Here is a 57,671-nt window from a genome sequence, read left to right as displayed (position 1 = left end):
GAAGAAATTGAAGGACTTTGTTAATATGGATCTTGAGTTTGTAAATTATAAAGGTCCTTATGATTCTACAAATACATATGAACAAATAGTGGGTATTGGGGAGTTTTTAGCCAGACCTTTGATCAATTCCAATAGCAATTCAAGTTACTATGGTAAATATTTTATTAATAGATTTATTGACGATCAAGATAAAAAAGCAAGTGTTGATGTTTTTTCTATTGGTGGTAATTCACAGCTTGACAGCATATTGAATCTAAGAAGAATTCTTACAGGGTATTTAATAAAGTCTTTCGATTATGAGAGATCTAGTGCAGAATTAATTGCTAAGGTTATTACAATATATAATGCTGTTTATAGAGGAGATTTGGATTATTATAAAGAGTTTTATATCGAGGCCGCTTTGAAGTCTTTAACTAAAGAAAATGCAGGTCTTTCTAGAGTGTATAGTCAATGGGCTGGGAAGACACAAATATTTATTCCTCTTAAAAAGAATATTTTATCTGGAAATATTGAGTCTGATATTGATATTGACAGTTTGGTTACAGATAAGGTGGTGGCAGCTCTTTTAAGTGAGAATGAAGCAGGTGTTAACTTTGCAAGAGATATTACAGACATTCAAGGCGAAACTCATAAAGCAGATCAAGATAAAATTGATATTGAATTAGATAATATTAATGAAAACGATTCTAATATAACAGAAACTATTGAGAATTTAAGGGATCAGCTTGAAAAGGCTACAGATGAAGAGCATAAAAAAGAGATTGAAAGTCAGGTTGATGCTAAAAAGAAACAAAAAGAAGAACTAGATAAAAAGGCAGTTGATCTTGATAAAGCTCAACAAAAATTAGATTCTTTTGAAGATAATTTAGATATTCAAAGGGCTACTGTTAGAGAAAAGATTCAAGAGGATATTAACGAGATTAACAAGGAAAAGAATTTACCAAAACCTGGTGATGTAAGTTCTCCTAAAGTTGATAAGCAGCTTCAGATAAAAGAGAGTCTAGAGGATTTGCAAGAGCAGCTTAAAGAAACTAGTGATGAAAATCAAAAAAGAGAAATTGAAAAGCAAATTGAAATCAAAAAAAGTGAAGAAGAACTTTTAAAAAGTAAAGATCATAAAGCATTAGATCTTAATCAAGAATTAAATTTTAAATCTTCTAGCGAAGAAAAAATTAAAGGCAAGGAAGAAGAAATAATCAAAGGTAAATCACAGGCAAGTTCGGATGATTTGAATAATGACGAAAACCTAATGATGATACCAGAAGATCAAAAATTATTAGAGGATAAAAAATTAGATAGTAAAGAAAATTTAAAACCTGTTTCTGAGGTTGAAAAAATAGATAAAATTTCCAAGTCTAACAGTAATGAGGATGCTGAGTCATCGCCATTAGATAAGCCTTCTTATAGTGACATTAATTCAAAAGAGAATGCAAATAACAAAGATGTTGATTTGCAAAAAACCAAGTCTCAAGTTAAAGATCAATCTACTTCTTTAAATGAAGATTTAACTGCTATGTCTGTGGATTCCGGTAGTCCTATATTTTTAGAGGTTATCGATCCGATTACAAATTTAGGGACACTTCAACTTATTGATTTAAATACTGGTGTTAGACTTGAAGAAAGTACTCAGCAAGGCATTCATCGGTATGGAATTTATGAACGTGAAAAAGATTTGGTTGTTATTAAAATGGATTCAGGAAAAGCTAAACTTCAGATACTTAATAAACTTGAGAATTTAAACGTGATATCAGAGTCTAATTTTGAGATTAGTAAAAATTCATCTTTATATGTTGACTCCAAAATGATTTTAGTAGTTGTTAAGGATAGTAGTGATGCTTGGAGATTGGCTAAATTTTCTCCTAAAAATTTAGATGAGTTTGTTCTTTCAGAGAATAAAATTTTGCCTTTTACCAGCTTTTCTGTGAGAAAGGATTTTATTTATTTGCAGGATGAGTTTAAAACTTTACTTATTTTGGATTTAAATACCTTAAAGCAAGTTAAATAATTTTGCAGTTTGACTGAATTTGTATAAATTACTAAAAAGCTAAAAACTTTGTTTTTAGCTTTTTAAATTTTAAATATTTTTTCGGGATGGTGGGATTCGAACTCACGATCCCCTGCTCCCAAAGCAGGTGCCTTAGCCACTAGGCCACATCCCGAGTGAAAAGCGCACCAATTAGGACTCGAACCTAAAACCTACAGATTAGAAGTCTGTTGCTCTATCCAATTGAGCTATTGATGCATTTTAAATGCTAATGATGAGTATATCATTTTGAAAAATCCTTGTCAATAAAGTCCAGATGCCTTTTCTTTGTATATTTTTTAATTTTTGTTTTGCGTTTATAATGTTTTATAATTTTTTTATGATTAATCTTGATTTGATTGTTGATGAAACTTTGTTTAGGTATCCCAATGTTAAACCTTTTTTGAATTATAAAAATAATTATGAACTTTTAATAATGGTAATTTTGAGTGCAAGAACAACAGATAATTTGGTGAATAAAATTTCTCCATATCTTTTTGAAAGATATGAGAATTTTGAAAGTTTATCAAGAGCAAATGTGAGAGATGTTGAAAAATTAATTTATAAGACTGGCTTTTATTCAAGGAAAGCTAAAAACATTGTAAATTGTTCTATTGATATTTTGGAAAAATTTAATGGTGTTATTCCAAATAATATTTTTGATCTTGTTAAACTGCCTGGAGTAGGTCGAAAAACAGCAAATGTTATTCTTGGAGTTGTTTACAACAAGCCTGCAATTATTGTAGATACCCATTTTAGCAGAGTTATTACAAGGCATGCTCTTTCTTTGGAAAATTCTCCTGTTAAGATTGAACTGGATCTAAGAAGAAGAATAGAGCCTTGTAAGCAATATAAATTTTCTATGGCTATTAATAAACATGGAAGAGAAATTTGCACTTCTAGAAATGTAAGTTGTGCCAATTGCTTTTTAGAAAAATTTGCTCCAAGAGTTTATTAATTTTTTTAGTCAAGATGATATTAAATGTTTCATTTTTTTTCTTAGTTTTAAATTTATTATTGCTAGTATTATATTTATACCTATTATTATGAGCAGGGGATTGATCCATATCCATAGATATTTATTACCCATTTTCATATAGTTTAACAGTTCTCCAAGACTGGGATATAGATTTTTATCTTGGTTTTGTAAAAAGCTTACTACTTCAAAAGTAGTAAGACTTCTTGCCATTTGTAATGGGATTATGGATGATATTGATGAGAATACTTCTGGGAAAATGTGACGCAATATTATTTTAATTTTGCTTGCCCCTATAGCTTCACTGGCTTTAACATAATCTAAATTTTTTATTATCAATGTATTGTTTCTTGCAATAAAAGCAAATCTGATCCATCCATGAATCAATGCCAGTAATGTTGCTGTCTGAAGTATATTGTAAGTTTTTTGTTTTAAAAAGTAGTAAAAAACTAGAGACACAATATAAAAAAAGGGTAGCGTTTGCAATGTTTCGACTAGTTTTGAAATTAGCATGCAAATTTCAAAACTAAACATGCCAATTATTGTTCCAATGAAGATACCAATTGCTGCAGAAATTGTTGCGTAGCTTAGTGAAAGTAGAATAGAATTTCTGGTTGCAATTATTAGTCTTGCCATAATGTCTCTTCCCATTTTATCTATTCCTAGTGGATTGTCTTTTGTGGGTGGCATAGGAATGTTTTTGATAGATTTTAAATAAACTTTATTTGGATCTTTTTTATAGATTGCAATTTTTGAATTTTCATTAACCAGTGTTGGAGCAATGATTAATAATATAATAAATATGTTAAAGAGTGTGATATAAATTTTTTTTATTATTATATCTGGTTTCATTGGCTTAGGGTGTCCTTATATGGATTGATTTTGTAAATTAGTATATCTGTTATTATATTTGGAATAAGCATGATGAAAACACCAATAAAAATCAAATCTTTAGAAATAACATAATCGTTGAATTTTAAAGCATCTAAATATAAAGCTCCAATTCCATCAATTTCAAACATTGATTCAATCATTGATGCTCCAAAAAAAGCAGTCGTAAAAACAGGCCTCATGTTCGTAAGTAATGGTGTTATTGATGGAATTAATGCATGTTTCAAGATTATTTGTAATTTATTTATTCCTCTTGATTTTGCAGCTTTTATGTAAAATTCTGATAAAGTTTTTTCAAGAGATTGTTTAAAAATTACAGAATTAAATATGAAGAATGAAAAAAACCAAGCAAATCCACCTATTATTGAATTTTTTGGATTTAAATTTAAGTAATATATTAAAGACAATATTAAAAATACTGTTAAGTTTCTTGGCATAGAGTGGAGCAATAGCATTAAATATTCTAGCAAATTATTTATTAAGTCGTTTTTTATGTAAATTTTCCAAATTATAACAAGGGCTATTGCTACAATATAGGAGAGTAGGGCTCCTGGAATTGAGACTTTTAAAGTATTGAATAATTTTTTAAAAATTATTTTAGTGGTTGGTTTTCCTTTGCTTAGCAGAGAGTATCGATAATCACCCCATAGTATTCCTTCATTTTTTGTTTTGTATATTATATATGAATTGCCAGCTATATGCTTTAAAAAGCAATTTTTTTCTAATTTTGATTTAGGGTTGAAGTTATGCACTAGGTTATAACTTTCTATGCTTTTGTATATTCCAATGTATTGTAAGTATTTTTTCAGGATGTTTGTTTTAACAAAAGGAGTATACTGGTGTTCATTTGAAAAAAAATTTACTAACGATGTGCAGAAAAATGACGCACAAATTAAATTAATTAACAAATATATTACATTTTTGAAAATAAATATTTTCAAAAAAAGCTAATCCTTAGAGTTGTTGAAATCAAGTTTATTGTTTTGTGTAATTTTTTTGGTTTGGACAATGCAACTCGATAAGAAATAATAAATTAAACCTATTGTTATTGATATAAAGTAAAAATTTTGATTCTTAGAAAGGGGTTTTTGTAGGGTTAATATTTGTCCTTGGTTATATTGAACTTTATTATTGTTAGTTTTTATTACTGTTGAATTTTTAGGATAGTAGCCCAATTTGTTGGCTTCTTTTAAAATTTCGGACTTAGATACTTGCAAATTAATATATCTTGCTTTTAATTCTTTTTGAATTTCTTTTAGTTTTTCGATGTGATTTTTTATTAACATTAAGTTGTTATCCAATTTTTGATAATTAACAAATCCTCTCTCCCCAAACATGGGAGCTATTATGAAGTAGCTTAGTATTCCTGAGTAAAAAGACATTGCAATTTTTTTATAAATAGTCATATAGCTTGTAATTATATTCTTAATATATTATATTTACAAGTAGTTATAAAGTTGATTTAGATTGTAGCGTAATGAGTAGCTTTGGAGAGCAAGTTTGGCATGAAGAAAAGTATTTTTTTTATCAAAGAAGGTCCCAAGGAAGTTGATTTTGATATAGAGAAAGTATTTTTAAGAAATGAGTCTATTGATATTGTTTCTACAGATTCAAATAATCTTAAATTTTTTTTAGATGAAAAGCTTTTAAAACTTGATAGTATATTAAAAGAACGACATGGTGAGTTGATTAATTGTTTAAAGGATGTTGAGCTTCGTGTTGAGAGAGTTGAAAAAGAAATGCTTGATCATGGGCTTAAGCTTGTTCAAAGAGATTTTATTACTTCTTATTCGAAAGATTTTGAAAAAAAGTCGTCTGAGATTGATGATTCATTTTCTAAAAAAGAAGACAATTTGCCCAATATTTCTATTGGGCAAGAAGAATTAAATGCGTTGCTTGAAGGTATTAATTATGCTCCAAAAGAAAGTGAAATGGGGGGGGGGCAGCACAATGTTAAATTTAATAGAGATGAAGATTTTGATTTGACTAGTAATTTGCATGTGGCTGACAATGGTTTTGATAATTTTGTTAAAAAAGAAGGTATTGGGGCTAGTTGTGATAATGTGTCCGTAGAAAATATTGAGTTAAATAATAATGATCATAATGAAGAATTGGAGAGTCTTGTAGATAATAAACAGCATTTAGATTTAATTGATGAGAAGGGAACTATTGAGTATGAGAATAGTGTTAATTCTGATTTTCTTAAGAGCTCTGGTGAATGTCTCGAGTTAAAAGAATTTGACGACTTTGAAAGTATTTTAAAAGAGGATTTAGATTCTCAAGTTATTGAGGATTCTTTTACTAATGATGAAGGGAAAAATTTGATAGATGAAGCAGATCGAGGGCAAAGTAATGATATTGCCAATTGTGAAAAGCCCAGTTTTAAAAATATAACCGAAGATCATTCTTTTTCTCATTTTAATTTTGATGATGTTGAAAAGGTTGTGAGCAAGTTTAATTCTGAAGAATCTTTAAGTAATGTTATGCTAAATGGTGATGAGAAAACCGTGTTAATAAATTTCATTGATAGGGTAGAAAGTGAGCTTGAGTTAAATCCTAATAGAAATATTTTTAAAATTAAACAAGAGTATGAGGTTTTAAAAAAAGTTAAGTTTTTACTTACTAAAGGTTAAAGAGCCTATTTTATCAAATTCTATTTTTTTATAAAAATTTTTAAATTAATTTTTAATGGTTGGATGATTTTTTTGTTTTAATTAAAGCGAGACAACATTTTATCAAAAGATAAAATGTTGTCTATTGCTTGGTTACATTTTGATCATATTTATTTTTATATGTTTTGCTTTTTATTCCCTTTTAATCACATAACAAGATTAATCTGTATTGTTGTGATGTTCATGGAGATCTTCTTGATTATCGTTGCTAGAAATATTATCTTTTTCTGTTAATTTTTTTTCTAAGTTAAATACATCGAAAAAAGTCCATTTGCTAGTCATATAGTAATGCTCATCTTTATCTTTTTTGATTAATATATCGTTGTCATTTTCTTCGTTTTTATTAAAGTAAACCTCAATGTCGTTAACACTTTTATTGCTCCATTTGACTTCAATCTTGTATTGAAGCTTATAGTCATCTATTTTAGATTTGTCAATTTCAAGTCCATCAGCTTTAAATTCAGCAATAATATTTAAAGGCCTTTCCTTTGTCATTTTTTGGTTATTTAAAAAATAAAGGCCATCTTTAGTGCTAATCTCATAGTTATTATTTATATTATTTTCATTTTCTTTTTTTAATTTTGTTATCATTTTTAATGATAAATTTTCTAATTTGGTGTTTTTTTCTTGAAATAATGTAGTATCTGAAAATGTATTATAGGAATTTCCTTTATATGATAAGAAAATATTTTTTGTTAAGTAAACATTTTCGTCACTACCTTTGATGTATGCTAGTCTTGAATCACCTTCTCCTGATTTTCCAACAAAAATTTCTGTTAACAGTTTGTTATTATTGTCAAATAATTTGAAGCTTGGATTTTCTCCAATTCCCAGTTCTTTGTGTTTTTTTTGATCTCTGCTTACTAGTTTATTTTTTTGAAGTTCGTCTAATGCTTTGATTAAAGAATTAACTTTTTTATTATCAACGGGAATATTTTGTTTGTTATATGTCAGCATCCAATCTTTGCCAAGTTTTGTCAGTGTTCCTTCAAGTTCTGTTTCAATTCTAGAAATTAAATTCAAGTCAAAATCGAAAAATTTTTCTTCCAGTATTCTTGCTACTTTATTTTCATTTGAGAAAATTATTCCCAATAAGAATGTAGATGTTAACGCTATTATTATTAATATTTTTATTTTTTCTTTGTTGATTGAGAATATTTTTAGTTTTGTCATAAACACTCCTTTATTCTTAATTTGCTTTTCTTTTTCTAGTAAATCTAACAAGTCCAAATATTAGTATTGCTGTTGGAAGAATAATTAAGTTAACAATTATTAATGAAAACTTTGCATTGACCATTTCGTTTGAAGAGCTTGTAAATTTTAATTTAGCTCGCACTTCTCTGGACTTAATATTAAAAAATTCTTCTTTTTGCATTAAATAATCTGAAATTCTTCCTGATAGTTCAAAGTTCGATGGAGAACCGTTGTACATGTAATCACTAAATATCATGCTTGATCCTGTTAGGATTATTTTAGAATTTTTGGAATATTGTTCTTTGTAAAGGCTTTTAATTTTTCCTTCAATTGCATATCCTAATATTTTAAGTTTATCCTCTTCAAATTTATTTGGAACTTCAAATGCATTCAAAGATATGTTTGAAAGATTAGGCTCTTTAACTTCCCACGATTGTTTGGAGCTTGCAAATAGAGGTAAAAATTTTATTTCCTCTGAATCTTTTTTTACAAGTTCTAATGAGCTGCTCCAAGGAATTGTAGCAGAATAAAAATTTTTCAGTAACGGCATGTCTTTTTTTACAATATTACTATTGTCTATTAAGGCCCATGGATAGTAAGTTTGGAAATTGCCACCTAAAAAGATTGTGGGCGCTCTTTTATCGAGAATAATATTGCTGTTGTATTTTATACCATAATTTTCAAATAGATCAAATAGTTTAGATTTAATAGGATTTATTCCATATGGATTTTGAGGATTGTAGTCAATTGCGCTTGTTGCAACAAATATTTTTCCATCATTAACAATAAAATCGTCAATTTTTTTTACAATCTCTTCATCAATTTCTTTAGCACCAATAATGAATAATCCATTAATCTCTTTTTTTATGTCTTCTAATTTTTCAGTTTTTAAATCTATTTCTTTTATTTCAATGCCAAATGCTTTTTTCATTATTTCGGAAAAGTTTTTGTGTGCTTCTTTTAAAGTGCTATCTCCAAAAGCAAGCCCTAAAACTTTTTTTGTATTGTTTATTAGCTTGTCAAGTCCATTCGCAAGGTCATATTCTAAATTACTGATTTCTGTTACAATTGGTATTATTTCTCTTTTCCCCTCGTAAATAAGTTCAATTCCTGAATATATCTTAAGTATTGAGAGTTGATTGATATCTCTTAAGTCGATTTGCTGAGAAGGAATGCCAATGTGTTCTAATGGTGTTGAAATTTTATCAGCATCAAGCTCTTTATAAATTACCTTGCCTTTTGAAGCATCGGAAAAACTTATTAAAAAATTTTTTATTTGGTTTGGAAAAGCAAAATAGTTTTCAAGACTTCCTGAATTGTAATATGTTATATATATTGTTTCATTCGCACTTGTAAATAAATTTTTTGTAACTTCAGATATTGTAAAAGCTTTATGCTTTGTAAAGTCTATTTTAAAAATGAAAATAGATATGTTGCAAAAAATCAAAAAGATTATTGTAAGATTTAAAGTTAGGTTTAAAACTTCATTTTCTTTATTTTTCATAATTTTATCTCCATTTTTTTAGCGTTATGCTGTGTGTGCTTAGTATTAGAAATGTGATTGTAAATGTAATAAAATAAATAAAGTCTGATAAGTTTAGTATGCCCATATTAAAATAGCTAAAGTGATTAGTTATTGAAATAAAATTAAGCATTTCTCCTATTATATTTTCTTTTCCAAAAATCATAACCAATTTCCCAGAAAATAGTATTAATATCAGTGTAAATACGGTTAGAATGTAAGAGACTATTTGACTTTTTGTAATAGAGGAGATAAATGTTCCCATGCTTAGCACGGAGAGAGAATAAAGAATTATTCCTAGATATTGAAGCAATATTATTCCAAGGTCAAATTCTCCCATGAAAACTGTCATTGTTGTAAGAGGCAAGGTAAGTGAGAATAGTATTAAGGTAAATATTTTAAGAGTAATGAATTTACCCAAGACTATTTCTTGAGGGCTTAGCGGCAGAGCATAAAGAAGTTCAATGCTTCCTGTTTTATGTTCCTCTGAGAATACACCCATGCTAAGTGCTGGCAGCACTAACATCAAAATAATAGGCATTGAAGAGAAATAAGAGGTAAGAGATGCATTGTCTTTAATAAAAAATCCTGATAAAAAAATAAATGAAAAATTTATGAATATTAAAAAAAATAGCATAACAACGTATGCAGTTGGGGTTCCAAATAATATTTTTAGTTCTTTTTTAGAAAGCGATAAAGATTGCTTTAAGTCTATTTTCATTTTTCTATCTCCTTGGTTAATTTGCTAAATATCTTTTCAAGGCTTTCATGTTTTGGGACCATTGCTTTTAAGATTATATTATTTTTTACTATGTAACTAAAGAGATCTTCTTCTGTTTTGCCTTGAGATAGTTTTAATGAAATGTTTAAATTTCTCTCGTGTTCTTCAAGTTGCATTAATGTAAAAATATCGTTTTTGCTATTGAAAATTTTTTTTTCATTTTCAGATTTTTTTAAAACTATTAATTCTATTTCAATCTCTTTAAGTTTATTTTTAATAATATTTTCTTTTGTGTCATCAGCAACAATTACTCCGTTGTTGACAATAATTATTCTTTTACAAATAGATTCTACTTCGCTTAGTATGTGTGAAGAGAATAATATTGTACTTTCTTTTGTGAGTTCTTTTAAGAATTCTTTAAATTCAATTATTTGATTTGGATCAAGACCATTTGTTGGTTCATCGAGTATTACAAGTTTGGGATTGTTTATTAAAGCACCAGCTATTCCTACTCTTTGTTTAAATCCTTTTGAAAGTTGAGAAATCAGTTTATCTTCAACTTCTTTTAATTTGAATATGCTTACTACCTTGTCAATTTCTTTTTTGAATTTTTTAACTCCTTTTATTTCTGATATGAACTTTAAATATTCTTTAACAGAAAGTTCTGGATAAAGAGCTAGTTTTTCAGGAACATATCCTATTTGTTGTAGTATTTCTTTTGAATGTTCTATAATGTCTTTTCCAAAAATTTTTACATTACCTTTGCTTGGATAATGAAATGATGTTAAGATTTTGATTAATGTGGACTTTCCGGCTCCGTTTGGGCCAAGTATTCCAAGCACTTCGCCTTCTTCAACCTTAAAGCTAACATTAAATAGCGCTGTAAATGAACCATACATTTTGGTAACTTTTTCTACATTTATCATATACCCTCCTATTTAATAATAAAGTTATTTTTGTTTGCTTCAAGTCTCATTCCATCTTTTGTTAAAAAAATTTCTCCATCTGGATATTCCAATTTTGCCTCCTTTAGTAAATTTTCAAGATCTTTTTTTAATGTATATCTTTCACTAAAATGAATAAGTCCTGTTTGTAAAACTTTTGCTTGCTTGACAATATTTGCAGCTCCACCGGCTGTTAAGTGGAGTTTTTTATCTGCTTCCTTTTTAAGCCCGTTTTTAAATGTGCTTTCAATTATTACGAGGTTAAAATTTTTAATTTGCTGTATGAGTTCTTTAAAATAACCAGTATCTGTAATATATGCAACTTTTAATCCTTTTTTAGACTTTCCAAGTATTTCTGATGGTTTTATTATTTTCCCGTTTAGCAGTATTTCTTTTCCATCTTGCAGAGTTTTTCTAATAGGTCCTTTAGGTATATTTAACTCTTCTGCTTTTTCTGTATTGAATTTACCAGGTTTATCTTTTTCTATGAATAAATATCCAACGCATTCTATTGAATGTTTTAGCCTGGTGTATTCAACTTTTTTTGTTTTATCTTCATATATTATTTTTTCGGTTTTATCTATGATTATTTCTTTATAAATTATTTCATAGTTTTTATATATTTTAAGCATATCTATATTAGTTTTTGTATAATTTTTTATTCCAACAGGTCCAGCAATTATTAATGGGTCTTTTCTTGTTTCTCCACTTTGTGACATTAACATTACTATTCCAAGTAGTCCTGTAATGTGATCAGCATGTAAGTGTGTAATACAAATCATTTTTATTTTTTGCCAAGATATTTTTTGTTTTCTTAAAGACATTTGAGTTCCTTCTCCACAATCGAATAAAAAATTCTCACCATTGTATTCGATTAGCACAGATGATAAATATCTATTGTGGAGCGGTCTTGTTCCTCCAGTTCCTATAATGTTGATATTGAATCCCAAAGATTATTCTCCTGGTTTGTTTTGAAAGTGTTAATTAATTTTAATTGCTTTGCTAAATTTTGCTTCACCTTTAGTTTCTCTTTGGATAAGAATTATTTTAGCTTAACTTAAACATTATATTATTTTTTCATGAATTTAGAAATATTAAGAGATAGAATTGTTTGTCAGTATGGATTTAAAATTCTTGATTCTAAGAATGATGCAAAATATTATAATATTTTGCATATCTTTTAATATTGTAATGATTTGGAATTTTGTCAGTTTTTTCAATATTATTAACTAATAAATTAGATAAGTATGGTGCCATCGAGATGCCTCTTGTTCCAAAGCCATTTAATATGAAGATATTTTTATGTTGGGGATGTTCTCCCAAGAAAGGCTCTCTGTCAAGAGTTGAAGGCCTTATGTGTGCTTTTTGACCAATGACTTTACATTTTAGATTTGTTATTTTTTTAAATTTTTTCAATAATTCTATTTTTGCCCATTCATTTGTAAGTGTATTCCAAATATTCCATTCGTAAGTACCCCCAAGGTAAAATTTATTGCCTTTTAAGTGAATTAAAGATGCGTGTCTATTGTAAACCTCTTTAAAGTTTAATTTTTTGCATTCTAGTATAATGATTTCGCCTTTTGCAGGTTCAAATGGAAGGTAAGAAAAAAATCCTTTGAGTTTTTCTTTATATCCTTTTGCAAATATTAATTTTTCAAATTTGAAATCTTCTATTTTGAAAAAACTTTCTCCAAGTTTAATTTTATTTTCGTCTATATTTTTGTTTATGTATGATTTTTTTTTGATTAAATATTTTTTAATACTTTTTATATAGATTTTCGTATTAATCCTAGCTCCTTTTATTATCATTCCGCCGTTAGAGTCGTTTGAAAAATCATAAATTTTTCCATCTTTTATTTTTAAAATAAAGTTTGTCATGTTTTTATCATTTTCAATTTTATCAAGCAATTCATTTTTTTGATTTTCAGTGGTAAAGGGTCTAAAAATATTTTTTTCTATAAAAAAGTTGGATTTAATGGTTTTTTCTATTTCTTGATAGTAGTTTTTTGCAAATTCAAAAATATGTGATTCTTTCCAGGCAATGTTCATTTTTCTACCCATAATAGGATTAATAAGTCCCCCGGCTATTATTGTTGCTTTTGTATCTTCATCATCAAAAAGAATTACTTTTTTATTTCTTTTAAGTAGTTCGTAAGTAACAGTGCTTCCCGCTATTCCCCCTCCGATAACTGCAAATTCATGATGCATTATAAACTCCTTTTTAGATTTTACCTATTTATAACTTATTTATAAATTTAGAGTATTTTTGACTATAGTGAAGTTTGATTAAAGATTTATTAACTTTTTGCTTTTCAGAAATTAGGTGCAATTGTTTAGTTTTTATGCTTTATTATCATTTAAAAACCTTTTACTTTCAATTATAATATACCATTATATTTTTGTATAAGGGATGTTTATGATCAGTGAAAAAGATAATAATAATTGTGTTTTGCATGATAAATCATTGAAATTAATTTTAAAGAGTAGATCAATAGTGATTGCTGGTGAGATTACTAAGAATATTTCTCGACTTTTTCAGGAAAAAATATTGTTGTTAGAGGCTTTAGATTCTAAAAAGCCTATATTTGTATACATTGATTCAGAAGGAGGCGATATTGATGCTGGATTTGCTATTTTTAATATGATTCGTTTTGTTAAACCTAAAGTTTTTACAGTTGGAGTAGGGCTTGTTGCAAGTGCTGCCGCTTTAATTTTTTTGGCTGCAAAATTAGAAAATAGATTTTCACTGCCTTTTGCTAGGTATTTATTGCATCAACCTTTGAGTGGATTTAAAGGAGTTGCTACAGATATTGAAATTTATACCAATGAATTAAATAAAGTTAAAAAAGAACTTAATAATATCATTTCAAAAGAAACAGGTCAAGAGATTTCTAAAGTAGAAAAGGATACTGATAGGGATTTTTGGTTAGACAGTAGCGCTGCAAAAAAGTATGGACTTATATTTGAAGTTGTTGAGACAAAGTGTCAACTTGAAGAGTTTATTTCTGCTTAGTGTTTTATTTTTTTCCTGTAATTTTGTAGATATAGATTTTAGTGTTTTGGAGCTTAAGGTTGCAAATTTTAATTTAAATAATAATTCTTCTCAAGAATTATTAGATTCTGTTTATAATATACTCAATTCAAGTTTTGATTTAATAATTATCAAGAATCTTGAAAATAAAAATGTTCTTGATTTAATCAATAATAGAGTTTTATTTGGGACTTTTAAGAATGCTTATTTTATTGATCAAGGAAAAGAGCTTTCTATTAGTATTCTCTCTAAGTGTGAAATAAACATTAAAGTTTTAAGCATAATGCAAGATTATGGTGATTTAAAATTAGGATTGCTTGTCGATTTTAAATTTAAGGATAATCGCCATGGCATTGTTATTTATAATTTAAACAATGATTTTATTGGAAATTCTATTAGCTTGCAAATTAATGAACAAATTTTATATTTAAAAGCCCAGATGGATAAATTAATGTTTATTTTAGATGAATCTGAATTTGTTATTTTTGATTTGTTAATCAAAAATGGATTTTTTAACCTAATAAATGATTCAAGTAATATTTCAATGTTGGCAAATAAAATTAATTTTAGAGTTTTTTCCAATTTTTTTGCTAAGGTTTCTTTATGTTCATTTATGTTTGTAATTATAGATTATTTGCATAGCAATCACACTATTGAGAATTTTCCCCAAAAAATAGTTATCAATTGACTTTTTGGATTTATTTTCTTGAAACTTGACATCGCGATATATTATTATTTATTATATTATTCTATGCCGAAGTGGTGGAAGTGGTAGACACACAGGACTTAAAATCCTGAGGAGGAAGCTCCGTACCGGTTCAAGTCCGGTCTTCGGTATTTTCAAGATTTTTATTAATGTTTTTCAGCTATTTTTTTGTTTATAAGCGTTCCTAATATGAATGATGTTGCTAAAGATGCAAAAGTTGTAAAGCTGATTTTAAAATTTAATTTTAATACGATTAACATCATTTGTAGAATTGATCCAAAAATTAAGCCCCTTGATAAATAAATAAAATTATTTAAGTGATTATCTATTATTTTCTTCATTATTAATATTGATACAACTATTCCTATTGTTACGGCTATTGCAAATATTGTAATAAGAGCAATGTTAAATTCGGATATAATGAGTATTATTTCTTTATAAAAGCCGAGTAGTAAAAGCATTGCAGATCCCGAGATTCCTGGCAATATCATTGATGCTCCGCTTATGGTTCCAGAAGATATTAATAGTAAGTAATATTTTATTGAGTTTTTGTCTTTATATATTGTACTTTGCAATTGCATATTAGATTCTTTGATTATTAAAAAAAGCACAATAATGGCCATGCCAATAAAAAACAATAAGTGTTTTAATATTTTTGTATTATTATTTGTTTCTTTTGTGGATATTTCTTTTTTTAGTGTTAGCATACTCCCAAATGTTAACCCCATGAAAAATACTATTAACAATGCTTCTATTATTCCATTGTCAAAGGCATAAGTTTTAAGTATTTTTGTAGTCAATAATATTGAAGTTAGCATTCCTGTTGCCAAAGTAGTTAAAAACATTGAATTTTTTTTAATTTCTTTGAGCTTTAAGATTTCTGAAACAGAATCTACTATCTTGTAATAAATTCTTAATATTAAAGCTAGTGTTCCCCCAGAAACACCTGGGATTATGTTTGCAATTCCAAGTAAGATACCTTTAATATAAGTATTAAGCATTTTTATTTTAGACGTTAAGTGTTTTCAATTTATATACTTTACCTATCATCACCTTCACCATTTATTGTTCCATTTTCATATCGTTTTTGTATTTTTTTTAGGTTTGTAAGGGCAACATCCTCAAGTGTAATGCCTAAATTGTTGCTTAAATTTGATAAGTACCACAAAACGTCCCCGAGCTCTTTTTTAATTGATATTAAATATTCATCATCAATAATGTAATCTTTGTCTCTTCCCAATTTTTTTATTTTTTCAACAACTTCTCCAGTTTCACCAGCAAGACCAAGTGTTGTTAAAATCAATTCTTCTTTTTTATTTTTATACTTAGCAGTTTTTTTTGCTTTTTCTTGGTATTCGTTTAATTCCATGTTGAAAGACAGTCTATTACAGTTTGTTATTATTTGCAAGTCCAAGCACGATTTATTTTTTTTATGTTTTTTATTATATTTGATTAATTAAGTGTGAAAGAATTTGTAATATGGGTAAGATTTTTTTGTTATTTAGAATAGTTTTCTTTTTTTTTAAAATAATTTGTGTTTTTTCTTATCCAGAAATAAAAAATTTTTCAAGAAATGATCCTATTTATTCTGATCTTAAAATTAAAGTTTTTAAATATAATAAAAAACAGCATATTCCCTTGTTTTTTTACTTATATAAAGTTAAAAAAGGAGATACTTTTTTTAAAATTGCTAATAAAATCAATGGGTGGCAGTCTGGCATTGCTACCATTAATTTATTGGATTCTCCTTTTGTAAGTGTTGGGCAAGAAATTCTTATTCCTAGTAGAAAAGGAGTTTTTGTTTTTGATAGTAAAGATTATAGGTTTAATAATTTGCTTTTAGCAACAAGGGATCTTACCAAGGCTGAAAAAGTAAAAATCAAAAAAAATGACAGAGTTTATGAGTTTTATTTTTTTGATTTTGCCAAGAATCCAGATTTTGGACTTTTTTCAGGTACAGAGTTACTTTTTTTTTTAAATGCCAACTTTGTGTTTCCTTTAAAAAAATTTATTGTTAGTTCTGATTTTGGATTTAGAAATGATCCTTTTACTGGCAATAAAAGTTTTCATACAGGGATAGATCTAGCGGCTCCGATGAATACGGAAGTGTATTCTTCTTCTTCTGGAATAATTATTGAAGCTGGGTACAATGATCTTTATGGTAATTTTGTTGTAGTTGGTCACAAAAATAATATTAAATCTCTTTATGGACATTTAAATTCATATTCTGTAAAGATAGGAGATTTTGTTAAATCAGGTGAATTTCTTGGAAGGGTGGGGCAAACGGGTCGTTCTACAGGCCCCCATTTACACTTTGAAATATTAAAAAAAAATATTCCTATTAATCCTTTAAATCTTTTGAAGTAAATAGGCTGCAGTCAACTAAACATAATATTATTAAATGATATTGATTATCAATAAATAATGATGTATAATTATTTATCCAATGAAAATATTTTTACACTTTTGCATTATAATTTTGAAAGAAAGTGTTTCATTTTAATATAATTATTAACATTAAAAAATTTTTTGGTTTCAAAATTATACATTTAATTTAAATTAGTATTATTATTTTGTATTGACTATTATTTAATAATTTAAAATAAATCTTATTGATCGATGCGATATTCTATTATTTTATTATGTAAAGTTTTTCTTCCTATTTTCAATATTTCGGCGCATTTGCTTTTGTTGTTTTTGGAGTGAAAAAGTGTTTGCTTTATTATTTCTTTTTCAGCTTCTTTTAAGCTAATTCCTATTGGTAGTGTTATTTTAAATATAAGATTTTCATTATTCTTAATTTTTGATGGTAAATCTTCTTTGGTGATTTGCTTGCCTTTTGATAATATTAACGCGCTTTCGAGTACATTTTTTAATTCTCTAATATTTCCTGGCCAATCGTAATAATAGAGAGCTTTCATTGCATCACTAGAGAGAGTTTTTTCTTTTCTATTGTTTTCCTTTGCAATGTCTCTTATTAGTATGTTTGTTAAATGGGATATATCATCTTTTCTTTCTCTTAAAGGTGGTATGTTTATATTAATGATATTTAATCTATAAAATAAATCTTCTCTGAATTTTTCCTTTTTAATTTCCTCTTCAATGTTTTTGTTTGTTGCAGCCAGAAGTCTAATGTCAACTTTAATTGTAGCTTCTCCTCCAACACGTTCAAAGGTTTTATTTTGCAGTACTCTTAAAAGTTTAACTTGAATTTCAGGCGAAATTTCTGCTATCTCATCTAGGAAAATTGTACCTTTGTTTGCAAGTTCAAATCTGCCTTTTTTTTGGGAAATTGCGCCAGTGAACGCTCCTTTTTCATGGCCAAAAAGTTCACTTTCAAGGATGCTCTCAGAAAGTGCAGCGCAATTTACTTTTATAAATGGCTTGTCATTTCTATTTGAAAGATCAAAAATAGCATCGGCTATTATTTCTTTGCCAACGCCGCTTTCGCCTGTTATAAGAACAGATGCATTTGATTTTGCTATTTTTATTACAAGATCAAAAATTTTTTGCATTAATAGTGATTTTCCCATGATTTTTTCATAGTATTTTAAATCTTTTCTTATTAGTATATTTTCTAAATTGACATTTTCGGCATTGTTATTTTCTTTTTTATTTAATGATCTTTTTATTATTAGCAAGAGTCTTTCAAGATCTAAAGGTTTTGTTAGAAAATCATAAGCACCCTCTCTCATTGCATCTACAGCAGAATCAACTGTTCCGTGGGCTGTTAAAATAATAAAAGGTATTTTTAAATTTTTTTCTTTAACTATTTTGAGCAATTTTTCTCCAGATATGTGAGGCATTCTCAGGTCAGATATTATTACATCAAGATTTTCATTTTCAATTGTTTCAAGAGCTTCTTCTCCGTCGCTAGCAGTAAAAACAAAATATCCTTCATCCTCAAGATAAGTAGCAATTCCTTCTCTAATATTCTTTTCATCATCAGCTACAAGTATTTTGCTCATTTTTAATATCCTTCAATTAAAATATTTTTTTTATTTAGTTTAGGAAGCGTAATTGTAAAAATAGTGCCTTTGTTTTCTTTGCTTTCCACAAAAATTTCACCCCCAAGCTCTTTTATTATTTTATAAGAAATAGTAAGCCCTATTCCACTTCCTTTTTCTTTTGTACTAAATTGAGGTTTAAATATTTCCTCTTTTACTTCATCTTTTATCCCATTTCCATTATCTTTTATGTTGATATATATTTTATTGTCTTTTTCGAAAAGAAAAATTTCTATTTTTTTTATTTCTTTTTTTGTTTCAAGCAGTGCTTCTTCTGCGTTTTTAACGATGTTTATAATAACTTGTTTTAAAAGTTTCTCATCAACAAGAATATTGTTTATTTTGTTTAAATTGAGCAATAGTTTTATATTTTTGTTTTCTAATTCAGGATTTAACAATTCACTCACGCTGTTTATTACCCGTTTAATGTCTTTTTCTTGTAAGTTGATTTTTATTGGTCTGACAGTTAATAAAAATTCTGTTACTATTTTATCTACTCTGTTTATTTCTTCTTTTATTACTTTAAAATAATTTTCAGCTTTACCATTTTTTATTTTTTGTTTTTTAATTTCCTTTTTTAGTAATTGTAAATTTATATCGATTGCTCCAAGTGGGTTTTTGATTTCATGAGCAATATTTCTTGCATTTCTTGTAAAAGATGCCAAAGCCTCAACTCTCCTAAACAGTTCTTCTTTCTTCTTTTTCTCTTTAATGTCTTCGATTAAAATAATATTGCCTTCAAGTTTTTTTTCTTTTACATAAGGCATAAATGAAATTTTAATATATATGTTGTTTGAGATTGGAACTTCTAATCCTATTATTTTATCTTCTGTTCTAACCAGTTCTTTTATTAAATTTATTAAGATTGGAATTTGAATATCATCAAGAATTTCTATTTTTGATTTAGATGTTAAAGCTAGAATTTGGTATAAAATCTTGTTTGAATAGATTATGTTGTTTTGTTTGTCAAGCACAATTATTCCTTCATTAATTGATGCAAATATTCCGTCATATATTTCTATTTTTTTGTATATTTGTTCAATAAATTTAATTTTTTGTTCATTAGATAATTTGTTTAGCTTTGTTAAAGCTTTTTTGAAAAAATTATTCATATCTCTTCGTAATTTAGCATCAAGTTTTCTATTATTAATTTTTTATTTTGATTATAAGGGCGATATTTGTAAACATTTTTCAAATATTCTGTATATTTTAGATATTGGTTAATATTTATCTTGTTTTCTAAAAAATCTTTTCTAATGTTAATTGTAAGTTCGTTTAAAAATATTTTAAAGCTTTGATCATCTTTTATAAATTCGATTTCTTCAAGATTAAATATGGATTTTTTTTCTTTTATTATATTTAAAATTTTTATTGATTCTTTTTTTATTTTTTTACTTTCTTCTTTGTAAAATGAGGTGAAATACTCCTCAATTGTTATATCCTCGTTTATTAGAAAGCTTTCTTTAAATCTTTTAACTTCTAATATTCTTTCTGGTTTTGTAAAATTGTAGATTCTAAGTCTTGAAAGTATTGTTTTTGGTATTTTGTTCTTATTTCTTGCTGATAAGATAAAGTAAATATTTGAAGGAGGCTCTTCTAGTATTTTTAAAAGCGAGTTGTGTACATTAAATGATAAATTTTCGATTTCGTTTATGTAGATTACCTTTGGTTTTTCTTTTTCAGAAAAAATCCAAGTTTGAATTTTTTTTACATCATAAACAGTGATACTATGATTTAGTTCTTTGTTTATATTTTCTATATTTTTTATAAGTTCATTTTTTATGTTTATATTATATTCTTTTTGATAATAAACAGAATTAATGTAGTTGATATTTTTCTCTATTTTTTTCAAATTTTTTTCATTACTGAAATAACATTTAGTAAAAATTACAGTTTTAATGTATTCTAAGTATTTATTTACTATCTTATGCGAATTTGTAAAAAGGTGTGCTTTTGCTTCTATTGTATCTAGATTTGAGAAAATGAGCAAATTAGGGTTTGTTAAGTTTTTTTCGTTTAATATTTTTTTTGCAATCTCAATTGCGCTGGCCTTTTTTGACGAAAACTTTTCTCCCAGCAAAAGAATTGCATTTGGCAATATTTTTTGATCATATTCGTTTATTATGTCTTTGGCAATCTTGGGAAGTATTGTCATTGTTGTTTCCTTTTATTTTGTTTTTGAGATTTTAAAGAGATAGTTTATTCCGGGGGTTAAATAATCAAGAAGTTTGCTTTCTTTTAGAAAATATTCAGGTTTAAATATTTGTTGTGAGTGTATTATGTAAACCACGATTGCAATTATTCCAAAAGCTTCAAGTAGACCAAGTACTAAGCCTAGTATTCTATTGAAGAATAATAATTTAAGTTGACTTATTATTGATTCTATTAGGGATTGCAGTATCAAAAATCCTATATGTATGAGCAGAAAAAATACAAGTAGTGCTTGAATATAGGATAATTCAATAATAGGTTCAACCAGTCTTCTAAACTCTTCAGTTTTTTTGTAAAGTAGTAGTATTAAAACAAAAACTTCGGCAAATCCGCTAATTTCTTTAATAAATCCTCTTAAAAATCCTCTAAATCCTAAAGATGTAAAAATTATTATTATTAGTATGTCTACTATTCCGGTTATTTTTACAGGATCGTTTGCTATCATTTGGATTTTGTCTCCTTAATATCTTTTATTAGTAATTTGGCTATTAAAGTTGAAGAATGCTTATTATTGAATTTTTTGATATTTGCTTTTAGAGAGTTGATTTTTTCTGTATCTTTTAAAGTTTCTTTTATAATTTTCAAAATATTTGTATTTAAAATTTCATCTTCATCTATATAAATGCAGGCATTTTGATTTTTTAGTAATTTTGCATTTTTAATTTGATCTCCTCTAGAGCCTTTTTTAAATGGAATCAAAATTACACATGCGCAAGCATTTGCAAATTCTTTTATTGCTCCAGCCCCAGCTCTGCTTATTATTATATTGGAAAATTTAACTATGCTTGCCATTTCTTGTGCGTTAAAAAATTGTCTTCTTAAATAATTGTCTTCTTTTAGGTCATTTAAGTTTTTCCCCGATTGATGGACTAAGTAGATCTTTGTATCCTTTTTAATACGAAGTGCAAGATTGTTTAAAGCATTAGCACCAAGAGATCCCCCAAGTATGCTAACAATTGGTTTGTTAGTGTTTTGAGTTAATTGTTTGATGATTTTGGGATTTGGAGTTAAAAACTCTTTTCTTATGGGAGATCCCGTGTAAATAATTTTTTTGTGGTTTTTAAAGTATTTTTCACTTTCTTTGAAACTTATGTGTATTTTGTTTGCAAATTTAGAGTTAATTTTTGTTGCAAGTCCGGGATCTAGGTCCATTTCATGGGTTATTCTTTTTATTTTTAGCAAACTAGATGCAATAATTGTAGGAGTTGATACAAATCCCCCAGTTGCATAGACAATCTGAGGGTTATATTTTTTTAAAACGTAAAAGCTTTTTATTATTCCAAGTATTACTTTGAAAAAGTCAGTAAAGTTTTTAAAAGAAAAATAGCGTCTAAGTTTTCCGCATGGGACCGAAATAAATTTAATATTGTTTTGTTCTTTTATCAATCTTTCTTCTATAGAATTTTTTTTGCCTATCCAAAAAAATTCAATTTCATTGTCAAGTTCTTTTAATTTTTGTATTATGGATATTCCTGGAAATACGTGACCTCCAGTCCCACCTCCTGTAAAAAATATTATTTTTTTATTTGACATATATTTTTTTACTCATAAAAACAATAGATCATTTGCTTTGTAATAAATTTTTTGTGTACTTTATTTTAATATTATATTGCAATGCAAATTTCCCTTTGTATTAAAAAATTAGATTCAATATTCAATCTTTAAAATTGAATCTAATGAAATTTAAATTCAAAATGTATTTTTTAAAAAATTTTCAATCCGAACTCCTTCTTTTTTTAAGACATTTTCTTTAATCGAATCTTTTATTATTAAGTGAATAGCTTTTGTTGTTTTTTCCAAGGCCTGTTCTATTTCAAATTTTTCTAAGTATCCTATAAGCAAACTAGTAAATAAATCTCCCGTTCCACTGAAATTTTGTTCTAATCTTTCTAAGAAAAACTCCGAGTATTCTTTGCTTTTGGGATTGTAGCAAATATTTCCTAAAAGATCTCCTTTTTTGATGCTTGTAACTACTACTACTCCTTTTGTATCAAGATTTGATATTGCTTTTATGATGGCATCTTTGTTATTAAGTTGTGTCCTTTTGCTTAGCATTTCAAGCTCTGTGATATTGGGTGTTATTATGTTTGCATATTTTATGATTTTTCTAAATCCACCAATTATTTTATTATCAAATATAGGGTAAATTTTTCCATTGTCAGCAAATACAGGGTCAATTACAATTTTTTCAAATTTTATCAAGTTAATTATTTTTTCTATTATTGTTTGTTGCGTTTCGCTTCCCAGAAATCCTGTATAGAGTATGTCAAAATGTTCATTTTGTTCTTTCCATATCTTGATAAATTTTTCCAAATGGTCAGTTAAATCCACCATTTCAAATTTTTTATAAGCTGTTGAAGCAGAAAGGACAGCTGTTACAAAAGGACACACTTGCATATTAAACGAAGATATTACCGGTATGCATATTGTGAGAGATGTTCTTCCCATACTTGAAATATCATGCATTGCTAAAATTCTTTTCATTATTTTTTCCCCTTATACTGGTTTTTATAATTTTCTATTCTTGAATTTGCATCAATTTCGATTGGGCTTTCTCCGTATTTTAGATACATATTAAATCCAAGTCCCGCAATCATTGCTCCATTATCTGTACAAAGATCAAGTGGAGGATAATAAGTTTGTATTTTAAGTCTATCTATTTTTTCTCTTAGGTATAAATTGCTTGCAACACCCCCCGCTATTACCAATTTGTTGATTTGAGTATCTTTTATTGCCCTTTTTAGTGGGGTTATTAGATTTTCAAAGGCAGCTTTTTGGAAACTTGCAGCTATATTGTTTTTTGTTGTTGGGTTATCTTTGCTTTTGAATTTTTCGAGTTGGTGTATGCAAGCTGTTTTTAGTCCGGAGTATGAAAAATCATACCAGTTTTCTTTTTTTCTAAAGGTGGTAACTGGAAATTTAAATGTATTTTCATCTCCATTTTTAGACATTTCTTCGATGTTTGGACCCCCTGGAAATCCCATATCATAATGTTTTGCTACTTTGTCAAAAGCTTCTCCACAAGAATCATCTAGAGTTCTTCCAAGTATTTCAACATCATCGAAATTTTTTTGTTTAGCAATCAATGTATGTCCACCGCTTAATAATAGGGATATAAATGGATATTCTATTTTTGAATGCATTAAAGGGGCATAAAGATGGCCTAAGATGTGGTCAATGCAAATAATAGGTTTTTTTAATGAAATTGCTAGACCTTTGGCAAAGTTTAATCCCACTATTAAAGACCCAATAAGTCCAGGTCTGGATGTTACAGCTATTAAGTCAATTTCAGATATTTTAGTATTTGCCTTTTTGAGTGCTTTTATACAAACAGACATAATAGCTTCAGTATGAAGCCTTGATGCAATTTCAGGCACTACGCCGTAATATTTTTTATGTTCTTTTTGATTTAATTTTATATTGCTTAAAATACGAATGCCGTTTTCTACTACAGCTATGCAACAGTCGTCACAAGAAGTTTCTATTCCAAGCACTTTCATCTGATTGTTTCCTCGTAGAGATTTAATAAGTTGTCAAATTCGAATTCCTGGTTTAAATTGGGCTCTTCTTTTTCAAGGACTTTTAGTGTATTTTTAGACCAAATGTGTCCAATTACCCTTACTATTCCACGTTTTCTGGCAATATTTTTTGCTTTTTCAAGTTCTTTGAGTACAGACTCTTCTGTATCTTTGCTGTCAAGAAATACGTCTCTTCTTTCTACTCTAATTCCAATTTCTTTACCTATTGTTTCTGGTACGTTTCCTGCAATAGTTACGCTGTCGAAAAAATATCTGTTAATTTCTTTAAGCTTTATCAAAATGATTTTCATCAAATCTTTATTTGAAGTGATTAAACTACCCATGTGATTGTTCATTATTTTTGCATCAGGATACTTTTTAAATGTTTTTTCAATTTTTTTGTGTATTTCTTCCTTTTTATCTTTTATGTTTATATGAAATTTTTCTATTGAATTTCTATGTTTTGATTGCATTGGGAAATGTATTATTACTGTCTTGTTGCTATTTTTTAGTTTTTTGTATAAACTCATTGATTTTGGTAAAAATGGAATAATAGCATAATTTATTTCAAGATTAAGTTTTATAAATTGTTCTAACATGAATTCATCATATCCCACATCGTCGATGATTAAGTAAAATTTAGGCCTTATTCTGGCTTTTTGATTTTCTTTGTTACTTTTTATTATTAAGTCGTCTTTTTGTATTTTTTGAAACCTGTCTTTAAATGGTGCATTTACAATTTTTGAATTGTTGTTAAAATAGAAAAAGCTTGTAAATGCTTGAGCTGTTGCAATAATAATAGAAATTATAATAAATTTATTTTTTTTAATATAAAATATAAACATTCATGACCACTGACTTACAAGTAGACCAGAACATGTCATGAATGTCAATGTTAATTTATCTCTGCCTTTAGTTTTTTAAGAACTCTTTTTTCAATTTGTCTTACAGTTTCTGATGATATTCCAAGTTCTGTTGAAATATCTTTTAAGGTGCTTTTTTTAGGGCTATTGTCCAGGTTGTATCTTTTTTTGATTATGTATCTTTCTTTTTCAGTTAATTTTGTTTCAAGTACATAATTCAAGTGTTTTAGTGTTGAGTCTTGCTCAAGAGTAATTTCAGGGTTAAAAGAATTATCTTCGTATAGATTCAAGAGTGTTGAATTTTCAGATCCCTCTATTTCTTTATCCAGAGAATATTCTTTTTCAAGATAAGGAATAATTTTTATGTATTGAGCAGGAGATAGATTGAATCTTTTCATTATTTCTTCTTTTTTGGGTGATTTTTCTTCTTCTGTTAAATATTTATTTATTTGTAGTATCAGATTTTCTTTTCTGTATGGAACTTTTACCAATCTAGTTTTAGTGTTTAATGCTCTTTGTAGAGATTGCTTGATCCAGAACGATGCATAAGTTGAAAATTTAGTGTTTTTATTAGGGTCGTATTTTTCAGCGGCTCTTATTAATTCCAAGTTGCCTTCTTGAATTAAGTCCTCAATTTTTAGCCCTTTACCCGCATATCTTTTTATTATTTTTAAAACAAGTCGCAAATTTGCGTTTATCATTTTATTTTTTGCTTTTGCGCTGCCTCTTTGTATTTGTCCTGCAAGTTTAATTTCTTCTTCATGAGTAATTAGCTTATGCTCTCTTACCGACTTTAAATATATGTTTAAATCCTCGTTGCTAAATATATTCATATTAGTATATTTTTCTCCCCTTTCTTGAATATTGTGATTAAGTTTTTATACTTGACTTCCATGCAAAAATTGTGCCAATTTAGTTTAAAACTATTTTTAAGTTAAATTGGATATAATTTTAAGGAAGAAATGTTTTTCAAATTATTTATTTTTTTGCAATTGATTATAAATTAAATTGGCAATTCCAAAGCTTTGAGATTGTGCTATTTGTTTTGCCCTTTGTTCGTAAAGCATGTCTTCAAAAATTTCTTCTACTTGGCCCCCGTTTAGCAGATTTTGATTTTTGTTAAGAGTTTTTTTCATGCTTTCAAGCATTTGCTTGATAAATATAGCTTCAAATTCTAAGGAAGCTTTTCGAAGTTCTTCGTCTTTTTTAAAAGCCTTTTTTATTTCTGTGGGATTTTTAAAGTTATTTATTTGACTTTTAAATTTTAGATTTTGTGAATTAATTTTAGTTTCCATCAATTTCCTCCAAGATAAGTTCCCCATTTAATTTATTGATTTTTTGTGCAGCTTGAATTATTTGAATTAATTCTTTATTGCTAAGATTGTCGGAATTTTTCAATAAGAATTCATTTAATTTCATTGAGTTTATTTGAATTGTTGTTTTATTATTGTCATTTAAAATATTTTGATTGTCTTTTTCAATAGAAAACGTAAACGTTCCTATTGTTGCATTTTCACTTGCTAGGATAATACCATTTTTTTTGTCTATTAGTATCTTAGGATTAGTTTCTATTTTAATATTCTCAATCTCTTCTAATAGACTCATGTTTTTTGCTTCTATTTCTATTGTGCTATCTGATTTAATTTCGTTGTTGATTTTCTTAGAGGCCAATATTTTGTGAATTCTATTTATTAACGTATAATCTCCTTTTTTAAGAATTACATTATAACTGTAGTTAATATTTTGATTCTCATTTATTATTACGCTATCTAGAGTATATTCAGATCCTTTTAATTTGTTATTGGTCTGTATAATTCCTGATGCAATTGCTATTATTTCTCCTTCTTTATTTTTAATATCTGTTTTTAAAAGTATTCCATTTGTTAGATCTTTTGAGTCTAATATTGGTGCAATGAAAGCTTTATGTTTTGAGCCTTTGATTGGATTACCTTTTACTTGGAGGATGACATTTACTAGTGCAATATTTTTGCTTTCTATGCTATTAGAGCTTATTTCATCTATTGTATTGTTTTCTTCTATAATTTTACTTATAAGGTCTTTTTGTTTTAGAGAGTCTCCTTTTCCAGCAAGACCCACTACTATTCCAATGCCTGTTAAAAAATTTGTGTTTGTGGGGCTAATATTTGAAATATCTTTTAATTTTACGCTTTCAGACAGGTTGTCGTTAAATGATTGTTCTACTTTTAGTTCTGTTGAAGCTTTGTTTGTTTGGGCTAATAAGCTTGTTGCAAATGCAATTAACATTAACATTAGTTTGTCCATTTTTTACTCTATTTGTTTTATTCATTTAGCATCTATCATTTTATATCAATTATTGTAATAAATGAAACTTTTTTCGGTAAATTGCTAATTAATCTTTGATTTGTTAAATATTGTTTGTATTAAGGATTAAAATTAATAATTTTTGGATTTAAGGAAAAAAATAAAGCATATTATTCTTTTTGCACTTTGTTTAATCTTATCTCTTCATTTTTGATTATGTTGCGTGTAACTTTATATTTACTATTATTTAATTCATTCAGACTTAAAACATCATTTATTTCGGTTGTGTTAATTTTGTATTTAAAGTAGATGTTGTGTTCATTAAGGATTTCATTTTTTTTTAGATTTTCTTTTGCAAATACAATGGGCTCAATTATATCAATATACATATTAATGTAATTGTGTCTTTTGTAACTTTCAAAGTTTTTTGCATAATAAACTAGAGTTTTTTGAATTGGAATATTTTTGTATGAGTTGTTGCTTTTTACTTTAAATTTTATTTTTTTGAAAAATTTGTCGCCTTTGTCGTCTATGTTTATTTCAGATTCATCAAAGTTGAATTGAAGTATATAGATATTTTCATTTGATAAATTTTTTGTGATATAATAAATCATTTCAAAAATTATTGATTTTTTTGTTAAATGTGGGGGGATATATATTTTTGATAAGCTTTGATTGTTGCATATTTTTGAATACTTTTTTGAAAAGAAATATGTTTTACTAGGAGTAATATTGAAGCACAAATTGTGAGCAGCACTCATAATTGAGCTTGTTGTGAAAAATAAAATAAAAATAAATAATTTTTTCTTTATTTTATTGCCTTTTTAAATTATTTGCGATTCCTAGCATATTGTCAGAAGTTTGAATAGCCTTTGAGTTTATTTCATAAGCCCTTTGAGCTACTATCATTGTTACCATTTCTTCAGCAATAGATACATTCGACATTTCAAGAATGCCTTGTCTTAGTTTTCCCATTCCTTCACTTCCCGGTATTCCTGCTATTTCTTGACCTGATCCAGCTGTTTCTTTGAATAAATTGCTTCCAATAGCACTTAGTCCCGCAGGATTAACAAATCTTGATATTTCAATTTGTCCAAGTTCTACCGGTTCGTTGTTGTCATCAATTTTTACTGACACTATTCCTTGTTCAGATATTGCAATTGAATTTTGAATATATTCTTCCGGGAAAAATATATTAGGCAATACTTTGTATCCTTGGCTTGTTACTAGCTCTCGATTAGAATCGATTTTAAATGATCCATCTCTAGTATATGCATAAGTTCCATCAGGCAGAAGAATTTTGTAAAATCCATCTCCTTCGATAGCAACATCAGTAAGTAAATTGGTGGATTGCATTTTGCCTTGTTCAAATATTCTCTGAGTAGCAGCAATTTTTGTTCCGTGACCAACTTGATTGCCAACAGGTCTTAAAGTATGTTCAGTTGCAGGAGTTCCGGCTCTATTATGGGTTTGATAAATTAAATCCTCAAATTCTGCTCTTATTTTTTTAAATCCCGTAGTATTCACATTTGAAAGATTATTAGCAATTGTGTCTACATTGTATTGTTGTGCAGTCATTCCACTTGCCGCTGTCCATAATGCTCTCATCATAAAATATGCTCCTTAATATTTTCCAATTTCATTTATTAATTTTCCTAAAAGACTATCTTCAGTTTGTATTGTTTTTTGGTTAGCCTCGTAAGCTCTGTTGATTTCAATCATTAAAACCATTTCTTTAATGGCATTAACATTGGAGGCCTCGAGAGCCCCCGTTTCTATTTTAGGCCTTAATAATACATCAATTTCTTGTGCTTTGCCGGATGTTTTCGTCTCAATCCATAAAGAATTTCCTTGTTTTTCGAGAAATCTGGGATTTTCAAAATTTACAATTCTGATGGTATCAAGCAGTTCGTAATTTTCCCAGGAATTTTCATACTCACCAACAAGTTTTCTAGGGTTTGATTCAAAGTTTGAATTGTGGAAGATTTGTCCTTGAGATGTTATTTTAAAATTATTTTTTTTCAGATATATATGTCCTTTTTCACCAAGAACAGGAAATCCGCTTTTTGTAACAAGGATTCCCTCTTTTCCAATAGTAAAAGAACCATTTCTTGTATATCTTTCTCCATCTGAAGTTTGTATTACAAAAAACCCCCGATCAGTAAGTGCTAAATCTAATGGATTGCCAGTAGTTTTTAATGGGCCTTGTTCAAATATTGTATATATTTCATTCTCTTCAACTCCGGTTCCTAGTTTGCCTACAATAGGAGCTGTTTCAAGATGCCCTTTAGGAAATTTATAAAGTCCATCATCATTTAGTCTTCTTATTAGCATTTCTGGAAATGCTTTTTGAATGGATAAATCTTTTTTATATCCAATAAGATCTATGTTTGCCAAATTATTTGATACTACATCAAGCTTGCGCCTTTCTGCCATCATTCCGCTGGCAGCTGTATAGATTCCTCTTACCACGGTTAAATCCTTCAAGACAATTAACTTTATTAATACTAGCATCAATTGTTTTATATAACAATTGATTGACTTATTGTTTTTTCTTAATTTTATATTTTTTATCTAGCTATCTAGATTCTATATTGATAATTAAAATTGTAAAATAAGTTATATAATAATATTTGTGGTTAATTTTAAAATTATTAATCTTATTAATCTCAAATGAGTAATTTAAAAAAAGAATTATAATTTATAATTATTAGTTTTAAGGAGAACCGATGAATAGCATTTTTTCAAAGTTTTTTCTTTTTTTTTGTTTTGCAATGCTTTTATTTGCAAATTCAGAAGATTCAGAAGATTCAAATGAAAGGGAAATTATTAATAAGGCTGAAAACCTTAATTCTGAAGATGAGGTTTTAGGATATTGGGTTGGTTATGATGATGTTAGTAATATAAAAAATTCTATTGTTTATATTTATAAATACAATGGAGAAGTTTATGGTCGAATTTTAACTGTAATAAAAGATGGCAAAAAGTATGATACTGAAAATCCTTCAGGAGACACTGTGGTTGGCTTTGAAAATCTTGCAATAGAAGGTCTTGATTTTATGTGGGGCCTTAAGTATTCTTCTGCTTCTAAAAAGTGGGATAGAGGTAAAATAATAGATCCTAAAAACGGTAAAATTTATAATTCTGAGATGAGCGTTGATAGTAAAACCGGAAATCTTATCACCAAGGGAAAAGTTTGGATTTTTGGCAGAAGTAAAGTTTGGACAAGAGCTAAATTTGATGAAATACCAAAAGTAGACTTGCATAATCTTGTTCCAGCGCCCCCTGTAAGAAAATAAATTTGGTTTTTGGTTTTACTATTTTGAAAAAATACATAAACATATAAATGGGACAAGTATGTTATGAAAAATAAAACAGAGTATTACGATCAGTTTATTGCAAAAGTACCCAATTTCCCTAAAAAGGGTGTTCTTTTTTATGATATTACTAGTGTTTTGTTAAAACCCGAAGTTTATACCTCGTTAATAAATGAGGTATATTCTTTTTATAATCTCAAAAAGATTGATTGCATTGCAGTTGTTGAGTCTAGAGGATATTTAATAGGTGCGCCTTTGTCTTTGAAAATGCAACTCCCTCTTGTTTTAATTCGAAAAGAAGGTAAATTGCCCAGAGAAGTTTTTAGCGAAGAGTATGAGCTTGAATACGGCTTTGGGAAAATAGAGGTACACAAAGACGATGTTAGGATGTATTCCAATATTCTTTTAATAGATGATATATTAGCTACTGGAGGAACTTTAAAGTCGTCTGCAATTTTGCTAGAGAGAGCCGGAGGTAAGGTTAAGGATATTTTTTGTTTTATTGAGCTTTGCGGTATTAATGGTAGACAGATTCTTGAAAACTATAAGGTCAATTCTCTTGTAAGGTACAATTAATTTAATGCTTGACTTTTCTTTTTTATTAAATTTACAATGTTTAGTTGAGGTAATGTAATGTATGCATTGGTAGAAATAAATGGCAAGCAATATAAGGCTGTTGAGGGCGAATTTCTAAAAATAGACAAAATTTCTCCTATTGAAAAAGATAAGTTAGAATTTAATAGTGTTTTGCTTATTAATAAAGACGGAGAGATTAAAATAGGAAAGCCTTATGTTATAAATTCTCTCATTAGATGTACCTATAAAGAAGATAAAAAAGATAAAAAGGTTGTTTCTTACAGATATAGAAGAAGAAAATCAAGTGAGAGAAAGGTTGGGCACAGGCAAACCTATTCTTATATTTTGGTTGATGAAATAGTTTTTTAAGTTTATTGATTAATGTTTTAGTAAAAGTAAAAGACGATGTAATCATTTATCTTTTAGCTAATGGTCATGCTATGAATAAAAATAATGTTAACATTGTTTGCGCCCCTTTTTCTTTTATTTTAAGAACCTTTTTCAGCGTTCTTGATCTTGAAGGTGAGACTTTTATTGTAAAAAATTCAAAAAGAGGCTATTTGGAGTTTAAGCCTTTTTTTAAGGATTTGAGTAAAGAAAGTCTTTTTTATTATAGTAGATTTTTAATTAGAGGCATAAGTGATTTGTGCTTTGAGTATCCTAATGACATTAAATTAGTTTTGGAGGAAAATTAATGGCAACAAGTAAAAGTGGTGGTAGTTCAAAAAATGGACGAGATTCTATATCTAAGCGACTTGGAGTTAAAAGAAGCGGAGGCCAGTTTGTTAAGGCTGGAGAAATAATTGTTAGACAAAGAGGTACAAAATTTCATAAGGGTAAAAATGTCGGTCTTGGAAGAGACTATACAATATTTGCGCTTTTATCTGGTAAGGTGGAGTTTAAAACTTTAGGGGGACGAAAATATGTAAATATTGTTAATATGTAAATATTTGTTAGTTTTAATCGAAAAATTGGAGAAAGTTTGTATAACTTTAAGGATTCTGTAAATATAACGGTGGCTTCAGGCAATGGTGGTTCTGGGTGCGTTTCTTTTTTAAGAGAAAAATTTAATGCAAAGGGTGGTCCAGATGGTGGAAATGGTGGGAGTGGTGGGAGTGTAATTTTTAAGGTAAGAGAAAATCTTCGCACTTTATCTTTTTATAAAAATGGGCATGTGCTTTGTGCTGAAAATGGGAAACCTGGAATGGGCTTTAAGAGAAGTGGTGCTAATGGTAAAGATTTAATTCTTTTTGTTCCTCCAAATACAGACATTTATAATGAAAATGATGGAACTTTTTTGTGTAGGCTTGAAAACTTAAATGATGAATTTGTTATTTTAAAGGGTGGCAGAGGTGGTCTTGGTAATTGTAATTTTAAAACTTCAGTTAGAAGAGCGCCAAGATTTGCTCAACCCGGAGAATCAGGTAATAGTTTGAATGTGCGTCTTGAACTTTTTTTGGTGGCAGATATTGGACTTGTTGGGCTTCCTAATGCTGGTAAATCTTCTCTTCTTAATAGAATAACTTCAGCAAAATCTAGGGTCGCAAATTATCCTTTTACAACAAAGACTCCCCATCTTGGTGTACTTAGATGTTCTTATGATGATTTAATAATTGCAGATATTCCAGGAATAATTGAAGGTGCTAGTTATGGAGTAGGACTTGGAACTAAATTTTTAAAACATATTGCCAAAACTAAAATTTTAGCTTTAGTGATTGATGTTTCTGAAGCAAATTTTTTAGAATCATACAACATTCTTTTAAATGAATTAAAATCTTATAGTTACAAGCTTTTTAATAAAAAAAAAATTATTATTGCCAATAAGCTTGATTTGGATAGTTCTATGAAAAATTTTGATTTCTTGACAAAAGCCTTAGGAAAAGAAAAGATTATCGGTATCTCTATTTATGAGAATAAAGGGATTGATGAACTTGTTAAAGAATTTTTTATTTTAGCTAAAACTTTTGAATAAAATTGATTTTTATTCTAAGCTTTTTTATTTTTAGGACTTGGTTTTTGGATGTCAAATTTATTTGATTTAAGGAAAAATGATTCATGAGAATTGCAATATTAGGGGGTACTTATAATCCAGTTCATATTGGGCATATTTTTTTGGCTAAAGAGATAGAGTGTTTATTAAATGTTGATAGAGTAATATTTATTCCTACTTGTAATCCGGCTCATAAATTGATTGAGGAGAATGTTAGTGTTCAAAATAGAATAGATATGCTCAAGCTTGCATTAGAGAATGAAAGTAAAATGTTCATAGATGATTGTGACATAATAAATGGCGGTATAACTTATACTGTTGATACTATTTCTTGTGTTAAGAAAAAATATAAAAACGATAAACTTTTTTTGGTTATTGGTGATGATCTTTTCCAAAATTTTGATTCATGGAAAGATCCCCAAAGTATTGCAAGCTCTGTTGATCTTGTTATTGCTCACAGAGTCTACAAAGAGAGGCTAAAGAGTTCTTTTAAACATATTTATGTAGATAATAAAATAATACCGATCTCCTCATCAGAGATTAGAAGTAGAATTGCTAATGGATTTCCTGTTAGCTATTTGCTACCCTTTGGTGTGTTAAAATACATTAAAGATAATAATTTATATGTTAAAAAGGTAAATGTTTGAGAAAGGATTTAATTTTTTTAGTTTTAATTATTCTGATAATAGCAAGTGTAGCAATTTTTTTTATTAGAAGTTCTAAGAAAGAGTTGGTTTACTTCGAGCTTAATACAAAGAGCAATATTAGTTTTTTGTTTCTGGTAGAAGATCTTAACAAAAATCTTGTAAGTATGCAAGAAATTTTTATCAATATAAAAACAGGAAATATTGGTTTTTTAGACATTCCAGTTCATACTGGATATGAAGATTTAAAAGGTAATATATCTTGGTTTAAAGATCTTTACAAAAAAAATTCTTTTAATAAGTTTTTATCTAAAATTTATACACAATTGTCCCACGAATCAGATTATTATATTCGTTTTCAAAAAGAAAATTTTGTTAAACTTATTGATTACTTAGGAGGGGTTAGACTTCTTGTCAAAAATCCAGTAAAAATTTATAGTTTTGAGGATTCTATTTTGATACCCTCTGGTACTTCTAATTTTGATGGTGATAAAGTTTATGATTATTTGAGATATTTCAATGATGTTAATCAATTTGAAGAGAGAATTGAGTTTTTTAAAGAGTTTTTTAAAAAACTTCTTTTTAAAATTTCAGATTTTGGTATTGAAAATGACAATTTTTTTAAAATCTATTCTATGCTAGATACTAATCTTTCAGAGGTTGTTTTTAAGTATATTGTTAAAAATTATAAAATAAATAATGATAAAATTATTTCTATTAATATTAAAGGACAAGAAGAGATTTTCAAGGATAATGATAATAATTTGATAAAGGTGGTTTTTCCTTATTATGGAGGCGCTATTTTAAAAGAATCTGTGGACAAATTAAATAAAGAGTTGATTAATGAAGGCGCAGAAGAGATAGTAAAGATTATTATTCTAAATGGAACAAAAGTTGCTGGACTTGCAAAAAAAACAACAAATATTTTTAATTCTTTAAAATTTAAAGTTTTAAAATTTGGTAATGCAGATAAAAATTCTTATAAAAATACCTTGATTATAAATAATTCGGATAATTTAGAAATGGCTGTTAGAGTTGGGGAGGCAATTAAAACCGCGAATATTAAGCCAATTTCTGAAATTCAAGCTAAAAGATTTTTAGAGCTTGATAATCTTGATATTAATCCCGATGTAATAGTTGTTTTAGGAGATGATTTTGATGGAAGATACGTTAAAAGCAAGTGATATTAATGCTTTATGCAAAATAATAAGCGATTTTAATGGAATTAACGTTATAGGTATTAATGTTAGCAATATTTGCAATTGGACTGATTTTTTTGTAATAGCTACTTTTGTATCATTTAAACAGATGGAAGCTTTGTATGCTGATAAGATAGTTAAATTTTTTAAAGAAAAAAAAATTAATCTTAATGTCCAAGGAAAGGGATTAGTTTATGATTGGACTGTTGTCTCAGCTGAAAATTTGGTAATTCATTTAATGAGTGAAAAGTCTAGAGAATACTATGATCTTGAAAAAATATGGTCTAAAGGAATTATTATTTATCCTTAATTACTGTTTAATTAAAAAAACTAAAAATATCATAAAAATATGTTTACAAAAAATAGAAAATATTTTAGATTTAAGGTATGTACTTTTTGCGGGAGGCTTATAAGTGGATATTACAGACATAAGGATTAAGAAAGTTGAAGGTAAAAATTCTGGTTCTAAATTATTAGCATATGTTGCAGTTACTTTTGACAATTGCTTAGTTCTTCACAATATTAGAGTTATTAAAGGGCAAAAGGGAGTATTTATTGCTATGCCTAACAGAAGGACTAGAGTTGGTGAGTATAAAGATATTGTGCATCCTATTAGTCAGGACTTTAGGAAAACTTTGCAAACTTCTATTTTTAAGGAATATATAAGAGAAAATCCAGCTGATCTTGAGCTTGAATTAGATTTTTAAATAATTATTGACAAAGCGTGTTGTATCTTGTATGCTTGTCAATTGTAAGTATTAAGGTATTTGGGACGTCGACAAGCGGTAAGTCAACTGGTTTTGGTCCAGTCATTCGAGGGTTCGAATCCTTCCGTCCCAGTATTTTACATTAGGAGTTTTTTGGTGGAAAATAGCAGGGTTTTAAGTTGCCAATATAGATCAAGCTTTGGGTCTTCTAATGCTCGCAGAATAAGAGCTAAATATGAAATACCAGCCGTTGTTTATGGACAGGGTAATGATGTTTTACATTTGAAAATCAAGAGTAGTGATTTTAATAAGAAATTTGCAAAGTTTACAGATAATACTGTCTTAATATTAGATGATGGCAAGCTTGAAAGATGTGTTTTTGTTAAAGATGTTGCGGAAAATGTTGCCCGCAAGCTTATTTATCATATTGATTTTTACGAGGTAGATAGGCTTGTTGAGCTTGAAAAGCATGTTCCTATTAAGCTTGTTGGAGCTTCTGTTGGGGTTAAAGAAGGCGGAATTTTGACTGTTTTAAAAGAGCAAGTTAAGGTAAAGTCTTTGCCCTTAGATTTGCCAGAGTTCATAGAGCTTGATTTAACCCCTGTTAATAAAGGAGACAGTGTTCTTCTTAAAGATCTTGTGTTGCCTTCTAATGTTAAGCTTGCAGAAAATGACGAAAATTTGGAAGTTGTTATTATAAAGTGATTTTATGGGGTTGTTGATACTTGGATTAGGAAACCCTGGATTAGAATTTTCTTTAACTAGGCATAATGTTGGCTTTTCTCTTTTAGATAAAATTGTTTTCAAGAATGGTCTTTTTTTAAAGAGAAAAAAAAAATATGAATATTCAGAGTTAAGAATGATTTCTCAAAGAGTAGTTTTGGTTAAGCCGTTGACTTATATGAATCTAAGTGGATCTTTGTTTCCTTCAATATTTTCAGATTTTTGTATGTGTGTGAAGAATTTATTAGTGATTCTTGACAATGTTGATCTTCCTTTGGGGAAATGTAGACTTAAAGAGCGGGGTGGTATATCTACCCATAATGGACTTAAGTCAATTTCAAGTGTTCTTGGAAGCTCTAATTATAGTAGGCTTTATATTGGAGTTGGAAGCAATGTTATGCGCGATATAAAGAGTTTTGTTCTTTCTAAATTTTGTAAAGACGAAATAGATAGGCTTGAAAAATTATATGACTTTTTAAGTGATGAGTTAATTGATATTAACGAAGCCAATTTTAAAAATAAAGTGCAAAAAATCAATTCTAGTAATTTTTAATGCATTTTTTAGACGATAATATCCAAATTAAAATAGATAAATTTTATAAAAAAAATTCTTTAAATAAAAATCGGGTTATTGTTGCTTTTTCTGGAGGGGCTGATTCTACAACTTTATTATTGAATTTGAAATATTATTTGAGCAATAATATTGTTGCATTTTATTTTGCCCATTTTATTAGATCTGATAATGAGCAAAATCAAGAAATAGAGCATGTAAAGAGGTTTTGTAATTTCTATAATATTGCTTTGCAAATTAAAAAATGTGATATAAATATAAAAAGTGAGTCGGTTAGGTTGGGAGTATCTATTGAAGAACTTGCAAGGAAATGCAGGTATAATGCTTTAGAAAATGCTCTTAAAGAAAATGGTGCAAATTATATTGCACTTGCTCATAACGAGAACGATCAGATTGAGACAGTAATTATGAGATTTTTTCAAGGATCTTTTTTGGATGGTCTTGCAGGTATTCCTGGTGTCAATAAAAATATTATAAGACCTTTACTCGAGGTTACAAGACTAGAAATTGAGAATTTTTTATCTTTGAATAATGTTAGCTTTTTTGTTGATAGTACAAATGCTAAAGATTTATATCTAAGAAATAGGATTAGAAATAATTTACTACCTTCGATAAAAAATATTTTTAAAGGGTATGAAAAATGTCTTAAGAGAATATCTGAATTTTCAAAGGAATTTACAGATTATTTTGAAAAAGATGAATTTTTTCCTGTTGAAAAGGGTAAATACTATTATTCTTTTGATTTGAAAACTTTTTTAGATTTTCCTAGATATTTAGTGTTTAGATTGATTTTTAAAATTTTAAATTCAGAAGGAATTGTAGCTAAGGTTTCTTATAAAGCTCTCAATGAAGTATTTAAAGTAGAGCTTGATAGAAAGAAGAACAATGTGTTGTTAAAAACCAATGATTTTATTTTAGAAAAAAGGCATAATAAAATTAATTTGATTTTTAAAAGAGATGAACAATTTTACAAACCTTTTGATTTTATTTTGGAAGTTGGTAAATGGCATAGTTTATCTTTAGGTAAGATTTTGCTAAAATGTTTAGAGTGCAATGCAGCTTCTGTGTCAAGGTTAAAATGTTGTTCTTATGAGTTTAGATATAAATTTTTTAAGGATAAATTTAAAGCTAAAAAGTTTTTTTCTAAGTTTATAAGGTGCAATCCGATTTATTTAATGTTATTAGCATTAGATAATAGATTAATTGGAATTATTGATTTAAATACTTTAAACTTAGTATGGAGCGAAAAAAGTATTCTTAAAAAAATTAGTATATCTTTGATTGGAGGACTTTTAAAGGAATGAATGGCAATAATAATACGAATAACAATGGAAAATCTAATAATAATAATAAAAAGAAGAATAAAAATTGGATTTTAGGGCTTGTTGTTATTTTTTTAATTTCTGCAGTATTTATGTCATATTTTATAAGAGGAGGGGAAAGTTATAAAAATGTTCCTTATAGCACTTTTCAGAGTTATTTGGACAATGGTTTAGTTGAGTCTGTAGTAATAATTGATAAAAATTTGATTCAATTTGTTGTTAAGGGTTCTAACTTTGCAAAATCTTATTTTTCTACAAGTATTCCTTATCTTGATATAAATCTGCTTTCAGAGTTAAAAAGTAAAAAAGTTGAGCTTAGCTCAGGAAAAAGTCAAGCTTCTTTGATTGGGGTTTTATTACAAACTTTGCCATGGGTTTTATTTTTTATTTTCTTTTTCTTTATATTTAGGCAAACTCAAGGTGGTGGTGGAAAAGTTTTTACATTTGGAAAAAGTAATGCTCAAAAGTATGAAGCTGGAAAGAATAAAATTACCTTTAAAGATGTGGCTGGTCAAGAAGAGGTTAAGCAAGAACTTCTTGAAGTTGTTGAATTTCTTAAAAATCCAAAAAAATTTGAAAAAATAGGTGCAAAAATCCCTAAAGGAGTGCTTTTGGTTGGTTCTCCAGGTACTGGTAAGACTTTGCTTGCCAAAGCCGTTGCTGGTGAGGCTGGGGTTAGTTTTTTTCACATGTCAGGTTCAGATTTTGTTGAAATGTTTGTTGGAGTTGGAGCAAGCCGTGTTAGAGATTTATTTGATAATGCTAGAAAAAATTCTCCATGCATCATTTTTATCGATGAGCTTGATGCTGTTGGTCGTAGTCGTGGTGCAGGGCTTGGTGGTGGTCATGATGAAAGAGAGCAAACCCTTAATCAGCTATTGGTTGAAATGGATGGATTTGGAACACATACCAATGTAATTGTTATGGCAGCCACAAATCGTCCAGATGTTCTTGACTCTGCTTTGCTTAGGCCTGGTCGATTTGACAGGCAAGTAACAGTTTCTTTGCCTGATATTAAGGAAAGAGAAGCAATATTAAATATCCATTCTTCAAAAACAAAGCTTTCAAAAGATATTAATTTACAAGTAATAGCAAGAGCTACTCCTGGAGCTAGCGGTGCTGATCTTGCAAATTTAATTAATGAAGGAGCCTTAATAGCTGCAAGGAATAATCAAGATGAAATTTTAATGAAGGATATGGAAGAGGCTAGAGATAAAATATTGATGGGAGTTGCTAAAAAATCCATGACTATTACTGATAGGCAAAAGCTCGAGACGGCTTATCATGAGGCAGGTCACGCTTTGCTTCACTATTATCTTGAACATGCTGATCCACTCCATAAGGTTACTATTATTCCAAGGGGCAGGGCACTTGGTGTTGCATTTTCGCTTCCAAGGGAAGATAGACTTTCAATAAACAAGCACCAAATTCTTGATAAAATAAAGATATGTTATGGTGGTTATGCTAGCGAGCAAATAAATTTGGGAGTTACAACAGCGGGTGTTCAAAATGATTTAATGCAAGCTACTAGTTTGGCTAAAAAAATGGTTATGGAGTGGGGGATGGGTGAAGAAGTTGGTCCAATATTTTTAGTAGATGATGAAACACCCATTTTTCTTCCAAAAGAGTTTTCAAAGTCTAAGGCTTATTCTGAGAACACTGCTGATAAAGTTGACAAAGAGGTAAAAAGAATACTTGAGAAATGTTTAAAAGAGGCATCAGATATTCTTGTAAAGCATAAAGATCAACTTGTTAAGCTAGCAAAAGAACTTGTTTTGAAGGAAACTTTGACAGACAAAGAAGTGAGAGAGCTTTTGGGGTTTGAAGTAAACAAAGATGAATATGATTTATTTGTAGTGGATTCTACGGCAAAAGAAGTAAAGGAGGAAGATACAAAAAGCCAGGGGTAAGTGTTTATGTTTTATTTAAAGATGGGTTTGATTCTTTTTATTTCTATAAACTTAGAAGCAGCTTTAATCGAAGAAGATGAAGGTATTTCAAGTATTCTTTTCAATGAGTATAAAAATTTTTCCGATTTTCAAAAAGGAAATGATTTAATTTATGGATCTCTTGATTTTAATTTGCTAGCTTCGGATTCTCTTTATGAGCTTGCATTAAAAGAGGATATTGATTTAATAGATAGGATTTATTTATTAAAAAAAGCAATTAATATTAATAATTTTAAAGCAACACCCCTTAAAGAAATATACACATATTATTTTGCGTTGCTTTTAAGGCAAAGTGAAAATAAGAATATGTATAAAGAAATTATTTCTTTGTATGAAAATTTAAATGAAGAGTTGCAAATAGATAAAGATTTAATTTGCATGAGACTTGAAGCTTCCGGAAGACTTGAAAGTTTTGGGGATGCTTTTAAAAAAATTTTACTTAAAGCTTTCTCATTGTATGGCAATGATTTTTTATTTTTTAAGTGGTTTTTAAAAGAAGATAGGTTTTTTTTTAGCATTTTTAATACGATTAAATCTAAAGAAGATTTTTTCTTTACAGCTGAAAATATTAATTATATATTTAGAAATTCAGATTTTAATTATGACAATTCTGTTTCTTTATTTTCTTTTCTTAAGGGCAAAATTAAAGAATATAATGGAATTCATAGTATTTATTTTTTAAAATATAAACTTTTAGATTCGGCTGAAGCTTATAGTGCTTTTAAAAAATTTCCTCCTGAAACAATAAATGAATATAAAATGTTTTATGATCTTTTAGAGGATCCCGACATGAAGAGTGAATTTTTAGAAGATTGTAAAAGATTATCAGGAATTTATTGCATTGATAATAAAAATAATATTGCCATACTTAAAGATGGAGTTTTGGTAGGTATTTTTTCGGGAATAGTAGATTTTAGCAATAAATTTAGCTTAAATAATAGATATTTTAATAAAGTTTATTTTAAAGACAAGTTTCCAGTTTATTATGAGAATGATTTGCTTGGTTATAAAATAAATTATTCTGCTTATCCTTACGTTGATATGATTGAGGTTCAATATCCCGATAAAAGGGATGTTTATACCTTTGCTTTGCATACTTTTAAGCTTAATCTTTTTAACAATTTGGACTATGATTTTAATAATCTTGGTATTAAGGAATTGTTCTTGACGGACATTAAAGATTTTTTTCTACCTTCCGCTTTAAATTTATTTTTTGAAAAAATTTCTGTTTTAGATATTAGATCAAGTTTAATAAGTAAAAAAAAATATTTTGGATTTAATTTAGTAGAAATTAAAAATTATGTGGTTGGAAGTTTGGTTTCAATTTATAGAAAAGTTAATGGCTCTAAAAAATTTAATTATATTGAGATTTATGAGAAAGATAAATTAAAAATAAAGAAAGCTTTGTTGGACGATGATTCTTTTGAAAGTTATTATTCTTTTGAGCAATAACTTTTAAAAAAGTCCTAAGTATTAATTTTTGGATTTTTAATGTGGATGTTTTTTCTATGTTCTTTATTTGTATGATTGAGGTTGAATTTACTTCAGGGGGAATTTTTGGGTTTTTGCTTAGATTTTGCTAATAAAGAAGATGCTCAATTGAATAACATTGTATCTATTAGTCATTTTGACTTTAAGATCAAAATGAATTTAATTCTTGTAGTTGGGCCTATGGGGAGTGGAAAAACAGAATATGCCGCAAAAATTTATAAGGATTCTCTTGTCGTAAGGAAAAAATCTTTCAAAGTGTTAGGCAATATTATTAAAGGAAATAGAAGCAGGGTTAATGTATTTTTTATTAGAAATTTTCTTGACAAGAGGAGGTTTCAGGATTTTCCAGAGAATGTAATACCATATAGAGGTGGTGGAAAAGATAAAATTGACGAGATTGGTTTTGCCAGTAGCTCTTTTGATATTGAAAACTTAATAGCTTCTAATCCCAGTTGTGGTACTTTTATTATCGATGAGGCATGTTTTTATGATGAACGTTTGATTTTTGTTTTAAATAAAATTTCATCAAATGAGAATGTTTTATTTATATTGCCTACATTGCTTTATAATTTCAGAAAAGAATCTTTTAATGATACTGCTAAACTTTTGGTAGAATATTCAGATAAAATTTATAAGCTTGGGGCTTATTGTGGTCATATTGATTGCATGGAAGAATCTTTTTTTTCGTATAGGTATTATTTTTACAACAACAAAGAAATTCCAGCCCCTTATTTTGATCCTCTGCTTATTGTTGGTGGTGATGAAGAGATTGAATCTACTATTTACCCAAATTACGCTACAAGATGTTCAATGCACCATTATCTTGTGGGCAAAGAATATTTTTTTTCTTTTTTAAAGCCATTTGCCTTGTTATATTCACAAGGAGATAAAAAATTTCTTGAAAATGAAATTGTAGCGTTAAGTACTGATGTTGAAAATTCTAATTTTGCAAATTCTTTAAATAGTGAGAAAATGTGTGAATTTAGAGCTGAAATTTTAAGAAATATTTTAGAGTTGCCTTTTTTAGCAGAAAGAGCGTTGATAACCCTTTTTTCAGAATATAGTATTTTGAGTAAAGATAATTTTAAGGATCTTGTTTTTGAATTTTCTCTAAATAAGGATTATATAAATAAAATTTTTTTTTCCAGAGAGGGCAAAGAATTTTTTTAATAATAGTTTGAGCTTTTTTCAAAAAATGCTTTAGTTTCAGCAATTCTCAGCAGTTCTTTTTTAATAATGTCATAGTAATTGAACTCTTTAAGGGAAATTTTATGATATTCGTTTTCCCAGTTTGTTATTCCGTCGTTTTCCAGTTTAACAAATTCATATTTTTCAAGATTTTTATGGTATTTTAGTGCTTCATCGTAGTAGTTAATAGCCATTTTATATAATTTTTCTGATTTTTCTAAATTTAGAATAATTTCATTTTTTTCTGGAGTTTTGAAAAAATATGAATTTCTTGTGTCGAATAAATCTCCTAAATATAAATTTTGCTTAACTAGGAGCAGATTTACATGCATTTTGAAAAGAAGTTTATATTTAGTCCACTGCTCTTTTGTTTCTATTCTAGTTAGTGAGTATTTTGGATTGCCAAATGGATATTTTAAGGCTTTTTGAAGAAAAAATATATTTTTTTTATAGTTTTCAGGGTTTCTTTTCATTTGAGTGTTAAAGATTACATACCATTGTTCTGCATAATAAAATTTGGACGATGCATTTATCTTTGCAACTGCTACTAAAAGAAATAAAATTAAATTTATTTGGAAAGTGGTATTTTTAAAAATACAATTAATCATATGACTAATTATATTAGAATTTTATTAGATTAAAAATTTTTTTTGCGTTTTTATCTAAATTATCTTTTGTTGAGTTGTCAATGTAAATCACATTGATTTTTTTTTCTAGTTTTTTAAATGTTTTTAAATATTGTAGAGCAATTTGTTCAAAAGTTTTGTATTTTTCAAGCTCAAAAAGGTCACTTTGTGTTCTATGTTTTTGTATTCTTTCATAAGCTGTGTTTAGATCTGTTTCAATAAAGAATACCTTTTCAGGCAATGGAAAATTTTTATTTAATTCATATCCCAATTTTCCTTGATAGGCAATTGATGAGAATAAATAGCGGTCAGTTATTATTTTTATAGATTTTGTGTTTAATATTTCTAATATTCCACCTTTTTTATATAAATGATCGTGTCGATCTGCTGCATAAAGATATGCAAATGTTGATTCTTTTAAAGGATTTTTAAAATTTATTAATTGCTCTTTTATCATTTCTCCAATTATTCCACTTGATGGTTCTTTTGTAAAATAGTATTTTGATTCATCGTTGCAAAGAGTTTTTAACTTGTTGATGATGCTTGTTTTTCCGCTTCCATCAATTCCTTCTACGCAATAAAAGTTTTTTAATATTTTAATCACAAATATTTTTTTTCCTTTCTTTTAATGCCAACAATTAGGTTATTGATAATTATTATATAATAATAATTATCAATATATGAGTGTATGAATTTGGAGTTTTTTAGAAATAAGACATTTTTATTGTTGATTTTACCATTTTCCATTTTTGTTTTAATAATTTTTTCTATTAATCTATTTGTTCAAGTTCAAATTTATTCTGCAAAGTTTTTTGTTGTAAAATATCTTGAATCAAAATTTGGCTTTAGTATTAAATATGATAAAATTTCACCTTATTTTTTATCATCCATCAAAATAGACGGTTTGGAGCTAAGCTTAGATGGAAAAGATAAAATATTGATGGATGTTGTTAGGGTAGATTTAAATCTATTCAAATTAATTTTAGGTGATGAAGATATTATTTTAAATGTTTATGTTAAAGGGAGTAATTTGAATTTTGATATAAACGATTTTAGTTTATCCGATGATTCAAATTCCAGGAATGTTTATTCTGAGAATGAAAATGCAATTTTCAATAAAATTTTACACTATCTTTATAGACTAAATATTAATTTAGAAAATATTAATATTAATATTAAGCTTAATGAAAATAATAGTTGGTTGAATTTTAAAGTTAAAAATTTTTCCTTAAGCACCGTAGATGAAGATTTTTTATTCAGTTCTGTAGTAGATTTTAGTTTTGTTAAAAATTTAGGAATTAATTTACCGTCTGAAGGAGTTGATGATGGAATTTTAGATTCAACTTTCTATTTTGAGGGGAAATTCAAAAAAGGCTTTGAGGATGGTTATGTTAATTTTAGTTTTTTTGAATTTAAAACAAGCTATTTTTCTTTACTTGAGCAAGGATTCCAAATAAATTATTCAAAAGGAAATTTAAAAATTTTTAATTTACAAAGGGATAATTTTGATTTTAATTTAAGTTACGACAAAGATAATGGTTTTATTCGATTAGATGCTTTATTTTTCAATGTTAATCTTTTAGATTGGATTAAGTTAAACAAAGATTTTGAAGTTTATAAAGATTATTTTGATATAAGTTTAAATGGCCAGTTGGCATTTTCTTATGATTTTAAAGATAAAGATTTAAGATATGCAGGAATAATAGACTCTTCTTTGAATGTAGATACTATAGGTAAAGAAATTCAAGGCTTACAACTTGAAATTAAAGGAGATGATAATATTGTAAGTGTTAAGAATGCATTTTTAAAGCTCAAAAGAGGTGTTGTAAATTATAAAGGTTATTATTCTATAAAAGACTTGCTTCCAATAGGCCGTCTTAATTTTAAGTCTGCAAAAATTTTAAACTTTAACGACTTAAATGGGTATTTAGATTTTAAAAAAGATAAGAATATTTTTTCGGTTAAGTCTGATAATTTTAGTCTTGGAAATCTTAATTTCCAAAATTTAAGTTTAAAAACTTGGTTTTTAAAGGATAAAATTTTTGTTGACTATTTGATTTACTTAGAAAATGAAAATTCTGAAATTTCTTTAAAAGGCGATCTTAATGATGAAGAATTTTCTTTCAATTTAGGCATTAAAGAGTTTCCTTTGCTTTTTTTAAAAGAAGTTATTCCTAGTTCTTATTTAATAAATCTTTTTCCAAAGACTTTGCTTTCAGGTAAATATTTAAATTTAGTTTCTGATTTTAATTTGAATAAATTCGATTACCATAAAAATAGATTAAAAAAATTCAATTTTATAGTATTTTCAAAGTTAGATAATTTTAAATTCGTTTTTGATGCTAGTGGAGAAAAAAATTTTTACAAATCAAACAATTTTGATTTGCAATACAATGAGCACAATTTGCATTCCAGTTTATTTTTTGAGCTATTTGAAAATGGATTTAATGTTAGCAGTAATTTTTCTTATTTGGATAAAAATTATCCTTTGCACTTCAATGTTAATCTTAAAAATAAGTTTATTGTTGCCGAATCTCCTCTTGGCATCAAATTAGATTTCAATTATTTTGATTCCAAGATAATTTATGCCCTTAATGTTAATGATTTTAGGGTTTACAATAAAACTTCTGATCTTTTGATAAATATAAATTTTCATGGGAACTATTTAGGCCTTAATGAAGATTTGAAATTTAAAATAGATAAGTTTAGTATAATAAAGGTTTCTAAAATATCCTCTTATAATTTTAATTTTGGTTTTAAGGGTTTATATGAATATGATAAATTGTATATTTCCGATGTTAAGTTCGTAAACAAGCTTTCAAATTTGCAAGGATATGGACAATTCAATTTAAAAGATGATTTTAGTGGAAGTTTGAATTTATTTTCTAGCTTAAATTCAGAACGATATTTTTTAGGGGTTAATTCCGATGAATATGGAAGTTATTTTTTGCTTAAATTTCAAGATTTAGATTTTTACAATTTTAATTCTTCATCTCTTTTAGAAGGGAAGGTTAATGGTAATTTTTTGCTGAATTTTAAAAAGAATGATTTTAAAAATTATTCTTTGAGTGGATATCTTGAAGCCGATAAATTAACTTTATTGGGTATTCCCATGCAGTTTTCTATGAATTTAGGATTGTTGGACAATAAACTCAACATATATGATATAAAAGCAAAGCGCAATAAAAAAGAATTTCTTACTGGCAGTCTAAGATATGATCTAATCAGCTCTATAGGTGTATCTAATATAGTTTTTAATAGCGACTTACTTTCTTATAAGTTTAATGCAAATTTTAGAAACTTTGAAAGTAAGGATGAAGAGCGATTTGGAGTTTTGAAAATCAAAACAGAGGGTGAATTTTCCTTTAGAGATGTTAAATATAAAAATGAGTTTTTATCGAATCTTACGGTCGAATTTAGTAATGATTTTGAAAAATTTAATATGGCTTCAATTGATTATGATCTTATTGATGTTTTATATCATTATGGTAGTGGAGAATATAGTTTTATTTTAAAAGATTATTTGCCTATTAGTTTTAATTCGTCAGGCAAAATAATTAAAAATAAAATTCTTGGAAATGTCAAAGATATTAAATTTGATTCAAAAATAATTACTAAAGATTTTTTAGATTCACATTTTTTATTTAATATTGACAATCATTTGATTCTTTATGATCTTGTTTTAAATGGTGAATTTGATATTGATGGAGATTTGTATAATCCTAATATTAACGGGAGTTTAAATATTCAAAAAGGATCAATAAGTACTGAGTATTTAAGAGCTTCTAGAAAGTTTGGTGGTGATAGAATTTTAGAAATATTTGATATGCCGGTTGAAATTAAGGACAATAAAATCATTTTTAGCAATGAGTTTAATCTAGATAGATACTCTAAGATTTTTGTTTCTACTAGTTTAAATTTAAATTTTTTAAGTGATACTATTATTGATTATTACAAAATAGATATTAATGTGACTGGCAGGACAGGAGTTCCTATTAAATTTGACAAAATTGCTTTAAGTTTTACAGGTTATGCTTTAGGTGATTTTTCAATTGAAGGAAATGCCGATGAAATTATGTTTAAAGGCATTTTAAATATTTCAAATGCTTGGGTTTATTCTCTTGAAAGTTCTATTGTTGATTTATTAGTAAATCCCTTCAAGCAATCAAAAAGAGCGCAAACGGTTGATATTAATGCCCGAGATTTTGATATTTTGACTCATCTTGAGATAAATTTTGACAGCGGTGTTACTTTCCATTGGCCAGATAGTAATATTTCGTTTTTACAAGCTACTATTTCAAGAGGGGATAAGCTTGTAATAAAATCTGACACAAAAACAGATGATTTTATTCTTAAGGGGGATTTAAATATTGCAAGTGGTTTTGTTAATTATAATAATAAAAAATTTATCTTTAAAAGTGGAGCTTATATATCTTTTAATGAGAGCAGAACTAAATTTGATCCATGGATCAAAGCGGAGGCTACAAATACTATTAAAGATAGAAATGATAAACTGCTTGTTACAATAAGTATTGATAGTCCTTTGAGCTTATGGAAAATTGAGTTTATGTCTTATCCTCCTAGGACCGAACAGGAGATTAAATATTTGCTTTCAGGCTCAACAATGGGAGGATCTGAGGGGGGATTGCGATCGGCAGGGACTAATGCTGCTGAAATGGCAATTGGAATAGTAAGTGACATTGCTCTTGATTTTTTAATTCAACCCATTGAAGATTATATGCGTTCTGTATTAAACTTAGACTTGTTGAGTATAAAGACAGATATATTGAAGAATTCTATTAATAGTAATTTTTTTAAAATTGGGAATCCTACTTTTGTTGATGTTCTTGACAATACAAGTGTTAAGGTAGGGAAATATCTTGTTGAGGGCGTTTTTATTAGCGGCGGCTTTGGTTTTTTGAAAGAACAAATGACCCCTTTTTCAAAAGATTTAAATTTTGTTGTTAATTTGGGTATTGAGTTTGATTCTCCATTTTTTTTGGTTAATTATGAGTTTGATTATAATTTCATGAAGAAAGGTTTAGATGGGATAGGAAATAACATAGGTATTTCTTGGAAATTTAAATATTAAATCGTTAAGAGGTTAAGATGGGTTCAATTAGAGGTTTGGTTTTTATAAGTTTTTTAATGTTTTTTGTTGTTTTTAGTTTTGGTCAAGTTGAAAATTACAAAGGAAAAATAATAAAGAGTATTAATTTTGAAGGACTTAAGAATAAGAAAGAGGTAGATTTTATTAATATTTTAAAACCTTATATTGGCGTTGCATATTCTAATGAAATTTTTGATAAATTGCAAATTGATCTTTATTCTCTTGATTATTTTTCGGGTCTTATTAATCCGGTGTTCAAAATAGATGGTGAGGATCTTTTTATCACATTTATTGTAAAAGAAAAATCTTTAGTTAATTCTGTTATTTTTTCTGATAGCAGTAGAGTTTTTTGGAATAGTGAACTTGTTGAGAAAGTAAATATTAAGGTTAATGAGCCTTTAAATCTTGTAAGTGTTAACAAAGGTCTTGAAAAACTTGAAGAAATGTATAAAGACATGGGATATTTTGAGGTTTCTGTAAATTTTGAAATCAAAGAAGAAGAAAATTTAGTTGATATTATTTTTAATATAGTAGCTGGCCCCAAATATGTTGTTAAAGGGATTGACTTTGAAGGAAATTTAAGCTTTAAAAGTAGCACTTTGAGAAAATCTTTAGCATCAAGAGTAGCATCTCTTTTTTCAGATGGTAAATATTTAAAAAGCAATGTTGATAAGGACAAGCGTCAACTAGAGTCTTTTTATAAAAATAATGGATATATTGATATTAAGATTATCAATAGTACTATTGATATTAAAGATTCTCAAAGGTTAGAAAAGGAAGTTTTTTTGAAATATTTTCTTTCAGAAGGCAATGTTTTTAAATTTGGGAAGCTTGAAATTTTTGGTAATTCAGTTTTTAGTTTGGAGGAATTAAAAAGTTTTATTACCTTTAAGGAAGGCGATATTTTTAATAATTCTAAATTTGAACAAGATTTTGACAAAATTAAGGAAAGTTATTTCAAGGAGGGGTATATTTTCACAGAAATTATTCCTTCACAAAAGATAAGAGGGGAATTTATTGATTTTTTAATTAATATTTTAGAAAAAGATAAAGCCCACATTGAGTCTATTACTGTTTCTAAAAATAAGAATACAGCTTCGCATGTAATACTTAGAGAAATTCCTCTTCAAGAGGGAGATGTTTTTAGTTTGGATAAGTTTAGGATGGGTATGGTAAACCTACAGCAGCTTGGTTATTTTTCAAATGTAACCCCCGATATTGTTCCAAGTGGTACAGAAGGGCTTATGAAGATAAATTTAAACATTGAAGAGCGAGCAACAAGTAATTTTGGATTTGGTATGAATTTTGGAGGCAATTCAAATTCTTCGTTTCCATTTTCAATATTTGGACAATGGGAGCTTTCTAATTTTTTGGGTGAAGGTTATTATTTTGCTGCAAGACTAAATTTATCTTTTTTAGAGCAAAGTCTTAGTTTGACATTTAGAGATAATTGGTTTTTTCAGAAAAGATGGACTTTAGGTGGATTTGTAGATTTTTCACATTCTGTTAATACTGCTTATCAGGATATTAATGGACCTATTTTTTCTGGTAAAAGAGAAGTTCCTGATCCATTTACAAGTTGGGAAGAATATCAAGATGTTAAAAGCTTTTCTGATTTTAATGCTATGAATTACTCTTTGCTTAAACTTAGTTTTGGTGGTTTCACAGGGTATACTTTTTCTAATTATCTTGGTAAGCAAACTTTTCTTGGTACTTTACAAACCGCTTTAAAATATGTTTTTTATGATAATGAGGTTAACAGACCTTCAAATTATTATTTAAGAGATAATTACAAAACTTTTAGATTTGAAAATTCTCTTAGTTTGAGTGTGGCTTGGGATACAAGAAATTCCACTTCTTTATCTAATAATGGATTTTTGCTTAAGCAGCAGTTTGATTTTTTCGGAGGATTTTTATTTGGTCAGAGCCATTTTATTAAATCTGCTACAACCTTTGAGAGATATTTTTCTCTTTTAGGATATGAGGATGTGTTTACTCCCTATTTTGATATTATTTTGACCTTAAGGAGTGTTTATTCAAACATATTGCCTCCTCTTGGCAATGGTTTTGAAATTGAAATTCAACCCCATCACCACATAGTTCTTAGTGAAAATTTTATGCAGGCTAGAGGTTGGGGGATTTTAAAAAATATTTATAGTTCCTTTGTAAATACTGTGCAGATATCTATTCCTTTGTTAAAAAATATTTTAGTTTGGGATGTCTTTTTTATAGATTTTGCTTCCTATTCTTTAGAGGGGCAAGAAAATTCTTTATTTAGACCTTTTAGCAGTTTTGCTTTTAGCTGGGGAACTGGAATTAGAAGTCTTTTGCCTCAGTTGCCACTTTCTTTTGTAATAGCTTATCCTTTTTATTTTGACAATGATAAGGCTAACAGTTATTACAAATATTTTTCTGGGTTTAAATTTTTCTTAGGAATTGAGATGAGATATTGATAATACTGTGGAGAAATTTGTGTTTTTTTTAATTTTGCCTTTGTTTTTTTTATTGTCTTTTAATGTTTTTTCAATAGATGTTGTTAAAATAGGTATTGTTGATTTTGATAGAATTGTGATTGAAGTTTTAAATCCTCAATTAAAAGCTAATCTTGATCAAATAAAAAATCGTTATCAAGAACAAATAAATACTTTAAATTTAGAGCTTAAGAATTTGAGAGAGATGTATGATAAATCTATTGCTGATAATGATTTAGATAATGCAAGATCTTTTGGGAATCAATATAATTTGAAAGTTGATGAACTAAAGAGAGTTTCTAGTTTAGCAAAGAATAATTTAGAACAGCAAAGATTGACCAATATTAATAGTTTGAATAATAATAGTGAATCTTTAAGCAAAATACTTGGCGGTATTCAATATGTCGCAGAAATTAATGGATTTTCTTTGATTATGAAAAAAAATAATCCGTATATCCTTTACCATAACAGCACTGTTGATATAACAGACAATGTTATTAAGTATCTTTTAGAAAAAGATAATAAAAATCCTTAAGATTTTCCTTTTAAGGGGTTGCTTTTTTTCAATCTGTAATTAGATTGTAAAATTCTTTTTTTATTTTTTATTAATCTTTGATAGCAGGGTAAAATGTGAAATTTTAGAATTGATTTAAATATGATTTTGGATTATTTAAGTGCTTTTTATTTAGATAGACTATTTTAAAGTCTTTTTCTCAGTTTATATTCTTTATTTTTAATTGAATTATATTTACTTTATAATATTGATTAAAATTCAATATTATTTAGGAAGCATATGGAAAAAAATGTTACCCCAATGATGAAGCAATACTTAGATATCAAAAAAAAATATAAAGATGCTATTATTTTTTTCAGAGTAGGAAGTTTTTATGAAATGTTTTTTGACGATGCAATTGAGGCAAGTAAGCTTCTTAATTTAACATTGACAAAAAGAGAAAATGTTCCAATGTGTGGAGTGCCTTGCCATACTAGCAAGGAATATATAAAGAAATTAATTTTATTTGATAAAAAAGTTGCAATTTGTGAGCAGGCTACTAATTCTTCTTCTGGGGGAGGGCCTTTAGAAAGAGAGGTTGTTGAAGTAATAACCCCAGGAGTTATTCTTGATGAAGATTTTTTAAATGACGATGTTAATAACTATTTAGTTGCTATTAGCGATTATAAAAATTATTATTCGTTTTCTTATATAGATTTATCTACTTCTAGTCTTGGAATAATGTTTTATGGGGATAGCTTTTTAGAAAAACTTAAAAGGGATCTTGAGAAATATTCTCCTAAAGAGATAATAGTTTCTGAAAACTTTTATTATGAATACTTAGAAAAGCTTAATCTTAATCGGTTTTTAATTAACAGGGTTCCCGCTTGGCATCTTGACAAGGATATTGCGATAAAAACAATAAAAGAGCATTTTAACATACTTGGATTGAGTTCTCTTGGATTTGACGAAGAAAAGCCTTATTATATTTCAACTTTTCTTATTATAAATCATATAAAAAATAATTTAAAAAATTTATTAAGTAATATTGATAAAATAGATATTAATAATGATTCTTCGTATATGTTTCTTGATGATGTAACTCAAGTGAATCTTGAGCTTGTAAAAAATAATAATGATTTTTCTTCTCAATACTCATTGTATTCTGTTTTAAATGATTGTAAAACCGCAATGGGAAAGAGACTTTTGAGGGAATTTATTTTAAATCCGATTTTAAATATTTCTGATATTAATGCTAGACTAGATCATGTTGATTTTTTTTGCAAAAATATTAGCTTAACTGTGAATTTAAGAGAAGCTTTTGTTAATATATGGGATATTGAGAGAATAATATCTAGGATTCAGATGAAAAGATATATTAAAAAAGATTTTTTATTTATTGAAAAAGCTCTTTCTGTATTTTTTTTGGTAAAAAAGTTATTTGACAAGCATAATTTTGATTATTGGAATTTTGATAAGTTTGAAGAGGGTAGTATTTCTAAAGTATATTTTTTGATAAATAGTTCAATTTCGAGTTCACCCGATGAGCTTATTAAAAGAGGCTATGATTTAAAGCTTGATAGTTTAAAAGATTTAAAGATTAATGCAAATAAATATATTGATGAATATCTTGAATCGGAGAGATCGCTTAGTAAAATCAATAATTTAAAGATTAGAAAAACCAATAATAGGGGATTATTTTTTGAGGTTACAAAGAGTAATTATGCTCAAGTGCCACCTCATTTTATGGAAAGTCAAACTTTAAGTTCTGCAAGAAGATATAAAACAGAAAAACTTATTTCTCTTGAAGTAGATATTAATAATGCTGAAGACAATGTTGTTGCTTTTGAGCAAGAAATTTTTGATGAAATAGCATCAAATGTTGTTAAGCATAATAAAGTTCTTAAGAAGGTTGCAGCATTTTTTGCATATATTGATGTGGTTGTTAACTTTGGTTATTTGGCAAAGAAAAATGAATATAAAAGGCCTGTGTTGACATCTGATAAAGAAATTTTTCTTGACAAGTCTAGACATCCTGTTGTTGAGCACTATGTGAAAAGCACTGAAATTTTTACTGAAAATTTTGTAAGGATTGATAAAGAAAGGTATTTTTGTTTAATTACTGGCCCTAATATGGCAGGTAAATCAACTTATTTGCGTCAGGTGGCTTTAATCACTTTAATGGCACATATAGGTTCTTTTGTGCCTGCTGCTAATGCTATAATAGGTATTACAGATAAAATTTTTTGTAGAATTGGAGCAAGTGATAATATTGCCAAAGGAGAGTCTACTTTTTTGGTTGAAATGAATGAAACAGCCAATATTTTAAGAAATGCAACAGAAAAGAGTTTAATAATTATGGATGAAGTTGGAAGAGGTACTAGTACAAATGATGGACTTGCTATTGCTTATTCTATTATAGAATATATTTTAGAGTATATTAAAGCTAGAAGTTTGTTTGCAACACATTTTCATGAACTATCAGCTATTGATCATAAAGCCTTTATTAATCTTTCAATGAAAATTGAAAAGCAAGGCAATGATCTTGTTTTTTTAAGAGAAGTTGAGGAAAAGCCGTCTCTTAATTCTTATGGGATTTATGTTGCTCGCATAGCAGGACTTCCTTTAAGGGTAATAGATAGAGCCAATGTTATCTTAGAAAGTTTATTGAGTCGAAAGAGTAGCTCTTGTTTAGAATTTCTTCCTTATGTCTCTTATGATAGCTACGATAGAGAAATTTTGAAAAATGATGCTGATGTTAATGTTAAATTAAATGAGTATTTAGAGTTAAAAAATTTTATTTCTAATATAGATATTAATAATATTACTCCTTTTCAATCAATTGAGCTACTAAATCAAATTGTTTTAAAAGTTTCTCAGTCCAGTTAGCATGAGCTATTTAAATGTTTTTAAAAGTATATTTTTGCCTTTTTGTGTTTTTTGCAGAAAAAGATATGTATTTTCTAATGCTCTATGTGATCAATGTAAGTTGCTTTTTAATTTTAAAATTAAATTTGATGAGAATTTAATTTATTTTTTTGACTATAAAGAGCATTACAAATCTTTAATTTTGTCTTACAAAAGAGATGGACAAAAGTCAATTGGTAGATTTTTAGCAAGTGAAATTGCTAAATGTTTGAATAAGATTGATTTCGATCAAATAGTAACCGTTCCTTGTAGTTTTAAAAGAAAGTTATTTTATGGTTTTGATCACATGGAATATATTGGTATTTTATTAAACCGATTTGGTTTTAATTATATAAATATTTTTTCAAGAAAGTATGGGAAAAGTCAGAAGTTAATGAGAGGCAATCTCAGATTTAGAAATCTTGAAAATAAAATTAAATTAAGATCAAAGTATAAAAATTTTCAATTTAAAAAAATTGTTTTGCTAGATGATATTGTTACTACAGGAACATCTATGCGTATTTGTGAAGACCTTATTATACAATTTGGAGCTTATAAGGTTATAAAGCTTTCTTTGGCCAAATCTTATAATTTGGTTTAATGTTGACATTATTTTTTCTAAGTGTTAACCTTGACTTAAGGTTTAGTTATGTATTTAATAAGGTTCTTTTAAAAGAACCTTATTAATTTTAGGAATGTAGTTGATTAAGCATTTTGATAAAAGTAATGAAGTTTATAATTTGATAAAAAATCTAACAGAACGTTTAAATGTTGAAATATTAGAAATTAATATCTTTAGAAGTAAAAATAGTGGAAAAATTCAAATAGTTCTTTATAGTAAAAATTTTTCTTTAGGCATTGATTTGCTAACTGATTTGCATAAAATGATTTTATTAATTTTGGAAGCAAGTCTTAAATATAGCTTTACTTTGGAGCTTTCTACGCCAGGAATAAATAGAAAAATAAAAAGTGACAGAGAGTTCCAAATTTTTGAAGGTAAAAAAATTAAGTTAATGCTAGATAATGAATTTGAAGAGGGTTTTATATTAGAATCAAAATCGAAAAGTTTTATTTTTAAAACAGACAGCAAAGAATTAAGTGTTTTTTATAGCGATGTTAAGAAAGCCAGATTAGTTTAAGGAGGAAGTTTGGATGATAAAGGGTACGGGGCATATGATTGTAAGTATTGCAAATGATCGCGGTATGAGTGTAGATTCTATTAGAAAAACAATTAAAGAATCAGTATTGATAGCTTATAAAAAGTATTTTGGAAACAATGAGAATGCTTTTGTTAAGTTTGATGATGATACAGGGGATTTGACGGTTTATGCTAAAAAGAAAATTGTAGAAGAGGTGAAAGATTCTTTACTTGAAATCTTAGAAAAAGATATCTCAAAGGAAAATATTGTAGAAGGTGACTACGCTTACATTGAAATTAATCCTAAGATTTTTGATAGGCTTTCTATTCAAGTTGCAAAACAAAGAACCAAAAATGATTTGCAAGGAATTGAGGATAATGAGATTTTATCTGAATTTAAAAGCAAGTTGAATAAAGTTGTTATTGGGTATGTTCAACAAAATAGAAATGGTGATCTTTATGTTAATCTTGGTAATACGGATGGTATAATTCCTAAAAAATATCAGTCGCCAAGAGAAGTTTATAGCCTTAATGATAAGATTAGAGTTTTAGTTTATAATGTCAAAAAAGGTAAAAATGGTATTGAAGTTATTCTCTCTAGAACTCATCCTAAGTTTATTGAAGAGCTTTTAGCGCTTGAAATTCCTGAAATTGAAGAAGGTATTATTAAGATTCATAAAATAGTTCGTGATCCGGGGTACAGAATCAAAGTTGCTGTTTATTCCGAAAAAGAAGAGATTGACCCTGTTGGTCCTTGTATAGGGCAAAAAGGAGTCAGAATTCAATCTATAATTAAGGAACTTGAAGGAGAGAAAATTGATATTATTCCTTATAGTAAGGACATTAAGGAGTTCATAAAGGATTCTTTGACTCCTTCTAAGATAGATCATGTTTATATTCTTGATGAAGATTTGCATAAGGCTTTGGTGGTTGTTAGTGATGATCAACTTTCTCTTGCTATAGGTAAAATGGGTCAAAATGTCAGACTTGCTAATAGACTTCTTGATTGGGCTATTGATGTTAAAACCAGCAGTCAATTTGCAGAAATGAAAGCTAATTCTGAGTTTAAGCAAGAAACACTCGAAATGTTTGATAAAGTTATGCAAGATGTTGTTGAAGAGGAACAATTTGAAGAGATCAGTAAAATAAGTGATCTTAAATTGCTTGATTCTTCTGTGATTTCTAATTTATCAAAAGAGGGGCTTAACGATATTAATAATTTTTTACAAGCAAATGAGGGAGTGCTTTTCAATCTTGGAGTAAGTTATGAAAAACAAGAGGAAATTAACAAGATATTGAAAGAGGGAATGATAATAATTGCTAATGATAATGGTGAGTCTATGGTAAAGAGTGAAGAAGATGAAGAGCTTCTTTGTCCTGAATGTGGTGTTGTTATTAATGAAAATATGACTTTCTGTCCGGGTTGTAAAATAGGGCTTAGTTTTGAGTTTGAGGAGGAGTAAGTTTGTCGAAAGATATTGATGATATTAAAAATGAGGATGGTAAAAAAATTAAGATTATTAAGTTGAGAAAGAAGGTAGTAAAGATTGTAACACATAACGATTTAAGTGTTAAAAATAGTTCAAATAATAGTTCTATTGATTTGCATAAGCATAATAACAAAGTTGAATATACACAAAACAGAGACAGTAGACCTGGTGGATATACACAAAACAGAGACAGTAGA

The 57,671-nt window shown here is 27.6% G+C and carries 56 protein-coding genes, 4 tRNA genes and 1 pseudogene (1 of these 61 cut by a window edge); 32 read left to right on the top strand and 29 right to left on the bottom strand.

Annotated elements, in window-relative coordinates; all coding sequences use genetic code 11:
* On the top strand, positions 1-2,005 hold the 3' portion of the coding sequence (locus BLO14_RS00525; RefSeq protein WP_091971705.1) for a P83/100 family protein. Its footprint begins 80 nt before the window's first position; only the last 2,005 of its 2,085 coding nucleotides appear in the window; its start codon lies beyond the left edge, outside the window; its stop codon occupies positions 2,003-2,005.
* An 81-nt stretch (positions 2,006-2,086) separates the two neighbouring features.
* Here BLO14_RS00525 and BLO14_RS00520 read toward each other — a convergent pair.
* Both BLO14_RS00520 and BLO14_RS00515 read right to left on the bottom strand, forming a co-directional pair.
* Positions 2,087-2,159 (bottom strand) — tRNA-Pro (locus BLO14_RS00520).
* Between the two features lie 9 nt (positions 2,160-2,168).
* Positions 2,169-2,242, bottom strand: a tRNA-Arg gene (locus BLO14_RS00515).
* A gap of 103 nt (positions 2,243-2,345) precedes the next feature.
* On the opposite strand from BLO14_RS00515, the gene BLO14_RS00510 reads away from it, so the two are divergent.
* Positions 2,346-2,981: an endonuclease III domain-containing protein gene (locus tag BLO14_RS00510; RefSeq protein ID WP_091971702.1), complete on the top strand. Its 636-nt coding sequence runs from the start codon at positions 2,346-2,348 to the stop codon at positions 2,979-2,981.
* A 9-nt stretch (positions 2,982-2,990) separates the two neighbouring features.
* Here BLO14_RS00510 and BLO14_RS00505 read toward each other — a convergent pair whose 3' ends face one another.
* The 3 genes from BLO14_RS00505 to BLO14_RS00495 are packed head-to-tail and all read right to left on the bottom strand — an operon-like array spanning position 2,991 to position 5,296.
* Positions 2,991-3,851, bottom strand: coding sequence for an ABC transporter permease subunit (locus BLO14_RS00505; protein WP_091971699.1), 861 nt, complete (start codon positions 3,849-3,851; stop codon positions 2,991-2,993).
* Positions 3,848-4,831 (bottom strand): ABC transporter permease subunit, encoded by a 984-nt coding sequence (locus BLO14_RS00500; RefSeq protein ID WP_091971696.1) that lies wholly within the window; start codon positions 4,829-4,831, stop codon positions 3,848-3,850. Before BLO14_RS00500 ends, BLO14_RS00505 begins: the two co-directional genes overlap by 4 nt.
* 6 nt (positions 4,832-4,837) lie before the next feature.
* Complete coding sequence (locus BLO14_RS00495; protein WP_091971693.1) at positions 4,838-5,296, bottom strand: septum formation initiator family protein; 459 nt, start codon at positions 5,294-5,296, stop codon at positions 4,838-4,840.
* Between the two features lie 99 nt (positions 5,297-5,395).
* On the opposite strand from BLO14_RS00495, the gene BLO14_RS00490 reads away from it, so the two are divergent.
* Positions 5,396-6,523, top strand: a complete 1,128-nt coding sequence (locus BLO14_RS00490) for a hypothetical protein (RefSeq protein WP_091971690.1) — start codon at positions 5,396-5,398, stop codon at positions 6,521-6,523.
* A 198-nt stretch (positions 6,524-6,721) separates the two neighbouring features.
* Here BLO14_RS00490 and BLO14_RS00485 read toward each other — a convergent pair whose 3' ends face one another.
* The 6 genes from BLO14_RS00485 to BLO14_RS00460 all read right to left on the bottom strand — a co-directional run bounded on the left by BLO14_RS00485 (position 6,722) and on the right by BLO14_RS00460 (position 13,151).
* The gene (locus BLO14_RS00485; protein WP_091972268.1) at positions 6,722-7,735 is read right to left on the bottom strand and encodes a DUF4340 domain-containing protein; all 1,014 of its coding nucleotides are present in this window, start codon (positions 7,733-7,735) and stop codon (positions 6,722-6,724) included.
* Between the two features lie 16 nt (positions 7,736-7,751).
* Positions 7,752-9,260, bottom strand: coding sequence for a GldG family protein (locus BLO14_RS00480; RefSeq protein WP_091971687.1), 1,509 nt, complete (start codon positions 9,258-9,260; stop codon positions 7,752-7,754).
* A 4-nt stretch (positions 9,261-9,264) separates the two neighbouring features.
* Positions 9,265-9,999: an ABC transporter permease gene (locus BLO14_RS00475; RefSeq protein WP_091971684.1), complete on the bottom strand. Its 735-nt coding sequence runs from the start codon at positions 9,997-9,999 to the stop codon at positions 9,265-9,267.
* Entirely contained in the window at positions 9,996-10,925 is a 930-nt protein-coding gene (locus tag BLO14_RS00470; RefSeq protein WP_091971680.1) for an ABC transporter ATP-binding protein, read from the bottom strand. Before BLO14_RS00470 ends, BLO14_RS00475 begins: the two co-directional genes overlap by 4 nt.
* Positions 10,926-10,933: 8 nt before the next feature.
* Entirely contained in the window at positions 10,934-11,893 is a 960-nt protein-coding gene (locus BLO14_RS00465; protein WP_091971676.1) for a ribonuclease Z, read from the bottom strand.
* Positions 11,894-12,083: 190 nt separating this feature from the next.
* Positions 12,084-13,151 (bottom strand): NAD(P)/FAD-dependent oxidoreductase, encoded by a 1,068-nt coding sequence (locus BLO14_RS00460; RefSeq protein ID WP_091971673.1) that lies wholly within the window; start codon positions 13,149-13,151, stop codon positions 12,084-12,086.
* A gap of 208 nt (positions 13,152-13,359) precedes the next feature.
* Between BLO14_RS00460 and BLO14_RS00455 the strand changes: the two genes are divergently transcribed.
* The 3 genes from BLO14_RS00455 to BLO14_RS00445 all read left to right on the top strand — a co-directional run bounded on the left by BLO14_RS00455 (position 13,360) and on the right by BLO14_RS00445 (position 14,811).
* Entirely contained in the window at positions 13,360-13,956 is a 597-nt protein-coding gene (locus BLO14_RS00455) for an ATP-dependent Clp protease proteolytic subunit (protein ID WP_091971671.1), read from the top strand.
* 46 nt (positions 13,957-14,002) lie between these two features.
* Positions 14,003-14,662 carry a hypothetical protein gene (locus BLO14_RS00450; RefSeq protein ID WP_091972266.1) on the top strand — a complete coding sequence of 220 codons (660 nt, stop codon included), beginning with the start codon at positions 14,003-14,005 and terminating at the stop codon, positions 14,660-14,662.
* Positions 14,663-14,727: 65 nt separating this feature from the next.
* A tRNA-Leu gene (locus BLO14_RS00445) sits at positions 14,728-14,811 on the top strand.
* 15 nt (positions 14,812-14,826) lie between these two features.
* Here BLO14_RS00445 and BLO14_RS00440 read toward each other — a convergent pair.
* Both BLO14_RS00440 and BLO14_RS00435 read right to left on the bottom strand, forming a co-directional pair.
* Positions 14,827-15,681, bottom strand: a complete 855-nt coding sequence (locus BLO14_RS00440) for a DUF368 domain-containing protein (protein WP_091971667.1) — start codon at positions 15,679-15,681, stop codon at positions 14,827-14,829.
* A 38-nt stretch (positions 15,682-15,719) separates the two neighbouring features.
* A complete protein-coding gene (locus BLO14_RS00435; RefSeq protein WP_091971664.1) occupies positions 15,720-16,049 on the bottom strand; it encodes a nucleoside triphosphate pyrophosphohydrolase family protein in 330 nt (109 codons plus the stop codon).
* Positions 16,050-16,159: 110 nt separating this feature from the next.
* Between BLO14_RS00435 and BLO14_RS00430 the strand changes: the two genes are divergently transcribed.
* The gene (locus tag BLO14_RS00430; protein ID WP_091971661.1) at positions 16,160-17,047 is read left to right on the top strand and encodes a LysM peptidoglycan-binding domain-containing M23 family metallopeptidase; all 888 of its coding nucleotides are present in this window, start codon (positions 16,160-16,162) and stop codon (positions 17,045-17,047) included.
* Positions 17,048-17,289: 242 nt separating this feature from the next.
* Here the strand turns inward: BLO14_RS00430 and BLO14_RS00425 are convergent, their stop codons facing one another.
* The 14 genes and pseudogenes from BLO14_RS00425 to flgF form a co-directional block, all read right to left on the bottom strand.
* Positions 17,290-18,648 carry a sigma-54-dependent transcriptional regulator gene (locus tag BLO14_RS00425; RefSeq protein WP_091971658.1) on the bottom strand — a complete coding sequence of 453 codons (1,359 nt, stop codon included), beginning with the start codon at positions 18,646-18,648 and terminating at the stop codon, positions 17,290-17,292.
* Positions 18,649-18,650: 2 nt separating this feature from the next.
* Entirely contained in the window at positions 18,651-19,799 is a 1,149-nt protein-coding gene (locus tag BLO14_RS00420) for a two-component system sensor histidine kinase NtrB (RefSeq protein ID WP_091971655.1), read from the bottom strand.
* Complete coding sequence (locus BLO14_RS00415; RefSeq protein ID WP_091971652.1) at positions 19,796-20,842, bottom strand: hypothetical protein; 1,047 nt, start codon at positions 20,840-20,842, stop codon at positions 19,796-19,798. The genes BLO14_RS00420 and BLO14_RS00415 overlap by 4 nt, the downstream gene beginning before the upstream one ends.
* Before the next feature lie 12 nt (positions 20,843-20,854).
* A complete protein-coding gene (locus BLO14_RS00410) occupies positions 20,855-21,343 on the bottom strand; it encodes a CvpA family protein (RefSeq protein ID WP_091971649.1) in 489 nt (162 codons plus the stop codon).
* Entirely contained in the window at positions 21,340-22,431 is a 1,092-nt protein-coding gene (gene murG, locus BLO14_RS00405; protein WP_091971647.1) for an undecaprenyldiphospho-muramoylpentapeptide beta-N-acetylglucosaminyltransferase, read from the bottom strand. The genes BLO14_RS00410 and murG overlap by 4 nt, the downstream gene beginning before the upstream one ends.
* Before the next feature lie 156 nt (positions 22,432-22,587).
* Positions 22,588-23,382 (bottom strand): PfkB family carbohydrate kinase, encoded by a 795-nt coding sequence (locus BLO14_RS00400; protein WP_091971644.1) that lies wholly within the window; start codon positions 23,380-23,382, stop codon positions 22,588-22,590.
* Positions 23,357-24,398, bottom strand: a pseudogene (gene tsaD / locus BLO14_RS00395) (tRNA (adenosine(37)-N6)-threonylcarbamoyltransferase complex transferase subunit TsaD). The gene BLO14_RS00400 and the pseudogene tsaD overlap by 26 nt, the downstream one beginning before the upstream one ends.
* On the bottom strand, positions 24,395-25,261 hold the full coding sequence (locus BLO14_RS00390; protein WP_091971638.1) for a divergent polysaccharide deacetylase family protein: 867 nt from the start codon (positions 25,259-25,261) through the stop codon (positions 24,395-24,397). Before BLO14_RS00390 ends, tsaD begins: the two are co-directional and overlap by 4 nt.
* Positions 25,262-25,311: 50 nt before the next feature.
* Positions 25,312-26,112, bottom strand: a complete 801-nt coding sequence (gene rpoS, locus BLO14_RS00385) for an RNA polymerase sigma factor RpoS (protein WP_091971636.1) — start codon at positions 26,110-26,112, stop codon at positions 25,312-25,314.
* A gap of 141 nt (positions 26,113-26,253) precedes the next feature.
* Positions 26,254-26,574, bottom strand: coding sequence for a rod-binding protein (locus tag BLO14_RS00380; RefSeq protein ID WP_091971633.1), 321 nt, complete (start codon positions 26,572-26,574; stop codon positions 26,254-26,256).
* A complete protein-coding gene (locus BLO14_RS00375; RefSeq protein ID WP_091971630.1) occupies positions 26,564-27,562 on the bottom strand; it encodes a flagellar basal body P-ring protein FlgI in 999 nt (332 codons plus the stop codon). Before BLO14_RS00375 ends, BLO14_RS00380 begins: the two co-directional genes overlap by 11 nt.
* Positions 27,563-27,732: 170 nt before the next feature.
* On the bottom strand, positions 27,733-28,323 hold the full coding sequence (locus tag BLO14_RS00370) for a hypothetical protein (RefSeq protein WP_330220013.1): 591 nt from the start codon (positions 28,321-28,323) through the stop codon (positions 27,733-27,735).
* Positions 28,324-28,375: 52 nt separating this feature from the next.
* Entirely contained in the window at positions 28,376-29,173 is a 798-nt protein-coding gene (gene flgG / locus BLO14_RS00365; RefSeq protein WP_091971624.1) for a flagellar basal-body rod protein FlgG, read from the bottom strand.
* Between the two features lie 12 nt (positions 29,174-29,185).
* Positions 29,186-30,034: a flagellar basal-body rod protein FlgF gene (flgF, locus tag BLO14_RS00360; RefSeq protein WP_091971622.1), complete on the bottom strand. Its 849-nt coding sequence runs from the start codon at positions 30,032-30,034 to the stop codon at positions 29,186-29,188.
* Between the two features lie 257 nt (positions 30,035-30,291).
* Between flgF and BLO14_RS00355 the strand changes: the two genes are divergently transcribed.
* The 17 genes from BLO14_RS00355 to BLO14_RS00275 all read left to right on the top strand — a co-directional run bounded on the left by BLO14_RS00355 (position 30,292) and on the right by BLO14_RS00275 (position 43,221).
* A complete protein-coding gene (locus BLO14_RS00355; RefSeq protein ID WP_091971619.1) occupies positions 30,292-30,861 on the top strand; it encodes a DUF2147 domain-containing protein in 570 nt (189 codons plus the stop codon).
* Positions 30,862-30,924: 63 nt separating this feature from the next.
* A complete protein-coding gene (locus tag BLO14_RS00350; protein WP_091971617.1) occupies positions 30,925-31,455 on the top strand; it encodes an adenine phosphoribosyltransferase in 531 nt (176 codons plus the stop codon).
* A 57-nt stretch (positions 31,456-31,512) separates the two neighbouring features.
* Positions 31,513-31,824: a 50S ribosomal protein L21 gene (gene rplU / locus BLO14_RS00345; protein WP_091971614.1), complete on the top strand. Its 312-nt coding sequence runs from the start codon at positions 31,513-31,515 to the stop codon at positions 31,822-31,824.
* A gap of 5 nt (positions 31,825-31,829) precedes the next feature.
* The gene (locus BLO14_RS00340) at positions 31,830-32,150 is read left to right on the top strand and encodes a ribosomal-processing cysteine protease Prp (protein ID WP_091971611.1); all 321 of its coding nucleotides are present in this window, start codon (positions 31,830-31,832) and stop codon (positions 32,148-32,150) included.
* Positions 32,150-32,401 (top strand): 50S ribosomal protein L27, encoded by a 252-nt coding sequence (gene rpmA, locus BLO14_RS00335; protein WP_091971608.1) that lies wholly within the window; start codon positions 32,150-32,152, stop codon positions 32,399-32,401. The genes BLO14_RS00340 and rpmA overlap by 1 nt, the downstream gene beginning before the upstream one ends.
* Before the next feature lie 36 nt (positions 32,402-32,437).
* Positions 32,438-33,427 carry a GTPase ObgE gene (gene obgE, locus BLO14_RS00330; RefSeq protein ID WP_091971605.1) on the top strand — a complete coding sequence of 330 codons (990 nt, stop codon included), beginning with the start codon at positions 32,438-32,440 and terminating at the stop codon, positions 33,425-33,427.
* 83 nt (positions 33,428-33,510) lie between these two features.
* Positions 33,511-34,092, top strand: coding sequence for a nicotinate (nicotinamide) nucleotide adenylyltransferase (gene nadD, locus BLO14_RS00325; RefSeq protein WP_091971602.1), 582 nt, complete (start codon positions 33,511-33,513; stop codon positions 34,090-34,092).
* Positions 34,089-35,273, top strand: a complete 1,185-nt coding sequence (locus BLO14_RS00320; protein WP_091971599.1) for an LCP family protein — start codon at positions 34,089-34,091, stop codon at positions 35,271-35,273. The genes nadD and BLO14_RS00320 overlap by 4 nt, the downstream gene beginning before the upstream one ends.
* Complete coding sequence (gene rsfS / locus BLO14_RS00315) at positions 35,248-35,598, top strand: ribosome silencing factor (protein WP_091971597.1); 351 nt, start codon at positions 35,248-35,250, stop codon at positions 35,596-35,598. The genes BLO14_RS00320 and rsfS overlap by 26 nt, the downstream gene beginning before the upstream one ends.
* A 103-nt stretch (positions 35,599-35,701) precedes the next feature.
* Positions 35,702-35,995, top strand: coding sequence for a DNA-binding protein SpoVG (spoVG, locus tag BLO14_RS00310; protein WP_091971594.1), 294 nt, complete (start codon positions 35,702-35,704; stop codon positions 35,993-35,995).
* Between the two features lie 61 nt (positions 35,996-36,056).
* Positions 36,057-36,128, top strand: a tRNA-Gln gene (locus tag BLO14_RS00305).
* 23 nt (positions 36,129-36,151) lie between these two features.
* Positions 36,152-36,700, top strand: a complete 549-nt coding sequence (locus BLO14_RS00300; RefSeq protein ID WP_091971591.1) for a 50S ribosomal protein L25/general stress protein Ctc — start codon at positions 36,152-36,154, stop codon at positions 36,698-36,700.
* A gap of 4 nt (positions 36,701-36,704) precedes the next feature.
* Complete coding sequence (gene pth, locus BLO14_RS00295) at positions 36,705-37,271, top strand: aminoacyl-tRNA hydrolase (RefSeq protein WP_091971588.1); 567 nt, start codon at positions 36,705-36,707, stop codon at positions 37,269-37,271.
* Positions 37,271-38,593, top strand: a complete 1,323-nt coding sequence (gene tilS, locus BLO14_RS00290; protein ID WP_091971584.1) for a tRNA lysidine(34) synthetase TilS — start codon at positions 37,271-37,273, stop codon at positions 38,591-38,593. Before pth ends, tilS begins: the two co-directional genes overlap by 1 nt.
* Positions 38,590-40,521, top strand: coding sequence for an ATP-dependent zinc metalloprotease FtsH (ftsH, locus tag BLO14_RS00285; RefSeq protein ID WP_091971582.1), 1,932 nt, complete (start codon positions 38,590-38,592; stop codon positions 40,519-40,521). Before tilS ends, ftsH begins: the two co-directional genes overlap by 4 nt.
* Before the next feature lie 6 nt (positions 40,522-40,527).
* On the top strand, positions 40,528-42,012 hold the full coding sequence (locus BLO14_RS00280) for a hypothetical protein (protein WP_091971579.1): 1,485 nt from the start codon (positions 40,528-40,530) through the stop codon (positions 42,010-42,012).
* Between the two features lie 105 nt (positions 42,013-42,117).
* Positions 42,118-43,221: a thymidine kinase gene (locus tag BLO14_RS00275; protein WP_091971576.1), complete on the top strand. Its 1,104-nt coding sequence runs from the start codon at positions 42,118-42,120 to the stop codon at positions 43,219-43,221.
* Here BLO14_RS00275 and BLO14_RS00270 read toward each other — a convergent pair.
* Both BLO14_RS00270 and tmk read right to left on the bottom strand, forming a co-directional pair.
* Entirely contained in the window at positions 43,218-43,847 is a 630-nt protein-coding gene (locus BLO14_RS00270) for a hypothetical protein (protein ID WP_091971573.1), read from the bottom strand. The genes BLO14_RS00275 and BLO14_RS00270 overlap by 4 nt on opposite strands.
* A 13-nt stretch (positions 43,848-43,860) precedes the next feature.
* A complete protein-coding gene (tmk, locus tag BLO14_RS00265; RefSeq protein ID WP_091971570.1) occupies positions 43,861-44,469 on the bottom strand; it encodes a dTMP kinase in 609 nt (202 codons plus the stop codon).
* A gap of 84 nt (positions 44,470-44,553) precedes the next feature.
* Here tmk and BLO14_RS00260 point away from each other — a divergent pair, with 84 nt between their 5' ends.
* From BLO14_RS00260 to BLO14_RS06060, 8 genes are all read left to right on the top strand, one after another.
* Entirely contained in the window at positions 44,554-48,957 is a 4,404-nt protein-coding gene (locus BLO14_RS00260; RefSeq protein WP_091971567.1) for a translocation/assembly module TamB domain-containing protein, read from the top strand.
* A gap of 17 nt (positions 48,958-48,974) precedes the next feature.
* Positions 48,975-51,428 carry an outer membrane protein assembly factor BamA gene (gene bamA / locus BLO14_RS00255; RefSeq protein WP_091971564.1) on the top strand — a complete coding sequence of 818 codons (2,454 nt, stop codon included), beginning with the start codon at positions 48,975-48,977 and terminating at the stop codon, positions 51,426-51,428.
* 19 nt (positions 51,429-51,447) lie between these two features.
* Positions 51,448-51,981: an OmpH family outer membrane protein gene (locus BLO14_RS00250; protein WP_091971561.1), complete on the top strand. Its 534-nt coding sequence runs from the start codon at positions 51,448-51,450 to the stop codon at positions 51,979-51,981.
* A 258-nt stretch (positions 51,982-52,239) separates the two neighbouring features.
* A complete protein-coding gene (gene mutS / locus BLO14_RS00245) occupies positions 52,240-54,828 on the top strand; it encodes a DNA mismatch repair protein MutS (RefSeq protein ID WP_091971559.1) in 2,589 nt (862 codons plus the stop codon).
* Position 54,829: 1 nt separating this feature from the next.
* On the top strand, positions 54,830-55,447 hold the full coding sequence (locus BLO14_RS00240) for a ComF family protein (protein ID WP_091971557.1): 618 nt from the start codon (positions 54,830-54,832) through the stop codon (positions 55,445-55,447).
* A gap of 100 nt (positions 55,448-55,547) precedes the next feature.
* Positions 55,548-55,985, top strand: coding sequence for a ribosome maturation factor RimP (gene rimP, locus BLO14_RS00235; protein ID WP_091971555.1), 438 nt, complete (start codon positions 55,548-55,550; stop codon positions 55,983-55,985).
* 13 nt (positions 55,986-55,998) lie between these two features.
* Complete coding sequence (gene nusA, locus BLO14_RS00230; protein WP_091971553.1) at positions 55,999-57,447, top strand: transcription termination factor NusA; 1,449 nt, start codon at positions 55,999-56,001, stop codon at positions 57,445-57,447.
* 2 nt (positions 57,448-57,449) lie between these two features.
* Positions 57,450-57,671: hypothetical protein (locus BLO14_RS06060; protein WP_159427406.1), on the top strand; the 222-nt coding region annotated here is incomplete at its 3' end.

Origin of the sequence: Borreliella japonica, from assembly GCF_900099615.1 — a bacterium.
GTDB lineage: Bacteria > Spirochaetota > Spirochaetia > Borreliales > Borreliaceae > Borreliella > Borreliella japonica.
This window is presented reverse-complemented; position numbering and strand designations above follow the sequence as displayed.

Bases quoted from the DNA above. Each gene is read 5' to 3' on its own strand.
- BLO14_RS00425 (WP_091971658.1), bottom strand. From the start codon at position 18,648: ATGAGCAAAATACTTGTAGCTGATGATGAAAAGAATATTAGAGAAGGA.
- BLO14_RS00400 (WP_091971644.1), bottom strand. From the start codon at position 23,382: ATGAAAAGAATTTTAGCAATGCATGATATTTCAAGTATGGGAAGAACA.
- rpmA (WP_091971608.1), top strand. From the start codon at position 32,150: ATGGCAACAAGTAAAAGTGGTGGTAGTTCAAAAAATGGACGAGATTCT.
- BLO14_RS00505 (WP_091971699.1), bottom strand. From the start codon at position 3,851: ATGAAACCAGATATAATAATAAAAAAAATTTATATCACACTCTTTAAC.
- BLO14_RS00355 (WP_091971619.1), top strand. From the start codon at position 30,292: ATGAATAGCATTTTTTCAAAGTTTTTTCTTTTTTTTTGTTTTGCAATG.
- BLO14_RS00370 (WP_330220013.1), bottom strand. From the start codon at position 28,323: ATGAGTGCTGCTCACAATTTGTGCTTCAATATTACTCCTAGTAAAACA.
- nusA (WP_091971553.1), top strand. From the start codon at position 55,999: ATGATAAAGGGTACGGGGCATATGATTGTAAGTATTGCAAATGATCGC.
- flgG (WP_091971624.1), bottom strand. From the start codon at position 29,173: ATGATGAGAGCATTATGGACAGCGGCAAGTGGAATGACTGCACAACAA.
- BLO14_RS00470 (WP_091971680.1), bottom strand. From the start codon at position 10,925: ATGATAAATGTAGAAAAAGTTACCAAAATGTATGGTTCATTTACAGCG.
- BLO14_RS00270 (WP_091971573.1), bottom strand. From the start codon at position 43,847: ATGATTAATTGTATTTTTAAAAATACCACTTTCCAAATAAATTTAATT.
- BLO14_RS00375 (WP_091971630.1), bottom strand. From the start codon at position 27,562: ATGGACAAACTAATGTTAATGTTAATTGCATTTGCAACAAGCTTATTA.
- BLO14_RS00260 (WP_091971567.1), top strand. From the start codon at position 44,554: ATGAATTTGGAGTTTTTTAGAAATAAGACATTTTTATTGTTGATTTTA.
- BLO14_RS00410 (WP_091971649.1), bottom strand. From the start codon at position 21,343: ATGATAGCAAACGATCCTGTAAAAATAACCGGAATAGTAGACATACTA.
- BLO14_RS00430 (WP_091971661.1), top strand. From the start codon at position 16,160: ATGGGTAAGATTTTTTTGTTATTTAGAATAGTTTTCTTTTTTTTTAAA.
- rsfS (WP_091971597.1), top strand. From the start codon at position 35,248: ATGGAAGATACGTTAAAAGCAAGTGATATTAATGCTTTATGCAAAATA.
- BLO14_RS00280 (WP_091971579.1), top strand. From the start codon at position 40,528: ATGTTTTATTTAAAGATGGGTTTGATTCTTTTTATTTCTATAAACTTA.
- ftsH (WP_091971582.1), top strand. From the start codon at position 38,590: ATGAATGGCAATAATAATACGAATAACAATGGAAAATCTAATAATAAT.
- BLO14_RS00440 (WP_091971667.1), bottom strand. From the start codon at position 15,681: ATGCTTAATACTTATATTAAAGGTATCTTACTTGGAATTGCAAACATA.
- BLO14_RS00380 (WP_091971633.1), bottom strand. From the start codon at position 26,574: ATGGAAACTAAAATTAATTCACAAAATCTAAAATTTAAAAGTCAAATA.
- BLO14_RS00480 (WP_091971687.1), bottom strand. From the start codon at position 9,260: ATGAAAAATAAAGAAAATGAAGTTTTAAACCTAACTTTAAATCTTACA.
- pth (WP_091971588.1), top strand. From the start codon at position 36,705: ATGGGGTTGTTGATACTTGGATTAGGAAACCCTGGATTAGAATTTTCT.
- tilS (WP_091971584.1), top strand. From the start codon at position 37,271: ATGCATTTTTTAGACGATAATATCCAAATTAAAATAGATAAATTTTAT.
- BLO14_RS00240 (WP_091971557.1), top strand. From the start codon at position 54,830: ATGAGCTATTTAAATGTTTTTAAAAGTATATTTTTGCCTTTTTGTGTT.
- murG (WP_091971647.1), bottom strand. From the start codon at position 22,431: ATGTCAAATAAAAAAATAATATTTTTTACAGGAGGTGGGACTGGAGGT.
- rpoS (WP_091971636.1), bottom strand. From the start codon at position 26,112: ATGAATATATTTAGCAACGAGGATTTAAACATATATTTAAAGTCGGTA.
- BLO14_RS00495 (WP_091971693.1), bottom strand. From the start codon at position 5,296: ATGACTATTTATAAAAAAATTGCAATGTCTTTTTACTCAGGAATACTA.
- mutS (WP_091971559.1), top strand. From the start codon at position 52,240: ATGGAAAAAAATGTTACCCCAATGATGAAGCAATACTTAGATATCAAA.
- nadD (WP_091971602.1), top strand. From the start codon at position 33,511: ATGAGAATTGCAATATTAGGGGGTACTTATAATCCAGTTCATATTGGG.
- BLO14_RS00475 (WP_091971684.1), bottom strand. From the start codon at position 9,999: ATGAAAATAGACTTAAAGCAATCTTTATCGCTTTCTAAAAAAGAACTA.
- BLO14_RS00420 (WP_091971655.1), bottom strand. From the start codon at position 19,799: ATGAATAATTTTTTCAAAAAAGCTTTAACAAAGCTAAACAAATTATCT.
- BLO14_RS00460 (WP_091971673.1), bottom strand. From the start codon at position 13,151: ATGCATCATGAATTTGCAGTTATCGGAGGGGGAATAGCGGGAAGCACT.
- BLO14_RS00415 (WP_091971652.1), bottom strand. From the start codon at position 20,842: ATGACAATACTTCCCAAGATTGCCAAAGACATAATAAACGAATATGAT.
- rplU (WP_091971614.1), top strand. From the start codon at position 31,513: ATGTATGCATTGGTAGAAATAAATGGCAAGCAATATAAGGCTGTTGAG.
- BLO14_RS00490 (WP_091971690.1), top strand. From the start codon at position 5,396: ATGAAGAAAAGTATTTTTTTTATCAAAGAAGGTCCCAAGGAAGTTGAT.
- BLO14_RS00485 (WP_091972268.1), bottom strand. From the start codon at position 7,735: ATGACAAAACTAAAAATATTCTCAATCAACAAAGAAAAAATAAAAATA.
- BLO14_RS00350 (WP_091971617.1), top strand. From the start codon at position 30,925: ATGAAAAATAAAACAGAGTATTACGATCAGTTTATTGCAAAAGTACCC.
- BLO14_RS00455 (WP_091971671.1), top strand. From the start codon at position 13,360: ATGATCAGTGAAAAAGATAATAATAATTGTGTTTTGCATGATAAATCA.
- BLO14_RS00510 (WP_091971702.1), top strand. From the start codon at position 2,346: ATGTTTTATAATTTTTTTATGATTAATCTTGATTTGATTGTTGATGAA.
- BLO14_RS00390 (WP_091971638.1), bottom strand. From the start codon at position 25,261: ATGTTTATATTTTATATTAAAAAAAATAAATTTATTATAATTTCTATT.
- bamA (WP_091971564.1), top strand. From the start codon at position 48,975: ATGGGTTCAATTAGAGGTTTGGTTTTTATAAGTTTTTTAATGTTTTTT.
- BLO14_RS00435 (WP_091971664.1), bottom strand. From the start codon at position 16,049: ATGGAATTAAACGAATACCAAGAAAAAGCAAAAAAAACTGCTAAGTAT.